Genomic DNA, 55,797 nt, shown 5'->3' with positions numbered 1-55,797 from the left:
GGCAATGCGACTGGCAATAGGGCACGCCGCACTGGCTGCAGCGGCTGGCCTGCTCGGCGGCCTTCTGGGCGGCGAACTCGCGGTAGATCTCGTCGAAATCCCGGGTGCGCAAGGATGCGTCGCGCTTCTCGGGCGTTTCCTTCCCAAGCGTCACGAATTTCAACATCTTCTGCGTGGCCATGGCGCCGCCTTCCCTGCAAGACTTCCGGGCGCGCCTTCCTACTGCCAAGGCTTTCGAAAGAAAAGTCACTCATACTGACCTAATTTAAGGAAATTCGCCAGCTTTGGCCGGATTGGCGCCTATGTCGCAGGAAATTAGGTCAGATTGGTTTCCAGACCGATCTAGAACCCTGCCAGAAGAGCCCCCAGCGCAGCGGTTCCGACGATGATTCGCCACCAGCCGAACACGGCATAGCCGTTGCGGCCGACGTACCCCAGCACCCAGCGCACAACCAGGGCGGCGGTCACGAAGGCCACCGCAAAGCCCATGGCGATCTGCCAGACTTCGCCGAAATCCAGCACGTGGCGGTTCTTGAGCAGGTCATAGACCACCGCCGCCCCCATGGTCGGCAGGCTGAGCAGAAACGAGAATTCCGCCGCCGCGCGCTTTTCCACGCCCATCAGCAGCGCGCCCACGATGGTCGCGCCCGACCGCGACACACCCGGCACCATTGCCAGACATTGGCAAAGGCCGATCGCCAGCGACTTGCCGAACGGCAGCGCCAGCGCGTCGGTATGGCGGACCGGGGGCACGAACCGGTCAATCACCAGCAGGACCACGCCGCCCAGGATCAACAGGACGGCGATCAGCATCGGCGTCTCGAACAGCACGTTCTTGATGAAACCATGCGCCAGAAGGCCGATCACGACCGCCGGCAGAAAGGCCAGCAGCACCGAGACGATGGCCCGCCGCGCCGAATCCTCGGTCCGGGCCGCAAGAAACAACTGCGTCAACTTCGCCGCATAGACCGAGAAAAGCGCCAGGATCGCGCCCAGCTGGATCACCACTTCGAAGGTCTTTCCCTTCGACTCGAAGCCCAGGAAGTGCCCCGCCAGCAGCAGGTGTCCGGTCGAAGACACCGGGATGAATTCGGTCAGGCCCTCAAGAAGGCCCAGGAAAGCGGCGGTCACTGTCTGGTCCATATCCTCACCGGTCGCGGAAACGGTCCGCGCGGACTGCTCCGTCTGCCTGCACCAAGCCGAGCGTCTTCGCCTTTTGCCCGCGCCGCCACGGCCACCAGCCCATCCATGCCGGCCTTCAGTGCGGTTTCAGGTCGGTCCAGCCGCAGGCCCGGCGGCGTATCCTTGCCGGAAAGGCGCATCAAGCAACGTTGTGCGAACAGCGCATCAGGCTGGCCGAACGACGCAGCGTCCCGAGCCACAATCGGCGCGGCGACAAGCACAAGCCCGACCGTGCCGCCCCGCATCACATCTTCTTCAGGTTCTTGGCCGAATCCTTGATGGCCGCGAACTGCCCCGAAGGCCGATACCGCCACAGGTATTCCGGCAGCACCGTCTCCATCGCCGTCGGTTCGATCCCCAGCTCTGCCAGGCCCTTGGCGCCGGGGCTGACGACGTTCGGCACCCGCAGGCTTCGCAACTGGTCGCGGGTGATGATGCCGTTGCGCAGCACCCCGCCCGAGAAGAACTCGATCAGGTCGAAGGCCAGGGCCACCGGAAAGATGACGAAGCCCGGCATATTGATCACCGCCCGCCGGCGCTGGATCACCCCCAGCATCTTCTTCAGCAGGTTGCGGAACGTGGCCACCTCCGGCCCGCCCAGTTCGTAGATGCCAGGCTCTGCCTGGCCCAGCGCGCCCTTGACCGCCGCCCGCGCCACATCGTCCACATACACCGGCTGGAACCGGGTCTCGGACCGGGCCACCGGAATATAGGCCCAGGTCCGGCCCATTTCGGCGAAGCGGTTGAAGAAGTTGTCCTCGGGCCCGAAGATCACCGAGGGGCGCAGGATCACCGCCTGCGGAAAGGCCTCGCGCACTGCGGCCTCGCCAGCGGCCTTGGACTGGCCGTAAAGCGAGGGGCTGCGCGCGTCGGCGCCCAAGGCCGAGATATGGACCAGCCGCTGCACGCCTTCTTCGGCCGCGATACGGGCGATGCGGGCCGGGGCGCGAACATGGATCATGTGAAAGCTGTTGTTGCCGCGCCTGTCGAAGGTGCCGACGCAGTTCACCACGGCCTCGGCGCCTTGCGTTACCGCGCGCACGCTGTCGTCGTCGCGGATGTTGCAGAACACCGGCTCGACCTGGCCCGGCGTGCCATAGGACTTGACGAAAAGTGCTTCGTTCGGGCGGCGGACGGCGACCCGCACGCGCCAGCCTTCCCTGGCCATCCGGCGCGCGATGTAGCGGCCGACAAATCCCGAACCGCCAAAGATGGTGACCAGTCTGGACATGCGAAGGGCTCCCGCAAGGGCATCGAGCGTTGCCCGTTTCAATAGCGGCGCGGACCGGGGCCAGCAAGGCAAAAGCCTGCGAGGAAAATTGCGTTTTCGGCGCGCAACCCCCTGTTGACACTGTCGCGCCTCGCCTTTACATCGCCCCTCACGACATCGCCCAGATGGCGGAATTGGTAGACGCGCTGGTTTCAGGTACCAGTGCCGCAAGGCGTGGAGGTTCGAGTCCTCTTCTGGGCACCATAGACGCCAAAAAAAACCCGCAATCATAAGTGGTTGCGGGGTTTTTTCTTTTGGAATCCCCCTTTGCGTCCCCCTTTGCGGCCACGTTGGCTCAGTCCCCTGTAGCCGACGGGAAGTCTTGGGGTCGACTAGTGGCTGACAGCTTTTGCCTACAACGGAACGTCGATCTCGACTGGCTGTTGAACCGCTATGCTGATCGGGGTGTGGAGGTCGATATCCACGCGCCGGGCCTTCAGCGTGACCACCAGCGCATAGCGGGACTTCCTATTGACTACTTTCGGCCTCGCCCGGTCACGCCACCAACCGCCAACAGGCTTGATGCACAGACGATCTCGCCCCAGAAGATCAATCGCCGGTCCGCTCCACGTATCACAGTGCAGAGAGCCCGCTGAGATGCTGTCGGGGCCAAGCAGCCAACGACTATCGTCTGCGTGCGCCATGCCGCCGATGCGCGGGTCCTCGCGCTCAGAAGCATTCACACGACGCTTGAAGGCGTCGATAGTTTCACCTTTTCGGCGAAGATCAAACCGAAGGCCGAATGACTGATACCGTTGTGGGTCAACATTTGCTGAGAACCCGGGGTTCGGGTCTACGAAGTACGACAGAGTCACCTTAAGGTCGATCTGTTCGTTGCCCAACTGTTCAAGGATTTCTGTCGGCAACGGGAGTTCGTAATAATGACACTCGTTGAACTTTCGCTGCCCCTGCAAACGAAAGGGCTGAATTTCGGATTGAGCAATGAGCGCAACCTGATCACGCGCCGAAGCAGTCGCGCGCTCAAAATCGGGAACACCGTAGCCGAAACGGCGCACCAGCGCATAACGTTCCCGCAAGCCCGGCTGAGCATTGAAAGCCGAACGCATCTTATCCGTGTATTCAGCACTATGAACCATAAGAGCTCTGATCATCTCAGGCCAGTATTCAGGATGGTCCGCAGCGATACGTGCCGCAATTCGCGCTCCTTGCGCCGTTGCAGCGCTAGTCGCATCGAATGGCACTAAGGGAAGCCTGTCAACTTCCCGGCCAGTGCTAAGTAGGCAAAGCGAATCAACAGTCAGAATGTCGTTGCGCCCAGGGCTGACCGCACGATTACCAGCTTCTAGCACCAGCTCCGGTTTGAATGGGGACCGCCCCGGCAACCAGCCTACAGAAGTCCGGCTGTGTGGACTAAGGCTTCCGACTTCCGCCAATGGACTCCAATCTTCATATCCCGCGTCCGTAACCGTCGAGAGCTCTGTGTATCCACCGATGGTAACTGCGTTCCAGGCTTGTGATGGGTCTTCTGCTGGATAAGCATCTTGGCCTAGCCATTCCGCCATGCGCAGAACCGGCTCCGTGTTGCCAGTTGACAGTACGAAGAGACGGCGCGGCGCGCCGTCGTCGTCGTCGTCGTCGTCACCGATCATTGTCCCCGCAGCGGCTTGGTCAATCGCTGCGCTCCAAGTTGAGGGGTGAGCACCAGAGACACCGTCGTTCGTTATCGCCATACAATAAATGCGGAATCGTTCAACTGCCGCGATCTCTGCAATCGCCACTGCGGCCTGAGTTATCGGACCGTATGAGTTAGGGTTACTCGCGTCGGCTCCGTGCGGCGGGAGGAGTTTCACAGATTCAAGGCGGTGCCTCAGAATCCGAACTTCGGTGTCTGCTAGCTGGGCTACTAAATCACCGTGCAAGGCGATCCCTGCCATAGCGGTACCATGGCCCTCGTGATCGTCCGAACCCCAATCGGAATCATAGGTGTGAAGGTCGTCCGGGCCAATCGCGGGCTCCAGAAGTGCATGTCCACGATTTACCCCTGTGTCGAGCAGGCAAACCGCGGGTACCTCAGTTCCAGGCCATTCGATGCGGCTAGCAAGGTCATCTGACCAATCGTGCTGCGCCTCACGAACGTCGTCCATAAAGAAAACGGGGTTGTCGGTTGCACGGCGCAATTCACCAATCACACCTGTTGCAAACATCATCAGTTCTATAGCGGCGCGAGTTGCCCATACCGGCACGACGGCGACTTCAGGAAAGTACAGGCGTCGATCAACTGCCGCAGCACGCAAGCCAAGCCTTTCACATGTGCTATCCAAAGCTTGTTCATTGCTCCGCTCAGTCCAAATTGCCCACCACATCTGGTGCTGCGGATCAGCAGGCAGAGCAGCCGGATCATCGGTCCAAAGTGTTTCCAAACGCGCCCGACGAAATGCTTCAATTGGCTCCACTTTTGCCGACTGTGGTGGCTTGCCAGCTGGAGTAAGGGGACCAGCACGGTAATCATTCAGAATGGCCGTTAAAGCGACACGCGCATGGTCAGGCACATAGAGAGCAATTAAGCGGCCTTCAGGGACGTCCTGAACTGCCGTCGACTTAATCCCCTTCGTCTTCAAATCGAGTCCATCCGGTTTAGTTCGCCGTTGAAGCTCGACTTCAATATAGGTGCCCGTTGGCGGTGGCAGGCGATCATCTAGAACGCGGTCCAAATCGGAAGCTGTCAGCGCCGCGTTCAGTTCATTCAGCAGACGCGCCCCATGCGCTTGCCTTATGCGAGTTGAGCTGGACCCACCACCACCCTGACCAGCGTAATCTGTCGAGGTGACGAATGCCGAAATGTCAATGTGTGGGAGAGAGAAACGTGTCGCCATTCCTCAAGATTTCGCGTCATTCAAAAATGCGCTACGCATTTCACTTCTTTCCCGAATACGCAGCAGGAGATCATCTGTCGATACAGCTTGGCGCTCGGCAAGAATTGCGCTCTTTACGGCGTCATCGACTGCACGCGCCAATTCTGATTGGCTAAGGCCGGTGGCAGAATCCACAATCCTCCCCCATGCAAGTCTCGGTGCCTTCATAGGACGAAGGTTCATCAGTACAATTTCTTTGATTTGCTCCTCTGTCGGTACATCAAACTCAAGAACTTGATCGTAGCGGCGCAACAGAGCTCGGTCCAAAAGAGAGGGATGGTTCGTCGCACAAATTATTACGCTGTCGGTTGCCGTATCTTCCTCCATAAACTGGAGAAAAGAGTTCAGCACACGGCGCATTTCCGCCACATCGTTTGAAGATGTGCGGTGACCGCCCACCGCATCGAATTCATCGAAAAGATACACGCCCCGTCGCTTAGCTGTTTCGTCGAAGATCAGTCGCAGCTTCGCTGCTGTATCTCCCATAAAGCGGGTAATCAGGCCTTCGAGACGGATAACGAACAAGGGGAGGTGTAGTTCGCCTGCGAATGCTTCTGCCGACATTGTTTTGCCTGAACCGGGCGGACCGACAAACAGCAGGCGTCGGCTAGGAACCTTTCCATGCTCGCGCAGCCAGTCCCGCTTACGCTGCTGAAGCAGAACGTCATTCAGTCGAAGCTGTAAGCGCTCACCCAAAACCACATCTTTAAGCCTGTAACGCGGCTCACGAAGCTCCAGCAGGCCCTCTAAGTTGCCACGTGGCGCACCGAATGCGACGGCGACTGATGCGCCCCGAGACTTTTTGGCACGGGCCCGCTCGATCTCTGCGCGGATTTCTTCGGCTGTACTCTTGTGTCCTTGACGTGCCTCAGAGGCGGCTACCTGCAGGGCAATCGAGTAGAACGTATCGTCGTCGCCTTCGACACGACTTCGTAGCAGCGCCAGAATTTGCTTAGTGCTCGACACGCTGCCTCTCCATTTTGAGAGACGTTACTACAAGTGCTCCCGGTGCCGAAAGCCATTTCGGGCCTACCGTCGCGGCGAGCTCACACCGTGGCACTTCTCGCCACATGTCGACCTGCTCGACAGGTTCACCTTAGCAGCTTGTCGGGAGAAATCCCTGGGAATCGCCGGTAGACCCACTAACTAAACGCGAAGTTCTCCGCCGCATCTGCCGCGTCTATCGCATCCAACATCCGCCACTAGGTGCGCCAATGCATGCCCTTGGGCGTCCCCGCCTGACCGCTTCCAGAACGCCCCAAGCCAGCCCATACGCTCACGGATTCGATGCACACGGCGGCGGGGACGATTTCCGACCTCTTCGCGCTGTGGCGGGCATGGTTTACTCTGCGCCACCGAAAAGCAAGCGCTCGATTTCCCTGGCCTTTCGCACCAGCTCGCTGATCTCTGCCCTAGCCGCGATCCATTCCTGCGCCCGCATGCCATGACGCCAGGACGGGTGATCCTTGCCCGGTGAATGTCCGCCGCCAGCGCCGTGAAAGCGACAGACGCGCCAGCCACTGACGGCAGGGCCCTTGCACCGTTCACCCGTCCGCTTGGACGTTGCCGCGCATCTGGGGGCCTCATGGGCCTTGCTCATGGGGTTGTCGTCATTATCCATCGCCACCCCTCCCCCCCGTGCCGACGTTTCCGACGATAGCTTGCCCGCCGTCCGAGACGTTGACGTGCTGCACCGTCACCCGTTGTTCCCCACCTGAGCGATGCTTTCTTAGGGCTTCGACTTGAGCCGCAAACGTCCGGGCTAGCTTGTTGAATCCAGTGTAGTGCGCTTGGACCTGGGGAATCGTGTCAGTGTTCGCCAGCCATCGCGCCGAACGGATCGTTGCGACGTGTGTTGCTGCGATCTGCACAGCGAGCATGCGCTCGATAGGATCACGCGGGGCCAGATCACGGATTACGGACAGCATGAATATCCGCTCGTCATTGCCTGGGTGCTCGTCGCTGGCCTCGTCCGCTTTCAGAGACTTCAGGCAGTGACTCAGAAGGGCGTTCGCCTGCATTTCGTCAGACGTGCCAAATATCCGACACAGGGCGCTGTTCTGGGCCAGCTCGATCTTGTGTCCCGTCCGTGCCGATCCGGTGATCTTCACGCCGAGATCGTCCGCCTTGGATTTCTCTATCTTTCCCATGCCGAACCTTTCATTGCCGCTCAGACGCGATATGCGGGCCACTCAGGGGCCTCCGCTGTATCTGGGAGGGGTCTCCGTATTCGTCACTCATCCCTCTAGGGCGGGCCGCTAGCGCCTTTCCCAAAAGCGGAAAGAGAGTCGTCTCTGAAGCCAGGCCGATCACCAGTCTGAAAGCACTATGGATGGCGTATAAAGATGTCTTCATTATAGATACGGTCGCATGTGCGGTTGGGGCGAGAACGTCGCCATTTTGAAGATGCCGAACACCGGGTTCGGGGCGGGTTCGGGCGTTTCTTCTTCATTTTGAAGATGGGATCGTCTCGCTTTTGAAGACGGGATTCTGCGCCCGTTCCGGCCTGTCGGGTTGTTCTTGTGGTGTTTAAGTACCGGGAAGTCTCGACCCTCTTGCCACTGATGGTAAAGCGCCCGGCCACTACCCTTTGGCCGTTCCGGCATATTGAGTTCGGTTACCTCATAGCATGGGCCGCGCGCATCCCCGTCACTGCCCAGAGCGCCCAACTCAGTCACCACAAGGAAGCCCTTAGCCTGAAGATCATGGAAAGCGCGCATGGCGGTGTTTGGCATAATTCCCAGCGCTTCAGCGGCCTGGCGATAGCTGAATCGAATGCGCCCGTTGTTGTTGGACTTCGGGCCGCGCCACTCCAGCTTGATGAAAGGATAGAGGGCCTGGGCGGAAGATGACAGGGCCGCCCATGCCGGGGATTGCATCGTTGCCCGGAACATCAGCGTGTAGTGATCAACAGGTGGGCTTCGCCCAGTTCTGTCAGCCTTGCGTCGCACGATCAGCCCGCCCGCCGCGCTTTGGCCTGCTCGATCACGGCAAGCACTTCTGAACGTGGCCAGCGGGATAGTGCGCCGATCTTGACCGGCTTGGGAACCGTGCCATCGGATACACGTCGCCAAAAGGTCGGGATACTGATTTGCAGGACTGCCGCACCTTCGCGTGCGGTCAGTAGGGGATCGGTGATCATCTTTGCGCGGCCTCATATACGGTTGATATGGGCTGATTGTCGCAAAGGCGAGCCAGCGGGCGAACCCCAAACGCGAACCAGATTTGGGCAATACTTCCCCAGAATTGTGCTAGTTTAACCCAGCTACTTTCTGGGCAGATCGGTCATAATTCTGGAAATTGTGCGCTCGAAAGTGCTACGCCCTACCTGAACTCCTATGCTTTCCGCCCACACCTGCGCCTCTCTAACTAAGGCTTCCTTTTGATAGGGAAAGCCCTCCTCCAGACGCCTTGCAAGATGAGCGACTAGCAGCTTCTCCGCAATTATTTCCAGTTTCTGGGGTTGACCACGCGGCCGCCTTGCGGCGATTTCATCACCTGATCCAGCTTGCCCATTCAACAGAATGGTGTCGCCGAAAAGGTCAGCGGTGATTCTTCTTGGCGAAAGTTTTGGCTTTGCGAACTCGGATAGAAGCAACCGCGTCTCCACCACAATACCCCAATATGATCCACCAACTACCTTTAAGTTAGACTTTCGCCAATCTATACCCTCAAGGGTCCACAACTCTTTCGCGACAGTTGCCCATGGCACTTCGACAACTCCCTCAGGTGTCCCTTCGTCATCGGGCACTAGCCAAACTCCGTGGCCAACAAGCCTACCATCCGCGAGTGCGCCGAAGATAGCGGCCTGCGCGCGTGAAAGGGCGTGTCTTACGGGTGCGAGAGTCATGTTCAGCCAGATCGCAGCTTCTAATTCATTCCTGTTCTCCTTCTCCATCTCAGCGCAACGCGCCTCCATATCCTCAAAGTCTACTTTTGCAGGATCAAGGGAGTGTCGAATGGCTTCAAAATTTGTATGGAAACGCTGGTTCTGTTCCCGAATTTCGTCCGGGCTTCGGTCATCGCACAATTCAACCATCTTGTTGTAAAGCACGATGTCAACGCCGGGGAGTATTTCCCTCAAAAGACTAGCCGAGAGGTAAGGGGAGAAGCTAAACTGGCTTCCGCCAAACTCTAGAATCTCTTCTGGCATTACACGGCTGTCGACATAAAGGCTTTGGCCGTCAGTCCAATAGTATTCCTCCCCGAGAAACGCCCCAACTTCGTCGCGGTATTCCCTCACCTCGCGCCAGTTGGCATCTGGAAGTTCGCCAAAGGCCAGCCATAGAGCAGCTTCGGCAACCGACGCATAGCCCGCCACCTCCTGCCTCTTGAAGGCCTCCATCACCTCATCCCTTTACCATTTGCACAACTTGCCCATTCTGCCCCGTCACATGCTTTGCCCAGCGTTCCATCAGCACCCGCCGTTGGTCCAAAAAGTCTGTCCGTCGATATGCCCGTTCGACCGATCCGCCCACGGTGTGCCCAAGGCAGGTTTCGGCAATATCGTGCGGGGTTTCAGTCGTTTCTGCAATCCAATCTCTCAGGCTGGACCGGAAACCGTGCGGGCGGGCGTCCAGCTTGGCGCGTTCCATTAAGCGAGACATTGTGGCGTCCGAGATCACGCCCTTGCGGACGCTTGGGAACATAAAGCCGTTGCGGGCGTGTTGCCGTGCTGCCTTCAGAATGTCTTGCGCCTCATGGGACAGTGGCACCCGAAAATCCGCTGTTTCATCCTTGCGGCCTTTCATCCCCTCGCCAGGGATCGTCCAGACGTCCCCTTCGATCTGCTCTTCCTTCAGGAACCGCACAGGCCCGGACCGTACGCCAGTCAAGATCAGAAGACGCAAGGCAAGGTGCGTGATGCTGCCGTCGGAAAGGCTGGCATAGAAGGCGGGCACGTCGCGCCAAGCCATAGCGGGCACGTTCTGGGGCTTGTGGCGTTGCTTGCCCAGAAGGGCGCGAGCTTTCTCTGTCGCCTGCAAGTCCACTTCCAAGCCCAGCGCCGCCGCATGGGTCAGGCAGATGCCCAGCCGGTTCATTGCCTTGCGGGCTGTCTCGGCTTTCGTATGCCAGATCGGGGCAAGCACGTCGCGGATATCGTTCTGATCAATGTCCGAAACCGGGACCTTGCCCAGCTTGGGCAGGATGTGCAGCTCCAAGGGGCTGAACCAGCGACCTGCCACGCCATCGCCCTTCAGTTCGGCCTTCCTGCTTTCAAAGGCGTCTTTAGCGATATCCTTGAAGAGGTGAAGGTTGCGCGCGGCTTCCTTGCGTTCCTTGATCCGTTCTTTGATCGGGTCTTTCTCGGCCCGAACCAACGCCCGCGCCCGTTCCGCATTTTCGCGCGCTTCCTTGAGGGAAACTTCGCTTGCTGACCCTAGGCCCATTTCCCGCCGCCGCCCGTGAACCGTGACGCGCAAGACCCATTGCGAGCCGCCATCGGGCCGCACATGCAGCCACAGGCCACCGCCGTCAGCATGTTTTCCAGGCTTTGCTGCTTTGACGGCGGGCGCGTTCAACCGGTTCATGGTGCGTGCCATTTTTCAATCCACCTTTGTATCCCCCTCAAGATTTAGTATGAGGTGATACGGATTGAAAGCCCGTGCTCTCCATTTTTCCCGTTTGTGTTGAGTTTTCGCCGCTCTATCGTTTTCGCTGATACTGCATGATGTGCCGATACTCTGCCATTCAATGCCTCTTCTGGGCACCATTTCTCACTGCAAGCCGGAAGATTTCAGGGGCCCCCGCAAGGGGCCCTGACTCTTTTGTCCGGCCGCGCAACGGTGGGTATCCCTGGCGGATCGCCGGGAATTCCCTCGCTTGACGATGCCTCGCTTGCCAAAGCGCACCGAATTGCCCTTGTGCCGGATTCCCGGCAGGGTGATCGGCCGGCGGCTCAGCCTCCCTTGATGCGCTGCATCAGATAGATCTCGGCGCCGGGGTGAATCGGGGCGGTGAGGTCGGTCACCATCTCGCCGTCGACAACCACCGAAACACCGCCGCGGATCACCGGTGCAAGGCCGGGGTGCGCGGTCTGCAGCGCGGCCAGCATCTCGCGCGCTGTCGCTGCCTTGACCGTCACCACGACCGCATCTCCGGCCAGTTGCCGCAGCCCCGACCAGAGGTGGACGTCAACCATTCGCGCGCGCCCGCAGCGCCGCCAGGACCTTGGGCGGCGACATCGGCAGGCTGCGCAACCGCAGGCCGGTGGCCGCCGCGATGGCATTGGCAAGCGCCGGCAGAGGCGGCGTGATGCCGGTCTCGCCGACGCCGCGCACGCCATAGGGATGGCCGGGGTTCGGCACTTCGACAATCACCGTGTCGATCATCGGCAGGTCCGAGGCGACCGGCATCCGGTAGTCCAGGAACAGCGGGTTCTGCAGCCTGCCGTCGGCGCCGTAGACATATTCCTCGTTCAGCGCCCAGCCGATGCCCTGTGCGGCGCCACCCTGATACTGTCCCTCGACATAGGCCGGATGGATGGCGCGGCCGGCGTCCTGCACCACCAGGTAGCGCAGGACCGTGGTGCGCCCGGTTTCGGGATCGACCTCGACATCCACGACGTGCACGCCGAAGCTGGCCCCAACCCCGCCGGCGGTGGTTTCGTGATGGCCCGAGATCGGGCCCCCGGTGCTGCCCATGGCCGCGCCGATTTCGGCGATGGTCATCGGCGGGAACTTTCCGGCGTTGTCGCCCGAGGGCACCGCCGCCCCGTCGCGCCATTCGACCGCGTCGGGGTCTATCCCCCAGGCCGCCGCGGCGCGCCGACACATCTGCGCAATGGCCTGCCGGGCCGACTCGACCGCGGCCTTGCCGCTGGCAAAGGTGGCGCGGCTGCCATGGGTCGGCTCGTTGACCCCCAGCGCGCCGGTTTCCACCACGTTCACCCGGACATTCTCGTAGGGAATCCCCAGCGTCTCGGCCACCATCAGCGCCAGGCTGGCGCGGCTGCCGCCGATGTCGGGCGTGCCGATCGAAACCTGCACCGTGCCGTCCTCACCGATGGCCAGGCTGACCGAGGTCTCGCCGCCATGGTTGAACCAGAACCCTGCGGCCACGCCGCGGCCCTGGTTCGGCCCCAGTGGCAGCGACAGGTTCGGATGCGTCTTTGTGGCTTGCAGCGTCTCGACCAGGCCGATGCGCTTGTAGGTGGGGCCATAGCTGGCCTTTGTGCCCTCGTGCGCGGCATTCTTCAGGCGCACCTCGATCGGGTCCAGCTGCAATTCGCGGCACATCTCGTCCAGCAGGCTTTCCACCGCAAAGGCCGCCATCGGCGCGCCCGGCGCGCGGTAGGCCGCAGCCTTGGGCCGGTTGGCCAGCACCTCAAGGCCCAGGTGGTGCACCGCCGGGACAGTGTAGCAGGCCAGCGCGCAGCTGAGTGCCTCGCCCACCGGAGAGGCGCCGACGAAGGGTCCGCCCTGCATCCGGAACGTCACCTTCGCCGCAGTGATCATGCCTTCGGCCGTCATCCCCAGCTTCACGTCCATCGAGGCCGAGCCGGTGGGCCCGGTCGCCCGCATTACCTCGGCCCGGCTCATCACCAGCTTGACCGGCCGACCACCTGCCTTGCGCGACAGCGCCAGCGCCAGCGGTTCCATGAAGATCGTGGTCTTGCCGCCGAACCCGCCGCCGATCTCCGACGGCGTCACCCGCAGTTGCGCCGCCTCGATTCCCAGAACGGCGGCGCACATCCGGCGGATGTACCACTGGCCCTGGGTGCAGACCCACATCTCGCCCTTGCCATCGGCCCCAAGCTGGCCCAGGCAGGCTTGCGGCTCGATATAGCCCTGGTGCGTGGCCTCGGTCCGGTAGGTCTGTTCGCGGACCAGGTCGGCCGCGGCAAAGCCGGCCTCCAGATCGCCATGGCCAAAGTCGATCTGGCGAACCAGGTTGGGGGGCGACCCGGTCGGCACCGAGTGATCGGCCGCGCCCGGCCGGATCGCCGGAGCGTCGGGGCGGATCGCCTCGTCAACGTCGGTCACATGCGGCAGGATCTCGTATTCCACCTCGACCAGCCGGGCGGCATCCTGCGCCCGCAGTTTCGAGGTGGCGGCCACCGCAGCCACGGCATGGCCGTCATACAGCGCCACCTCGCCGGCCAGGGTGTTTTCCTGCAGGTTCCAGTCCTCGCCGGTCAGGCCGGAGGGAAGGTCGGCGCGGGTAACGACCGCCTTTACCCCGTCCAGCGCCAGCGCCTTCGAAGCGTCGATGCGCAGGATGCGGGCATGGGCATGGGGCGAGCGCACCACGGCGCCGTGCAGCATGCCGGGCGCCTGGACGTCGGCGCCATAGCGGGCGCGGCCAGTCACCTTGTCCAGCCCGTCGGGCCGGTCAGGCCGGGTGCCGATCAGCCGGAACGTTGCGGTTTCATCCTTCGCCATCACTGTGCCCCCCGCATTTCGGCCGCCGCGTCCAGCACGGCGCGCACGATCTTGTCATAGCCAGTGCAGCGGCAGAGGTTCCCCGCCAGCCCGAAGCGCACCTCGCTTTCGGTCGGGTCGGGGTTGCGATCCAGCAGCGCCTTGGCCGCCACCAGGATGCCCGGCGTGCAGAAGCCGCACTGCAGCGCGGCATGTTCGATGAACTTGCGCTGCAACGGGTGCAGCGTTCCGCCCTGCGCCATCCCTTCGACCGTCTCGACCCGCGCGCCCTGGGCTTCAACGCCCAACACCAGGCAGGAACAGACCAGCACATCGTCGAGCAGCACCGAACAGGCGCCGCAGTCGCCAGTGCCGCAGCCTTCTTTCGAGCCGGTCAGTCCGAGGTGGTCGCGCAGGCAATCCAGCAGCGTCTCGCGCGGGTCGGCAAGGAATTCGACCGGGTCGCCGTTGACCGTGGCGGTCACGTGGGTCTTGGTCATGTCGCGGCTCCTCCGGCGCGTTGGTATGCGATGCGCGCGGCCCGGCAGACCAGCACACCCACCACCTCGCGGCGAAACTCGGCGGTGCCGCGCCGGTCGGTGATCGGGCGGGCCGCCGCCGTGGCCGCCGCTGCCAGCGCGGACAGCGCGCTGGCGTCCAGCGGCGTGCCCAGAATCGCATCAGCCGCTTCGGGGACCAGAAGGATCCGGGGGGCAACCGCGCCCAGGGCAACCCGCGCCTCAGCCACGCGGTCGCCGTCCAACCGCAGGTTCACCGCAGCGCCGACCACCGCGATGTCCATCTCGGTGCGCGGAATGAAGCGCAGATAGGCGTCGCCACCGCGCGCGCCCCGCGCCGGCAGGATGATTGCCGCGATCAGCTCTCCTGGCGCCAGCACCGTCCGGCCCGGCCCGGCAGGGATGTCTTCCACCGCCAGCTCGCGCCGGCCCTGCGGCCCGACGACGGATACCCGGGCCGCAGCGGCCACCAGTCCCGGCACGCTGTCGGCCGCAGCCGATCCGTTGCACAGGTTGCCGGCCAGCGTGGCCCGGCCCTGGACCTGGATCGAGCCAACCAGCCGCATCCCCTCGACCACCCCGGGCCAGTCGGCGCACAGACCGGCATGGCGGCCCAGGTCCGCCCCCGAGACCGCGACGCCGATCCGCCAGCCGCCTTCGGCCGTGGGCGCGATCTCTTTCACACCGGGTATGTGCTTGAGGTCGATCAGGTCGTCTGGCGTGACCGTGCCGGCACGCAATTGCACCAGCACGTCTGTGCCGCCGGCCAGAAACCGCGTGACGCCAGCCGCTGCGGCCGCGATCGCGCTTGCCTGCTCAAAGCTTGTCGGCCTGTGATAATTCATCCCGCCTCTCCGCAAATCGTGGCGCGCGCGAACGCTGCGCCATGGGTTCAACTTTGCCCACCTTGCCGCTTGCCGCGTCAAGCGGCATTCCGCACCAAGGCAGGTTCCGTCGCAAGGTTCGTGACGGATTCCGCCCGCCCGGTCTGGGGGCCGGGTGATGGCCTCAAGCGCGTTCCTCGATTTTCACGATGCGGCCATCCTCCAAGGACAGGATGCGGTCGGCGCGGTCGAGAATGCGGTTGTCATGGGTGACCAGCAGCGTCGTCGTGCCGCGCGTCTTGCCCATCCGCTTCAGCAGATCCACCACCTCGGCGGCGCTGTCCTTGTCCAGCGCCGCGGTCGGCTCGTCTGCCAGCACCAGCGCCGGGGTCGAGACCAGCGCCCGGGCCACCGCGACGCGCTGCTTCTGCCCGCCGGACAGGTTGGCAGGCAAATAGCCGATGCGGTCCGACAGGCCGACCAACCCCAGGGCATGGGCAGCGGCGGTCTCGGCGGTATCGTCGGCAATGCCGGGGTGGACCTGCACCCCCATAACCACGTTCTGCACTGCCGTCAGGCTTTCGTGCAGATTGTGCGCCTGGAAGATGAAGCCCAGCCTGCGGCGCAGCAGGATCAGCTGGGCCTCGGTGGCGCCCATCAGCTCTTGCCCCAGCAGGCGGACCGAGCCTTCCTGCACACTGCGCAGGCAGCCGATCAGAGTCAGGACCGTCGTCTTGCCAGACCCCGAAGGCCCCATCATCACGGTGAGACTGCCGCGCTTCAGCGCTAGCGACACGTCGTAGAGCGCCTGCTTGCGCACTTCTCCGGTGCCGAACCAGTGGTTCAGCCCCTGCACACTGACGATGTCTTCCCTGTCCATCAGCGCCCTCAGAACAGATCGGCAGGGTCGGCGGCGGCCAGTCGGCGGGTGGCGATGGCCCCCGACAGCGCGGAAAACAGCACGGTGCCCAGAAAGACGCTGATCGCCATCGAGGCCGTCATGCCCAGCGGCAGGGTGGTGATCCGACCCATCAGCGTCAGGATCGCGGTGCCGACGATCAGCCCGGGGATGAAGCCCATGACGCCCAGCACCAGCGCCTCTTCGAAGACGATGCCCAGAAAGAACCGCGGGCCATAGCCCATGGCCTTGAAGGTGGCGTATTCGCGCAGGTGGTCGGCCACGTCGGTCGACAGCACCTGATAGACGATCACCAGCCCCACCAGCACACCGATCAGCACGCCGAAGCCGAAGATGATGCCGGTCGGCCGCCTGGTCTGCTGATAACGCAGATCCTCCTGGGCGGCATCGGCATAGCTTCGGATGCGCAGGGTCGGGTCAGAGATCAGGCTGCGCAGGCGCGCAACCGTCGCCTGCACATCGGCCCCAGGGCGCAGACGCAGAAGAATGTGGTCGGGCGCCGAGGAACTGCGGGTGCGAAACAGCGACAGGAAGGTCTGGTCCGAGACCATCATGTAGCCGTCGCCGCCAAACCCTCCGCCGCCGGCGAAGGTGACATAGGCGGTGATCCTGCGGCCTTCGCTTTCGAAGGACAGCGGCGTCTGCGGGCGGATCGCCGCGGCCTCGTCGCGCGAGATGCCACGGGCAAGGCGGTCAAGCAGGGCTGCATCCTGCACCTGCAACAGGCCCAGGTCGCCGGCGATTGCGGGCGACAGAAAGCCGGGCTTCGTCGGGTCGATGCCGAAGGTGGTCAGGCTGATGTCGCGTTCGCCGCGGTCCCAGGGGACGTTGCCGATGAGAAGGGCCATGCCGTCGGCCACGTCCGGATCGGCCATGGCCTGCAACAGCCATTGCCGGGCGACGTTGCCGCCCTCGGACAGCGCATTGGCGTCGGGCGCAGAGATCATGATGTCGGCCTGGAAGAAGCCGTAGGGCCGCAGGGTCGCCGACCCCATCGAGTTCATGATGCCCAGTTGCACGAAGATCAGCACGTTGGCGAAGGCCACGCCGGCCAGCGCCGCGGCAAAGCGCGGGCGATTGCGCGTGAGTTGCAGCCAGCCGATCGGCAACCGCCCGAACAGCCATTGCAGCAACCGGCTCATGGCGCGGACCGCTGGGCCGCCGTGGTGTCGATGCGCGCAATGACCTCCAGATTGGTGAAGCGCGCCGCCACCAGCGACGACTCTGCGTCCAGCGCCACCAGCACCCGGATCACCCTGGCGTCCTTGTTCTCGGCCGCGTCATCCGAGATCAGCCCCTGCCGCCCGACCGTCAGGCCGATGCTGTCGACCTGCCCCCGCAACGACTGGCCCAGCGCGGCGGCCACCAGTTCGACCGGCTGGCCGGGGGCGACGGCGCCGATGCGGTCCTGCCAGACCTCGACCTCGGCCATCATCTGGCCGGTGTCGCCCATTTCCATGATCCCCTCGGCCGGAGGGCGCTGGCCGGGCGTGGCGTGGATGTCCAGGATCGTGCCCGCAATGGGGGCCAGCACCGCCGCTCGGCTCAAGTCCAGCTTCGTGCGCGCGAGGTCGGCCTCGGCGGCGGCCACGTTGCGGTCGGCGACCACGACATCCGGCTGGTCCTCCAGCGCGACGGTCGAAAAGCGCTTGAGCGTCGCCTCGGCGCGGGCGACCGCCTGTTTCGCTTCGGTCTCTGCCGCGCGCATCGAATCCAGCGTGGCCTGGGTGGCGACGCCGCGCAGGAACAGCTCTTCGGTGCGGGCAAGGCTGGTCTCGGCCTCGGTGGCCGCGGCCGTCGCCTGGTCCAGCACCGCTTGCGCCTCGTCGCGGCTGGCCTCGACCGCCGCCCGGGTCTGCATCAGCGTGGCCTGCCGGACGGCAAGGTTCGCCTCGGCCATCAGCACGGCGCTGTCCAGCGCGCCGCGGTTGTCCAACCAGGCCAGCGCCGCGCCCTTTTCCACCCGGTCGCCGACGGCCACCAGGATGTCGGCCACCCGCGCGTCGCCCGCGCCATAGGGCGCGGCAACCACCGAGACGTCGCCCCGCGGCATCACCCGCGCGAGACCCACCACATCGGAAGGCAGCATCGTCTCGGCCATCTTCGGCGGCAGGTCGATGTTGGGCGGCAAGGCGATGGGCGCGTCCGATCCGCCGCCAGGCTGCAGCCCGGTCAGGGCATAGAATTTCTGCAGCCCCGGCGGCTGGAAATACATCCCCAGAACCGCACCCGTGAACATGAAGACCGGCACCAGCAGGACCAGCAAGAACTGCTTGCGAAACCAGCGCCGCCGGGGGGCCGCCGGCGCCTCGGCAAGCCCCAGGTCGAGGGGCAGATCGTCTTGTTGGCCTCCGGTCATCCGTGGCATCCTTGTCTTGCCGTACAAGCGCCAGGTCAAACCTTGGCGACGCGGCCTTTGTCGGGACGGTTCTAGCCGGCAAAGTCGGAAAGGGTAATCCCGCCTTCGCCGATTCAGAACAGAAGCGGCGGGGCGGGTCGGACCCGTGGTGATCTGGATCTCATCCGTGACTTCGCCAGACAGCGATGGGGTGGCCAGGTGTCGCATGGGCAACCGGGCGTTCCGACGCTTGCGCCGATCCGGTCGTTCGCGATGATCGCCGCCGCCGTCCTGCCGGGGCCGCTTGCACTGCTGGTCGAGCAGGCGAAACCAAGGGACCAGGTCAACCCGAACCTGTCGAGCAGGCTCCTGAGCTGCGTTTCCCGCTCCGCACCAGCGGCACTGTCCATCCCCGGCATCCGCTTTGACTTGCGTCAGCAAGACACGCGACGTATGCGGCCGGCGCCGCAGATGGAGGAAAGCAAGGTGGTCCCGCGGACAGATCGAATTGGCCGGGACGGCGGCGATTGACCTGGCAACGCCCGTGACCGGCATTGCAGACGTCGCTGACGCTGAAGCCGCGCAACGGGCGTCGGGGTCGGATGCGCTGGCGTCCATGCTCGAGGCGCGCAGCGGGCTGGCCCGTCAGGCGGCCCTTTGGTCGGTCGCAGGGCCGCTTCTGTGGTTGCCGCAGGCAGCGCTGATCGCGGCGGCGATCTCGGCGATGACCGGCGGACCGGGGTTTCGCCCGGCCTTGCGGCGGTGGCGTTCCTGGGCCTGGCGGCCTTGCGCGCCGCGGTCGATGCCCGGGCGCTGGCGCTGGCGCAGCGGCTTTCGCGCGAGGTGCGGCTGGACCTGCGGGGCAGACTGATCGGCCATTCCTTGCGCCTGGCCCCGCAAGGCGGCGCCGAGGGTCCCGGCGTGCTGGCCAGCCTGATGGGCGAGGGCGTGGCGCAGACCGGCGCCTGGGTGGAACGCTTCCGTCCCGCCGCGCTGCGCGCCCGCGTGCTGCCGCCGGTCATTCTGCTTCTGGCGCTTGGCCAGTCCTGGTCGGCGGCGTTGGCGCTCTTGCTGACCGGGCCGCTGATCCCCGTCTTCATGGCTCTGGTCGGCTGGGCGGCCGAGGCGGCCAGCCGCGCCCATCTGGTGGAAACCGGGGCGCTGAACCGGGTGTTGATCGATCGCGTGGCCGCTCTGGTTGACCTGCGCCTGCTGGGCGCCGGTTCGCGCGCGGCGGCCGATCTGGACAGCCGCTCGGACAGCCTGCGGAGGCGGACGATGAAGGTGCTGCGGCTGGCCTTCCTGTCCTCGGCCACGCTGGAATTCTTCGCCTCGCTGGGGGTGGCGCTGGTGGCGGTGCATGTCGGCCTGTCGCTTCTGGGTCTGATCCACTGGGGCGCCTGGGGTGACGGCCTGACGCCCTTTGGCGGCATCTTCGTGCTGCTCATCGCGCCCGAGTTCTACCAGCCGCTGCGAGACCTGGCCGCCGCCTGGCACGACCGCGCCGCGGCCGAGGCATCAGGCGAAGCGATTGGCGCGCGGCTTGAGGTGTCGTCGCTGATTCTGGGCACCGGGCGGCCGGCTGCTGTGCCGGCGCCGCGGGGTTCGACGGCCTGGACGGGTCTGATCCTGGCGCCGGGGTCCGGCACGGTGATCGCAGTGCCCGATGGCTCTGTAGGGCCCGGCGAGGCGGTGGCGCTGGTCGGCCTGTCCGGCGCGGGCAAGTCCACATTGCTGGCCACCCTCGCCGGGCTGGTTCCGGCCGCCAGAGGAGAGATCCGCCATGGAGGCCAGGTGCTGGCGCCCGACACGGCCGATGCGATCCGGTCCCGGCTGGCACTCTTGCCGCAAGCGCCGCAGTTCCCGGCCGCCAGTCTGCGTGCCTTTCTGACCTCGGGACGTGCCCAAGTCCCGGACCAGGCGCTGCAGGCGGCGCGAATCGAGGCGGCGCTTTCCGCCCTGCCCAATGGCCTGGCAACACGGCTGGGTGAAACCGGCGGCGGGCTTTCGGGCGGCGAGGCAAGGCGAGTGCTGATCGCGCGGGCGCTGATCGACCGTCCGGCTCTCCTTCTGGTGGACGAGCCGACTGCCGACCTTGACGCCGCCACCGCGGCGCAGGTGACCGAGGCGCTGTTGGCGCTGCGCACCGAAGGCACCGGGCTCTTGGTCGCCACCCACGACCCGGCGCTGATTGCGCGTCTGGACCGGGTGATCCGGATCGGGGGTGCGGCATGAGCGCGACCTCTAGACTGGCCCTGCAACTGTTCCGCGCCGGGCGCGGCCGGTTCCTGGCCGCGGTGGCGCTGGCGGCGCTGGTGCCGCTTGCCGGGCTGCTGCTGATGGGCCTCTCGGGATGGTTCGTCGCGGCCACCGCGGTGGCCGGGCTGGCCGGGACTGGCCTGGTGTTCGACTTCTTTCGCCCCTCGGCAGTGATCCGCCTGACCACTTTCGGACGCGCGGCCGCCCGCTACGGCGAGCGTCTGACCGGCCACGACGCAACCCTGCGGGCGCTGAACAGCCTGCGGCTGGGCCTGTTTCGCGGGCTTTCCAACCGGCCGTTGCCCGACCTTCTGCGGTTGCGTTCGGCCGAGGGTCTGAACCGGCTGACCGCCGATCTGGACGCAGCCGAGGGTCTGTTGATCCGGCTGGTCTTTCCGGCGCTCGCCGCAGCGGCGAGCCTGGCCGTCGGATCGGCCGCGGTCTGGGCGCTGGCCGGGCCTGTCGTGGCGCTGGCGGTGGCCGGCAGTCACCTGGCCGGGCTTGTCTTGCTGTGGGTCTTGGCCGGGCCGCGCCTGACCCGGCTGGCGCGGCGGCTGGCACTTGCGCGCGCCGCCCTGCGCCGGTCGGCGCTGTTGCTGCTTGACGAACCGACCGAGGGTCTGGACCGCGAAACCGCCGCCGCCGTGCTGCAGGAACTGGCCGACGCGCTGCCTCAGACGGCCATGCTGTTCGCCTCGCACCGGGAGACCGACCTTGCGGGGGTTGGACAGTTGATTCCGTTGCATCGTTGCCAGGGGGCCTCAGTCCCGCAAGGCTGAGCAGACCGCGCAAGCGGATCAACGACGCGGCGCTGCCATCCGGGGCGGCGGCGGCAGCATCACGGCACGCCGCGACCCCGATCGCAGCCAAGCACCGCCCTCCAAAATTAAAGTCACGCCAATTATGCGGATTTTGATTCAGATCAAGGCAGAGGCGGAATACGCTTGCATGTATTCCTATACGTAGATGCGTCTGCCGGCGCTGCGTGTCACTATCTGGTGCGGAATTCATGGAATTCGGGATCGTCGAACTGTCTCGCCTGCAATTCGCGATGACGGCGATGTATCATTTTCTCTTCGTGCCGCTGACCCTGGGTCTGTCGATCCTGGTCGCGATCATGGAGACGGTCTACGTCATGACCAACCGGCCCATCTGGCGACAGATGACCAAGTTCTGGGCCACGCTCTTCGGCATCAACTTCGTCCTCGGGGTCGCCACCGGCATCACCATGGAATTCCAGTTCGGCATGAACTGGAGCTACTACAGCCACTATGTCGGCGACATCTTCGGCGCGCCGCTGGCGATCGAAGGCCTGATGCCCTTCTTCCTGGAGGCCACCTTCGTCGGCCTGATGTTCTTTGGCTGGGACAAGATGTCGAAGGTTGCGCACCTGGTGGTGACCTGGCTGGTGGCGATCGGCTCGAACTTCTCGGCGCTGTGGATCCTGATCGCCAACGGCTGGATGCAGAACCCGGTCGGGGCCGAGTTCAATCCGATGACCATGCGGATGGAGATGTCGGACTTCTTCGAAGTGCTGTTCAACGACGTGGCGCAGGCCAAGTTCGTCCATACCGTCAGTGCGGGCTACGTCACCGCTTCGGTCTTCGTGCTGGGGGTTTCGGCCTGGTACATGCTGCGCGCCCGCCACACCGAACTGGCCCGCCGCTCGATCACCGTGGCGGCGGTCTTCGGCTTGGCCTCGGCCTTTTCGGTGGTGCTGCTGGGCGACGAAAGCGGCTATTCGGCCACCCACAGCCAGAAGATGAAACTGGCTGCGATCGAGGGCATGTGGCACACCGAACCCGCCCCGGCCCCATTCACCGTCTTCGGCTTTCCCGACCAGCAAGCGCGCGAGACGCACTATGCCATCCACCTGCCGTTCATGATGGGCCTGATCGGAACCCGGTCGCTGACCACCGAGATTCCGGGGATTGCCGACCTCGTCGCCTCGGCCGAGACCCGCATCCGGTCAGGGCTGATCGCCTATGACGCGCTGATGCATGTCCGCGAGGCGCGCGACGCCGCCGACCCGGCCGTGCTTGCCACCTTCGAGCAGCACTCGGCCGACCTTGGCTTCGCCTTCCTGCTGCGCAAATACGTCGACGACCCGCGCACCGCGACCGAAGACCAGATCAAGGCCGCCGCCAACGACACGGTGCCGACGGTCTGGCCGTTGTTCTGGGCCTTCCGCTTCATGGTGGGCCTCGGCTTCGGCTTCATCGCCACCATGGCTTATTTCTTCTGGCGCGCCTCGTTCCGGCAGATGGTCTGTCCGCGCTGGGCGCTGCATCTGGCGGTCTGGATGATCCCGGCGCCCTGGATCGCCGCCGAGATGGGCTGGTTCGTCGCCGAGTTCGGCCGCCAGCCCTGGACGGTGGACGGCATCCTGCCCACCGCGATGTCGGTCTCGGAACTGTCGGTGACCGAGGTCGCCCTGACGCTGGCCGGCTTCGTCACCTTCTACTCGGTGCTCTTCATCATCGAGATGGGCCTGATGCTGAATTACATCCGCAAAGGCCCGTTCCAGGATGTCGACGAGACCGAGGCCTGGAACGCCCGGCACAAGGACCGCCTGGCCGGTCGCCGCAACGCCGACGCCATCGCCACGCCCGCGGAGTGAATGCCATGATCCTGAGTGAACTGCTGAGTTACGAGACGCTGCGTGTCATCTGGTGGCTGCTTCTGGGGGTGCTGCTGATCGGTTTTGCCCTGACCGATGGCTTCGACATGGGGGTCGGCGCGCTGATCCCCTTCGTCGGGCGCAGCGATGTGGAACGCCGCGTGGCGATCAACACCGTCGGCCCGGTCTGGGAAGGCAACCAGGTCTGGTTCATCCTGGGCGGCGGCGCGATCTTCGCCGCCTGGCCGCCGCTTTATGCGGTCAGCTTCTCGGGTTTCTACCTGGCGATGTTCGTCGTGCTGGCCGCCTTCATCGTGCGCCCGGTGGCGTTCAAGTACCGCTCCAAGCGCGACGCGGCGGCCTGGCGGTCGGCCTGGGACTGGGCGCTGTTCGCCAGCGGCGCGGTGCCGGCGCTGCTGTTCGGCGTCGCGGTGGGAAACGTGATCCAGGGCGTGCCCTTCCACTTCACCGACGACCTGCATAGCATCTACGAAGGCGTCTGGTACGCCAAGTTCATCGGCCTTCTGGACCCGTTCTCGATCCTGGCCGGGGTGGTGTCGCTGGCGATGCTGGTGATGCACGGCGGCGCCTGGCTGACGCTCAAGACCGAGGGGCCGGTGCAACGGCGCGCGCGGTCGATCGGCTCGGTCGCGGCGCTGGTGGCGGTCGCGGCCTATGTCGGCGCCGGGGTCTGGCTGGCGCTGGGGATCGAGGGCTTCCGCATCGTCGGCGACTATGCCACCGGCGGCCCGTCGAACCCGCTGCATTTCCAGGTCGAGCGCAGCGCAAGCTGGCTGTCCGCCTATGCCGACCGCCCCTGGATCGCCATCGCCCCGGCGCTGGGCATCCTGGGCGGGCTGCTGACCTTTGCCGGGCTGCGGGCAGGGCGCGAGGTGTCAACCCTGCTGTTCTCGAAACTGTCGATCCTGGGCGTGATCTCTTCGGTCGGGCTGACGATGTTCCCGTTCATCATGCCGTCGTCGTCGGACCCGCGCTCGTCGCTGACGGTCTGGAACAGCTCGTCCTCGCACCTGACGCTGTTCATCATGCTGGTCTGCGCACTGATCTTCATGCCGCTGATCCTGGCCTATACGGCCTGGGTCTACAAAGTGCTGTGGGGCAAGGTCACCGAGGCCGACGTCACCGAGAACAGCCATTCCGTTTACTGAAGGAAGGACGGTCCAATGTGGTATTTCGCCTGGATCCTTGGCCTGCCGCTGGCCGCCATCTTCGCGGTGATGAACGCGATGTGGCTTGAACTGAAGGAACACGAAGCGACGATCGCCCTGGGGCACGAAGGTGCCGCCAGCAAGAGATCGCGGCGCTGACCAGCCGCAGGGAAACCTGCGGGGACGGCGCCCGGCCCCCGAAGGTTCCCTTCCGATCCGCTCTCTCACATATGAGAAGACCATGACCGTAGTGACTGCCCACGCAGAACAGCACAGCCGACTGGCGCATTTCCCGATCACCTTCTTTGCGACGGGCATGGGGATGATGGGTCTGACCCTGGCCGTGCGTGCCGAAGAAACCGCCTTCGGACTGGCCCATGACATATCGGTCGGGCTGCTGGCCCTGTCATCGTTCCTGCTGGCGCTGGTGGTGCTGTTCTACCTTGCCAAGGCAATCCGCCACCCCGACCATGTCGCCGCCGAATGGCACCATCCGGTCCGCATCGCGTTCTTTCCGGCCATCACCATCTCGTTCCTCCTGATGTCCACGGCGCTGATCGATGTGATGCCGGCCCTGGCGCGCCAGATCTGGATGGTGGCGACCCTGGCGCAGGGCCTGCTTGCACTGGCCGTGATCGGTTCGTGGATCAGCCACCGACCGTTCCAGCCGGGGCAGATGACCCCCGCCTGGTTCATTCCGGCCGTGGGCAACGTGATCGTGCCCCTGGTCGGCGCCAAGCTGGGCTATGTCGAGATCTCGTGGCTGTTCTATTCCGGCGGGCTGATCTTCTGGGTGGTGCTGCTGACACTGGTGATGAACCGGCTGATGTTCCACGATCCGCTGCCGGGCCGCATGGTTCCCACGCTGATGATCCTGATCGCCCCGCCCGCGGTGGCCTTCATCGCCTGGACCCGGCTTGAGGGCGCTCCGGGTCCGTTCGGGCATTTCCTTCTGAACACGGCCTACGTCTTCGCGCTGCTGGTGCTGACCCAGGTCGGCAAGTTCCGGACCATGCCCTTTGCAATGTCGTGGTGGGCCCTGTCGTTCCCGGTGGCAGCACTGTCCATCGCCAGCTTCACCTATGCCCATATCGCTCAATCGACGCCGCACCTGGTTATCGGTGCCGGCCTGTTGGTGCTGCTGATCGCGATCGTGACCGGGCTGATCCTGCGCACGATCGCGGCCATCTGGGCCGGCACGATCTGCGTGCCCGAGTAGCCTGGTCTGTGCCGGCTGCTGTCGCCAGGGGACCATGGCGCCCGGCCGAGAACCGGTTGGATGCGACGATTGGCATCGGTCCGAGGTGATAGTCAAACGCATTCAAATACGTTAATGTGAAGAAGGGGAATGCCCGGGACGGTCCGCCATGCGGCCAGCCCGGGGAGGAGGAACGAGAAATGCCGGGTCTAGTCCGCACACTTCGGCGGGCCTGGGGGCTGGTCGCGGTTCTGCCGCTGATCGGGGCTGCCCTGGCTGAGGAAGCGCCGGCCCTGCCGGGCAGTGACAGCACCGCTGATCACTCGAAGCTCGAGGCGCTGAAGGGTCCGTTCACTTCAGGCCCCGAAGTCACCAAGGCCTGCCTCAGTTGCCACACCGAGGCCGGCGATCAAGTCATGCACACGATCCACTGGACCTGGGACTACTCCCATCCGGTGACCGGGCAGATTCTGGGCAAGAAGAACGTCATCAACTCGTTCTGCGGCAACGTCTCGGTGAACGAGACGCGCTGCACCTCGTGCCATGCCGGCTATGGCTGGGAGGACACCCGCGTCGCGGCCCCCGCCGACCCGACCCGGGTGGATTGCCTGGCCTGCCATGACCGCTCGGGGCAATACTCCAAGCTGGACAACAAGGCAGGCAACCCGCCGCTGTTTCCGGTTGCGCCCAAGGCCAAGACGATCACCGGCAAGGATGCCGTTGTCGTTGATCTTGCAAAGGCCGCGCGCTCGGTCGGGATGCCGGGGCGGGACAACTGCGGCTCGTGCCATTTCTACGGCGGAGGTGGCGACAACGTGAAGCACGGCGACCTGTCGTCGGCACTGATCAGCCCGGCCCTGTCGACCGATGTCCACATGTCGCCTGACGGCGAGAACTTCACCTGCGAGTCCTGCCACGTCTCGAACCGGCATGCGCTGGCCGGCTCGCGCTACAACGTGGTGGCCAAGGACGAGGCCGATCCGCACCTGTTGGGCCAGCGCCGCGACGTGGCGACCTGTGAAAGCTGCCACAGCAACCGGCCGCACTCGGTCACGCCGGTGGGGATGAAGCTGAACGATCACACCGACCGCGTCGCCTGCCAGACCTGCCACATCCCGGAATTCGCCCGGGGCGGGGTGGCGACCAAGACCTTGTGGGACTGGTCGACCGCCGGCAAGCTCAGGAACGGCAAGCCCTTTGCCGAAGAGGACTTCACCCAGTCGGACGGCAAGCACCTGCATACCTACCTGTCCACCAAGGGCAGTTTCGAATGGGGTGAAAACGTGGTGCCCTATTACGCCTGGTTCAACGGGCAGGTGGAATACACGCTTCCGGGCGAGACCTTCGACCTGGACGGCCCGCTTGAGGTGAACCGCATCGGCGGGTCGGCCAGCGATCCGGGCGCGCGGATCTGGCCGTTCAAGCGGATGGTCGGCAAGCAGGCCTTCGACCCCGAATTGAAGACGCTGCTCTTCAACCACGTCTACGGCCCCGAGACCGACACCGCCTTCTGGACCAACTTCGATTGGGACAAGTCGATCGCGGCGGCGATGTCCTATGTCGGCCAGCCCTATTCGGGCAAGTTCGAATTCGTCGATACGGTGATGTATTGGCCCATTGCCCACATGGTGGCGCCGGCCGATCAGGCGCTGGCCTGCGAATCCTGCCACGCGCGCGCCGGGCGGCTGGCGGGAATCCAGGGCATCCACATTCCCGGCACCGGCCTGCCTCCGGGCGGGCTGGCGGGGCTGGTCCTTCTGGGCCTGGCCGCGCTGGGGGTCGTTGGCCACGGGTTCCTGCGGGTTGTCGCAAGGGCGGGCGGGCAAAGCGGCAAGGGAGGCGACCATGGCTGAGCGTGAAGTCAAGGTCTACACAAGGTTCAACCGTCTGTGGCACTGGAGCCAGGCCGGCTCGATCCTGCTTCTGTTTTTCACTGGCGCGCGCGTCATGGGGTTGCACACGCTGATGCCCTTCCAGCTGGCGGTGGTGCTGCATTCGGCCGTGGCGCTGGCGCTGTTGCTGCTGTGGGCCTTCGCCACCTTCTGGCTGTTCACAACCGGGGCCTGGAAGCAGTTCCTGCCCAGCCAGATGGGGTTGTGGAAGGTGCTGCGGTTCTACGCCTACGGTGTTTTCCATGGCGAACAGCACCCGTACCGCAAGATTCTCAGGCGCCGCCACAATCCGCTGCAGGCGTTGGCCTACCTGGCGCTGAAGACCGTGCTGTTCCCGGCCATCTGGATCAGTGGGCTGGCCTATCTGGGCTATGCGCTGTGGGACGATGCCGACACATCGGGCTGGGGCCTCTGGGTGGTGGCGAACATCCATCTTCTGGCGGCATTCGCCATTGCCAGCTTCGTGGTCGTCCATGTCTATCTGCTGACCATCGGCCATGGCTTCCGCGAGCATGTGCGTCCGATGATCACCGGCTTTGAGCGGGTCACCCTGACTCCCGAGCAAGAGGCCTACTTGCGCCAGGAAGACCCGTCGCTGGTGAAGACCGACAGCTGAGGCCGCCACGCGCCGCTCAGACCCAAGGAGGCCGCGCCCGGGGCAGCTCTTCAAGGTTGCGCGGACCCCTCGGGCCCTGTGTCTGCTGGCGCTGGGGCTGGAACAGGGGTCTCGGGCAGGCCCTGAAGTGCGGCAAGCATGTCGTCCAGCGACTGGCAGGGCCGGCAACCCAGGCCGGCCAGATCACCCGAGACATCCACCGGCAAGCCGGAGTTCGACTCCGCCGGGACCTGGTTCAGCTTGCCGCCGATCAGCACCGGAAGGCTTGATCCGCGCTGGCGCAATGTGGCCAGCACGGCCCGGGCATAGCTGAGCGCAATCCCGTTGTAGGTGCTGATCGCCAGGACCTCGGCCCCGGCCGCCAGGGCGATCTCGACCAGGGTCTCTGGGTCAACGCTGACACCACCGTCGATCAGTCGGGCGCCGATACCCTCCATCGCCTGCCCGACCAGATACTTGCCATGCTCATGCACGTCGGTCGTGCCCAGGCACACCCGCAGCGGCCGCGGCAACGGGGTCTGCGCCGCCACCCATTGCGCCGCCTTCTCGTCCAGCTCGCGCGCCCATTCCGCCGGCACCACCGGCAGTCGCCCCTTGGGCGCCGCGACGCCCGGGCCGAACAGGGCCTCGATCCGCCGCGGCCCCAGCCGCCGGAGCGCCAGCAGCAGTGCGGCCGGATCATCGACCGGCACGCCACGGTCGGCCAGCCCGGCAAGCAGAGAGGCGGCAAAGCGCCGGCCGCCCGCAACCAGCCGGTCTGCCATCGACTCGACCTTGGCCCAGTCGAAGACCGGCGCGTGCAACCGGGCGTGCTGGGCTAGGCGGTGGGCAAAGCGCTGCGCGTCAATGATCTCTTCGACATCGGGGATGCGCAGGTTCTCGGTCACCGGAACCGGGTTGACCGCGTGACCCGTCGGCCAGCGCCCCAATGCCAGCAGGTCCGCCAGAAGATAGCTGGCCAGGCTGGCGTAGTTCGCCGCCGCGCTGCCCTGGTAGGCGACGGTGTTGCCAAAGATCATCGTCCCGGGCGTGTCCGACACCCGCGCCAGCGCAGCGTGGAAGGCCACGCGCGACAGCGGATCGCTGAAGTGGTGGCCGTAGCAATGCGCCAGCGGCGCGCCGATCAGCCCCTCGACGATGTGCTTTTCCACCAGCACCATACCCAGCGCCGAAGCCATGTCCTGAAACAGCCCGGCAAAGCCGTCATCCAGATTGGAATGCGCCAACACTTCGGCCTCTTGGGCCGCGATCAGGCCCAGGGCGGTGACGGTGGCCTCGGTCGTGGCGACGTCGTCGTCCCAATGAGGCAGCCGAAAGGTGAAATACTGCCCCAGATTGCCGACCGAGGTCGCCCCGGCCGCAAGCGCCGCACAGGTGTTTTCCACCGCGCCGGGCAAGCCCAGCATGAAGTCGCCGAAATGCGCCGCCGCCGAAGAGGCGTGGGTGATGCGGGCGAAATCCTCGGGGCCGGCCAGCACAATGCCGGTACCGCGGGTGGCCTTGGCGCGCAGGGCGCCGGGATAGCCCATGGACCAGTCCAGCGTGATGCCGAAGCGGTCAACCTCGACCCCTGCCTTGCGGCACTGCGCCTGCACCTCGGCGATTGCCCAGACCGAACGATCTGCATTGCGAAAGCCGATATGGGCATGCTGCATGATGCGACCGGCGGAGCGGCGCTTCCAGTCCGCCTCGCTGGCCACGGCCTTTTCGGCCAGGAACGGGCACGGTCCGACCCGCCAGTCGCGGGCAAGCGCGGTGCCGCGGGCCAGCAGGTCCCGGCCGGGGGTCAGGCGCGGATCGGTGATCGGGGCGGGCGAGGACATGGCCGGGCCTGGGCTGCGGTCGCGGCAGGATAACCGGCCGCAGCCACAAATCCAGCCCTTGCCTCGCGCCGGGGCGGCCGCGAAGCTGCGGTATTGGCGGGGGAATGACATGCTGGGAATCCTGGGGGTCGGGCATCTGGCCGCGTCGCTTCTGGCGGGGCTGCAGCGGGCCGGGTTTGCGGCCGAAGACGTGGTCCTTTCGCCCCGCGGGCGCGCGGTCGAGATGTCGGCGCGCTATGGCCACGCGCTGGCGCAAGACAATGCCGATCTGGTGGCGCGGACCAAGCTGGTGCTGCTGGCGGTCCGGCCGGCGGATGCCCCCGCCGCAGTCACGGGCCTGCCCTGGCGGGCGGGCCAGGTCCTGGTCTCGGCCTGTGCCGGCGTACCGCTGGCGCATCTGCCGGTGCATCCGGCCAAGGCGATGCGGATCATGCCGATGACTGCGGCCGAGATCGGTGCCAGCCCGACCGTCTGCTTCCCCGACCTGGCCGAGGCCCGACGGGTGGTCGAAGCCTTCGGGCCGGTGATCCCGCTGCCCGGCGAGGCCGACTTCCAGGTCGCCACCGTTTCCGCGGCGGTCTACGGCTGGACGCTGGACCTGATCCGTCAGACCGCAGACTGGTCCGCGGCACAGGGCCTGGACGCCGCCATCGCGCGGCGCCTGAACGCCCTGACCTTCGCTGCGGCCGGCGCACTGGCCGCCCAGACCCGGCAGCCGATGCCCGATCTGCTGCACGATCTGGTGACACCCGGCGGGATCACCGAACGCGGGCTGCAGGTGTTGGTTGGCCACGCGATGGGAACCGCCTGGGCCTCTGCCTGCGATGCCGTTCTGGAGAAGCTGAACGGAACCGTGGCCCGGCCCTGAGGCCATCCGGCGGCCAGGGTCCGCATGCAAAAGCAGAAGGCCTGCACGGCCTTGATCTTTCAGGCAACAATCCGGACCGGCTGCCGCTTGGCGCCCCAGGTGCCGGGCGGCCCCTCGATCACACCGGGCAGGGGGGTGCCGCAGCTGCGGCACCCCCCTGCCCGGTCAGGTGCCAATGACTCAGCACATATCCATCGCGACCGATGACCTTGGCCCCGCATCCGGAACAGAAGCTGGACTGAGCGTCCGGGGCATGCAGGTTGCCCAGATAGACGTGCCGCAGACCCATGCCCTTCGCCCGATCCCGCGCCGCATGTAGTGTTGCAGCCGGGGTGCGGGGAATCTCCATCATCCGGTGATCGGGATGGAACGCGCTGAAATGCAGCGGGACATCGGGACCGAGACGATCAAGGATCCATCCGCACATCTTTTCGATTTCGGCCGGGCTGTCGTTCAGGCCGGGAATCAGAAGTGTCGTGAGTTCCACCCAGCAGCGGGTCTGGTTCACCACGTAGTCGATGGTTTCCAGCACCGGCGCCAGGTGCGAGGCGGTGACCTTGTGGTAGAACTCTTCGGAAAAGGCCTTGAGGTCGATGTTCGCGGCATCCATTGCCGCAAAGAACTCTTCCCGCGGCTTCGGGCTGATGTAGCCCGCCGTCACCGCCACCGAGCGCACGCCACGGGCATGCGCCGCCAGCGCGATGTCGATGGCATATTCGTGAAAGATCACCGGGTCATTGTAGGTAAAGGCAATCGAGGCCGCGCCGGCGTTCCGAGCGGCATTGGCGATCATCTCGGGGCTGGCCTCGGCCGACAGGCTGTCGACCTCGCGGCTTTTCGAGATTTCGTGGTTCTGGCAGAACTTGCAGGCCAGATTGCAGCCCGCCGTGCCGAAGGACAACACCGGGGTGCCGGGCAGGAAGTGGTTCAGCGGCTTCTTCTCGATCGGGTCGATACAAAAGCCGGACGACCGGCCGTAGGTTTCCAGCACGATCCGCTGCCCCTCGCGCTTGCGCACGAAGCACAGGCCACGTTGGCCGGGGCCCAGTTCACATAGCCGCGGGCACAGCTCACAGACCAGCCGGTCTTCTCCGGTCTTGGCTGACCAGTGACGGGCCGTATGAGGATATTCGGTCATGGGTTCAGCAGGCTTCACCGCCCGCACAGACGTTGCACCTGCATGAGATGCGCATAGAATGGCGCTGTTTCAACGGCGGCGAGAAGATTGCCATGGATTCCCTGCGAAGACTGCACTTTGCCGGGTCTTTCTTTCCGTCCGATCCGGCTGCCTTGCGGACAGCGGTCGAACAGGCCCTCACCGGCGGCGCCGGCCAGACCGCCGGAGTCAGCCCCCGCGCAATCGTCTCTGCTCATGCCGGATACGCCTATTCCGTGCGCTACGCGGGGCTGTCCTTTGCGGCCGTGACCGGTGTGCCGGCGCGCGCCGTGGTCCTGTCACCCTCACACCGGCATGCCTTCAGCGGTATCGCCTTCCCGTCACAGGCTGGCTTTGACACGCCGCTCGGCCGCCTGCCCATCGACCGCGCCGCCTGCGCCAGATTGGTCTCGGCGGGCCTAGCCGGGGAACTGGACGCCGCGCATGACAATGAACACGGGATCGAAACCCAGCTCCCGTTCATCGCCTGCCGCTGGCCCGGTCTGCCTGTGGTCCCGCTGGTGCTGGGCGATGTGCCGACGAGCCTTGTCGCCGCCACCATCGACCGGTTGGACGACGGGCAGACGCTTTTCGTCCTGTCGTCGGACCTGAGCCACTTCCTGACCGACACCGCGGCCCGCCTGCGCGATGCCGAGACGGCGCGGATGATCGAGCGGGCCGAGACGACGGGTCTTGACGGCGCTCACGCCTGCGGTGCGCGGGGAATTGCCGGCTGGTTGGCCTCCAAGGCTGGGCGAGCCAGCCGTCCGCTCCGGTTGGGCCTGGGCAACAGCGCCAAGACTTCGGGCGACCGGTTGCGCGTGGTGGGCTACGGCGCCTGGGCCTTCTTCGGCCTGGACGACCCGATCTTCTCGGCCAGCCACCGGGCAACGCTGTTGCGCGTGGCCCGTCAGGCCATCGATGTCCGCCTAACCCGCGACCGGTCTCCCGGGATCGCGGCCGAATCCTTTGCGCCCCCCCTTCACACCCAGGCCGCCAGCTTTGTGACACTGACGCTGGACGGTGAACTGCGGGGCTGCATCGGCTCGCTTGCCGCGCACCAGCCGCTCTTCGCCGACGTCATCGAGAACGCCCAGAAGGCGGCCTTTTCCGATCCCCGGTTTTCGTTTCTAACCTTGCAGGAATGGCCCAAGACCCGGCTCAAGATCGCTGTCCTGACCCGGGCCGCGCCACTGGCCTTTGGCAGCGAAGCCGAGGCACTCTCGCTGATCGTGCCGGGTGAGGACGGTCTCATCCTTTCCGCCGCCGGCCGGCGGGGGCTGTTCTTGCCGATGGTCTGGGAGCAGATTCCGGAGCCTGACGCGTTCTTGCGGTCGCTCAAGCGCAAGGCGGGGTTGCCGGCGGATTTCTGGTCGGCCGACCTGCAGCTTCATCGGTTCCGGGCCGAGGGGTTCGCCGAAGCCTAGGCTTCGGCCGGGCGGCGGATGGCCTTGGCGGCCTCGACCACCATTGGCCGCAGGCCCTGCCCGCCGGCATCCAGCACCTGAAAAAGCTGGCGGCGCATCCGCGGCTCCCAGAAGTCGTTGATATGGCCGGCGACACCCTTCACGGCCTGATCCTCAGGCATCGATTCGAAGAACTTGGCGATCTGGTTCGCCATGTAGATCAGCTTGTCAGCGGACATGCGCCACCTCGGTCAACCGGTCGGAATGGGAATAGACGTGGAACTGGCCCCCGCGGAGCCCGGCGATCAGGGTGATCCCGGCCTCATCCGCCAGGTCGGCGGCATGGGCGGTGGGGGCGGACATGGCGATGATGACGGGCGCACCGAAGGCCGCCGCCTTCTGCACCATGTCCACCGAGACGCGGCAGGTCAGCACCACGGCGAAATCGCCCAAGGGGGCTGCCCCGGGCCGGGTGGCCGCGCCAATCAGCTTGTCCAGCGCATTGTGCCGGCCCACGTCCTCGCGCACCATCGTCAGGCCGCCGGGCTGCCAAAGCGCCGCGCAATGGGCGGCGTGGGTCAGGTCATGCAAGGGCTGGCGGTCGCGCAGGCCCTGCGCCGCCTGATGCACCTGATCAGGCGTCATCCGGAACGCGGACGGCGCCACCCGGGCCACCGGCCGCAGCGCCTGTTCGACCGAATCGATCCCGCACAGCCCGCAGCCCACCGGCCCGGCCATGGTCCGCCGCCGGTCTGCCAAGCGGCTCTGTGCATGCGGAAAAAGCCAGGTCTGCACGTCCAGACCCTGCCCGGCCTGCTCGATGTCGATGCGCTCGATCTCGGCGGCAGTTGCGATGCCTTCGGTCAGCGCGAAGCCATAGGCGAAATCCTCAAGGTCCGCCGGCGTGGCCATCATCACCGCCTGGGTCGTGCCGTTGAACGACAGCGCCACGGCGGCTTCCTCGGGCAGCATCCGGTCGGCCCGGGCCACGCCTTGCGGGCCGAACACCAGATGCGCGCGGGGGCGGGCGGGGTCCATCACTCGGCCGCCGGCAGGATGCGGCGCGAGTTCGCGGCCTGGGCGGCGTAGTCTTCCTGCCATTCGGACGGGCCGTTCGACGGGCTGACCTGCACCGCCGTCACCTTGTACTCCGGGCAGTTGGTGGCCCAGTCCGAGAAATCGGTGGTGATGACGTTGGCCTGCGTGTCGGGATGGTGGAAGGTGGTGTAGACCACGCCGGGCGACACCCGGTCGGTGACCCGCGCCCGCAGCGTGGTCTCGCCCGACCGGCTGGCCAGCCGCACGAACTGGCCGTCGTTCACGCCCCGCACCTCGGCGTCATGCGGGTGAATCTCCAGCACGTCTTCGTCATGCCAGACCACGTTGGCCGTCCGCCGCGTCTGCGCGCCGACGTTGTACTGCGACAGGATGCGTCCGGTCGTCAGCAGCAGCGGGAAGCGCGGGCCGGTCTTTTCGTCCGTCGCCACGTACTCGGTGTTGATGAACCGCCCCTTGCCGCGGACGAAGCCGTCGATGTGCATCAGCGGCGTGCCGTCCGGGTGCGCTTCGTTGCACGGCCACTGGACCGAGCCCTTTTCCTCGAGCACCTCATAGGACACGCCGGCGAAGCTGGGGGTCAGCAGCGCGATTTCGTCCATGATCTGGCTGGGGTGGGTATAGTGCCAGCCCGCACCCAGGGCGTTGGCCAGCATCTGGGTGATCTCCCAGTCGGCATGGCCGTTGCGCGGCGCCATCACCTTGCGGACGCGGTTGATCCGGCGCTCGGCGTTGGTGAAGGTGCCGTCCTTCTCCAGGAAGGTCGAGCCGGGCAGGAAGACATGGGCGTAGTTCGCGGTCTCGTTCAGGAACAGGTCGTGGACGATGACGCAGTCCATCGCCGCAAGGCCCGCCGCGACGTGTTTGGTGTCGGGGTCCGATTGCAGGATGTCCTCGCCCTGGCAATACAGCCCCTTGAAGGTGCCCTCCACGGCCGCATCAAGCATGTTCGGGATGCGCAGGCCGGGTTCGGGGTCGATGGCCATACCCCAGACCGATTCGAACCGCGCGCGCACATCGGCATTCTTGACGTGCCGGTAGCCGGGCAGTTCGTGCGGGAACGACCCCATGTCGCAACTGCCTTGCACGTTGTTCTGCCCCCGCAGCGGGTTCACCCCCACGCCGGGGCGCCCGATGTTGCCGGTCAGCATGGCGAGGTTGGCGATGCCGATCACGGTGGTCGAGCCCTGCGAATGCTCGGTCACCCCCAACCCGTAGTAGATCGCCCCGTTGCCGCCGGTGGCATAGAGGCGGGCGGCGCGGCGCAGGTCCTCGGCCGGGACGCCGGTCAGCGCCTCGGTGGCCTCGGGCGAATGCTGCGGGCGGCTGACGAACTCGGCGTAATCCTGGAATTCGTCCCAGTCGCAGCGGGTGCGGATGAAGGTCTCATCCATCAGCCCCTCGGTCACGATCACATGCGCCAGCGCCGTCACCACGGCGACATTGGTGCCGGGCTTCAGCTGCAGGTGATGGTCGGCGCGGATGTGCGCCGATTTCACCAGATCGATGCGGCGCGGGTCGACCACGATCAGTTTCGCGCCCTTGCGCAGCCGCTTCTTCAGCCGCGAGGCAAAGACCGGGTGGCCATCGGTCGGGTTGGCGCCGATCACGATCACCACGTCGGTCTGCTCGACCGAGTCGAAATCCTGTGTGCCGGCCGAGGTGCCGAAGGTCTGGCCCAGCCCGTATCCGGTGGGCGAATGGCAGACCCGGGCGCAGGTGTCGGTGTTGTTGTTGCCGAAGACCGCGCGGGTCAGCTTCTGCACCAGATAGGTTTCCTCGTTGGTGCAGCGGCTGGAGGTGATGACGCCGACGCTGTCCTTGCCGTGCCTTTGCTGGATGCCGCGCATCCGAACGGCCGCGAAGGCCAGCGCCTCATCCCAGCCGACTTCGCGCCAGGGATCGGTGATGGCGTCACGGATCATCGGCTCCAGGATGCGGTCGCGGTGGCTGGCGTAGCCATAGGCGAAGCGGCCCTTGACGCAGCTGTGCCCGCGGTTGGCCTTGCCGTGCTTCCAGGGCACCATCCGCACCACTTCGTCGCCGCGCATCTCGGCCTTGAACTGGCAGCCGACGCCGCAATAGGCGCAGGTGGTGATCACGGCGCGGTCGGGCGTGCCGATTTGGATCATCGACTTTTCCTGCAGCGTGCCGGTCGGGCAGGCCTGCACGCAGGCACCGCAAGAGACGCAGTCAGAAGTCAGGAAGCTGTCGCCCGCCGCCCCGGCATGCACCCGGCTGTCCCAGCCGCGGCCCGAGATGGTCAGCGCGAAGGTGCCCTGCACTTCCTCGCAGGCGCGGACGCAGCGGCTGCAGACGATGCACTTGGCCGGGTCATAGGTGAAATAGGGGTTCGATTCGTCCTTGGGCAGCCATTGCGGATTGGCCTCGCCGCTGGTGTTCCGGGCGCGGAAATGCGTCTCTAACGCCGCATAGCGCACGTCGCGCAGGCCCACGGCACCGGCCATGTCCTGCAACTCGCAATCGCCATTGGCGGCGCAGGTCAGGCAGTCCAGCGGGTGGTCGGAGATATAAAGCTCCATCACCCCGCGCCGCAGGTCTTTCAGCTTCGGCGTCTGGGTGTGAACCTTCAGGCCCGGCGCCACCGGTGTGGTGCACGAGGACGGCGTGCCGTTGCGGCCTTCGATTTCCACCAGGCACAGCCGGCACGAGCCGAAGGCATCGATGCTGTCGGTGGCGCAGAGCTTGGGGATGGGAATCCCGGCCTCGGCCGCGGCACGCAGGATGCTGGTGCCTTCCGGCACGGTGACGTCGAAGCCGTCGATGGTCAGGGTGACCAGGGCCTTCGATTTCGCGGCAGGGGTGCCGAAATCGGCGTCGGGAATGATGAAGTCCTTCATTCGGCGGCCTCCTTCGCGCGGGCGAAGTCATCGGGGAAATGGGTCAGGGCGCTGAGGACCGGATAGGGGGTGAACCCGCCCAAGGCGCAAAGCGAACCCGCCTTCATGGTGGCGCACAGGTCCGTGAGCAATGGAATTGCGCTGGCGTCGCCGCGGGCGATGCGGTCGATGGTCTCCACCCCGCGCACCGCGCCGATCCGGCAGGGCGTGCACTTGCCGCAGCTTTCGATGGCGCAGAATTCCATCGCGAAACGGGCCTGTTTCAGCATGTCGGCGGTGTCGTCGAAGACCACGATGCCGGCATGGCCGATCAACCCGTCCTTGCGCGCGAACTCCTCATAGCAGGCCGGGGTGTCGAACAGGCTGGCCGGGAAGTAGGCCCCCAGCGGCCCGCCGACCTGCACCGCCTTGACCGTGCGGCCCGAAGCGGTGCCGCCGCCGATATCGTTGACGATCTCGCCCAGCCCCATGCCGAAGGCGGTTTCGAACAGCCCGCCGTGGCGCACGTTGCCGGCGATCTGCAGGGGAATGGTGCCGCGCGACCGGCCGATGCCGAAGTCGCGGTAGAAGGCCGCGCCCTTTTCCAGGATCACCGGCACGCTGGCCAGCGAGATCACGTTGTTCACCACCGTCGGCTTGCCCAGGAAGCCCTCCAGCGCCGGCAGCGGCGGCTTGGCGCGGACGACGCCGCGCTTGCCCTCAAGGCTGTTCAGCAGGCTGGTTTCCTCGCCGCAGACATAGGCGCCGGCGCCGACGCGCACCTCGATGTCGAAGGCGGGGCCGCGGCCCATCACGCTGGCCCCCAGCACCCCGGCCTTGCGGGCGAGCTCGATGGCCGTGCGCATCACCCGGATCGCATCGGGGTATTCGCTGCGGATGTAGACGTAGCCGCGCGTCGCCCCCACGGCGATTCCGGCAATGATCATGCCTTCGATCAGGGTGAAGGGGTCGCCCTCCATCAGCATGCGGTCGGCGAAGGTGCCACTGTCGCCTTCGTCGGCGTTGCAGACGATGTATTTCTGGTCGGCCTGCGCCTCGGCCACGGTCTTCCACTTGATGCCGGTCGGGAAGCCCGCCCCGCCGCGGCCGCGCAGGCCCGAGTCGGTGACGGTTTGCACAACCTGCGACGGGTCCATCGCCAGCGCGCGCTGCAGGCCGGCAAGGCCGCCATGCGCGCGGTAGTCGTCCAGCGAAAGCGGGTCGATCACACCGACGCGGGCAAAGGTCAGCCGGGTCTGCCGCTTCATCCAGGGCAGATCGTCGGTCGGGCCCAGCTCCTTGGGGCTGGTGCCGTCCAGGATGCCGGGCATGTCGGCGGGGGTCGCCGGGCCATAGGCGTGGCGGACGCCGTCGCGTTCCACCTCAACCAGCGGTTCCAGCCAGACCATGCCGCGGCTGCCGTTGCGGACCAGCGTCACCGGCAGGCCTTGCCGGGAAGCCTCGGCCAGAACGGCCGCGGCCACGGCATCGGCACCCAGGGCCTTGGCGGCCGCATCGGCGGGAACAAAGACCTTCATGCCAGCACCTCGGCCGCGATCCGGTTCACGGCGGCCTCGTCCAGCCGGCCTTCCAGCCGGCCGTTCACCATCGCCGCCGGCGCACAGGCGCAAAGGCCCAGGCAATAGACCGGCTCAAGCGTCACCATGCCGTCGGCCGAGGTTTCGTGGAACCCAACGCCCAGGGCCTTCTGGACCTGTTCAGAGACGCTTTCGCCCCCCATCGCCTGGCACGCTTCGGCCCTGCACAGCTTGACCACCGACCGCCCGGCGGGCGCGTTGCGGAAATCGTGGTAGAACGACATCACCCCGTGCACCTCGGCGCGACCAAGGTTCAGCGCTTCTGCGATCACTGGCACGGCGGCCTGCGGCACGTGGCCAAAGGCAGCCTGCACGTCATGCAGGATCGGCAGCAGCGGCCCTTCGGCCCGGGCATGGGCGCGCAAGATGGCCTCCAGGGTATGGCAGGCGTGCGGACTCAGGTCGTCTTCCACGGGCATCGGAGGTCTCCGTTCAACGTGGCACGGGTCTAAGCCTGGTTTGATAGGATATCAAATCTGATCTTCCGTTGTTTGATAGAAGAAATCTATCAAACTGACACTCGAACCAAGCTCTCGGAACCAGCAGGTCACTTGCCGAAGCGGCGCGTCTCAGGAGCGCGGCATTTTGGCCACGGCCCGATCGCAGCCGCCGGTCCAACGGCCCAGCGCTTTACAGCAGGCACGCTTTGGGCGAAACATCATGTTGGGGACGATCTGCGCGGCCACACAGTATTTAGAGGTTGAGGGGCGAGTCTTCGTTCGCGTTGAGGGTGTATTTCCTGGGCCGGCGCAGCCAACCCGCTTGCACGCGCTTTTCGCGCATCCCTGGCGATGAGAGAAAACTCAATGAAAACCCTGATCCATGCCACCGGTCTTCTGACCGGCCTTGTTCTTGCAACATCGGCTTCAGCCGAAGGCCTTACCTTCGGCCTCGAAATCCCGTCCCTGACCCTCTATGCCAACCACGGTGCCGGCGAAGTTGCCGGCGGCAACGCCTGGTTCGAAGATGTCGGCTCTGCGGCCTCCTACCGGCTGATCGCGGCCTACGATTTCAGCGGCGGACTTGCTGTTCGCGGCCGCCTGTTCGGTTTCGAAGGCAATTTCGACGACCCCGAGGATCTGTTCGAGGTCCGGACGCTGGACCTTGAGACGGTGATGAACACCGACCTCGGCGGCCTTGATCTTGATGTCTTCGCCGGTCTAAGATCGGCAAGCATCGACTGGTCGGACGAAGACCAGGGCGACGGATTCGGCTTTGACGGCCTGGGCCCGACCCTTGGCTTCGAGGTCAGCCACCAGTTCGGCAACGGCTTTGGCATGGTGGTCGGCGGCCGCTACTCGGCCATGTTCGGCGACACGACCGAACTTGCCAGCGACGACACGGCCGACAACGTCGTGGTGCCTTCGGTCGATCTGCGGATCGGCCTGGACTACGCGCGCGACCTGGCCAGAGGTGGCACCATGACCTTTGGCATCGGCGTGGAAAGCACCAGCTTCTTCAGCCTGTCGGGCAATGTCGACAATGATATCGACCCCGAAGACATCGACGTCACCCTGGCCGGTCCCTACCTGAGCCTCGGATTCTCGTTCTGATCGGCAGCCTGTGCCGGACCGGCGGTCCGGCGCTAGTCTCATCCGCCCCGCTGTTGCATAGGTGGGGCGGACTCTCTATCCCGGTTCGCAATCAGAAAGGCGGACCGGCGTGACCATCCATCTGCACAAGAACGACCTTCCCGACGGCCTGGCGCTGGGCTCCGTCGTCGCCATCGACACCGAGACGATGGGCCTGGACCCGCGCCGCGACCGGCTTTGCGTTGTGCAGTTGTCGGACGGCAACGGCGATGCGCATCTGGTTCAGATCGCCCGCGGCCAGACAGGTGCGCCGAACCTGGAACGCCTGCTGACCGATCCCGCCACGCTGAAGCTGTTCCACTTCGGCCGCTTCGACATTGCCGCCTTGAAGTGCGCCTTCGGGGTGACCACCGCCCCGGTCTGGTGCACCAAGATCGCCGCCAAGCTGACCCGCACATTCACCGACCGGCACGGGTTGAAATACCTTCTGGCCGATCTGGTGGGCGTTGATGTGTCAAAGCAGCAGCAGACCTCTGACTGGGGCGCGGAAGAGCTGACCGAGGCCCAGAAGGACTATGCCGCCTCCGACGTGCTGTATCTGCACGCGCTGAAGACTGCACTCGAAGAGCGGCTGGCCCGTGAAGGCCGGCTGGAGCTGGCGAATTCCTGTTTCGCCTTCCTGCCCACCCGAGCCGAGTTGGACCTGCTGGGCTGGGATGACGCACATGACATCTTCAGCCACTGATCCACTGGCCGTCGGCCGGCGTGTCGTCGCCCGAGAGGCCGAGGCGCTGACCATGCTGGCCGACAGCCTGGGCCCCAGCTTCGATGCTGCGGTGAACCTGATCCTCAAGGCCAGCGGCCGCGTCGTCGTCTCTGGCATGGGCAAATCGGGCCACATCGCCCGCAAGATCGCCGCCACCCTGGCCAGCACCGGTACGCCGGCGCAATTCGTCCACCCGGCCGAAGCCAGCCACGGCGACCTGGGCATGGTGACGCCGTCGGACGTGCTTCTCGTGCTGTCCAACTCGGGCGAGACGCCAGAGCTGGCCGACATCGTCGCGCATTCCCGGCGCTTCGGCATCCCGCTGATTGGCGTGGCGGGCCGCGAGGGCAGCACCCTTCTGCGCGAGGCCGACGTGGCCATCCTTCTGCCCGCCGCGCCCGAGGCCTGCGAGCAGGGCATTGTCCCCACCACATCCACCACCATGACCCTGGCCCTGGGCGATGCGATCGCCATCGCGCTGATGGAACACCGCGCCTTTTCGCCCGACCAGTTCCGCGTCTTTCACCCCGGTGGCAAGCTGGGCGCGCGCCTGCTGCACGTCCGCGACCTGATGCACAGCGACCCGCCGCTGGTGCGCGACGACACGCCGATGAGCGAAGCCCTGCTCACGATCACGCGGGCCGGATTCGGCGTGGTTGGCGTGATCGACGGATCGGGTCATCTTCTGGGCATCGTCACCGACGGGGACCTGCGCCGTCACATGCAGGATTTGCTGTCGCTGACGGCCGGGCAGGTGATGACGCGCGGGCCCCGCACCATCCCACCCGATGCCCTCGCGGTCGAGGCGCTGGCGCTGATGAACGAGAAGAAGATCACCTGCCTTCTGGTCACCGCCGACGGGCGAACCGTCACCGGGATCCTCCACATCCACGATTGCCTGCGCGCGGGCGTGGCCTGAGGCCGCGCGCATGGCCCGTGCCGACATCCATTCTCGCGTCGTCGGCTGGCTCAAGGTCGTGCTGCCGCTGATGGCGCTGGCGATCCTGTCCACCCTGTTCCTGCTGGCCGACCGCATCGACCCCGACGCTGCCATCCCCTATGCCCAGGTCGATGTCGAGGACCTGGCCCGTGACCCCCGGATGACCGCCCCCACCTTTGCCGGCACCACCGATGACGGCACCGCCGTGACCCTCACCGCCGAGACCGCCCGGCCGGTGGGCCAGGAGGGTTCGGCCCAGGCGGCGACGGTCCTTGCCCGGCTGGACATGCCCGATGGCAGCACCGCCGAGCTTTCTGCGGCGTCGGTCGAGCTTGATACCGAGGGCGGGCAGCTGCGACTGGCCGGCGGGGTGGCGATCACCACCTCGTCCGGCTACCTGGTGCTGACCGACGGCGTGATCTCGGCGCTTGACCGGACCCGAACCGAATCCACCGGCGCGGTCATCGCCGAAAGCCCGGCCGGGCGCCTGACCGCCGGGGGGTTTGCCCTGACCCGTGCCGAAGGCCAGGGGGAAACCTATCTTCTGGTTTTCACCGGCCGCGTTAAGCTGGTATACAAACCCGGCGGCTGACCCCGCATCACAGGCAAAAGAATGATTGGCCCCCTGCGCATAGGTCTACTTGTTGCGGCACTTGCCGCGCCCGCCCTTCCAGCCGCGTCGCAAGAGGCCAAGGTGGCCTTCGGCGGCCTGACGCAGGACACCTCGCTTCCGGTCGAGGTCGAGGCGGACACGCTTTCGGTGAACAATGCCGATGGCACCGCGGTGTTCTCCGGCAATGTGCTGGTCGGCCAGGGCGACATGCGCCTGGCGGCGGCAAAGGTCACGGTGGAATACGGCGCCGACGGCCAGTCCATCCAGCGCCTGCACGCCACCGGCGGCGTGACCTTCGCCAATCTCACCGACGCGGCCGAGGCCCGCGAGGCGCTGTACACCATCGACAGCGGCGTCATCGTGATGACCGGCGACGTGCTGCTGACGCAAGGCGCCAGTGCGCTGGCGGGGCAGAAGCTGACCATCCAGCTCAAGGACGGCACCGGGGTGATGGAGGGTCGGGTCTCGACCACCTTCGTCCCCGGCGGCAACTGATGGCCCGCGACACCGCCCCCCGGCCCGACCTGCGGCTGACACTGGGGTCGCAGGGTCTGCAGGTCCGCGGATTGCGCAAGTCCTACAAGAAGCGCCCGGTGATCCGCGACGTTTCGATGGATCTCCGCCGCGGCGAGGTGGTGGCGCTGCTGGGGCCCAACGGCTCGGGCAAGACCACCTGTTTCTATGCCATCGCGGGCCTTGTCACGCCCGAGGGCGGTCAGGTGCTGCTTGACGGCAAGGACGTCACCGCACTGCCGATGTATCGCCGGGCGCGGCTGGGCATCGGCTACCTGCCGCAAGAGGCGTCGATCTTTCGCGGCCTGTCGGTGGAAGACAACATCCTGGCGGTGCTGGAGATTGCCGAGCCCGACCGCCACAAGCGGCGCGAGCGGCTGGAAGAGTTGCTGAGTGAATTCTCGATCACCCACCTGCGCCATGCCCCTGCACTGGCGCTGTCCGGGGGTGAGCGGCGCCGGGTGGAAATCGCCCGTTGCCTGGCCGCCGACCCGAAATACCTGCTGCTGGACGAACCCTTCGCCGGGGTGGACCCGATCGCCGTGGCCGAGATCCGCAACCTGGTGCATGATCTGAAAAGCCGTGGCATCGGTGTGCTGATCACCGACCACAACGTCCGCGAAACGCTGGAGATCGTCGACCGCGCCTACATCCTGCATGACGGCAAGGTGCTGATGTCGGGCACCACGGATGAAGTCGTCCGCGACGAGATGGTGCGTCGGGTCTACCTGGGCGAGAATTTCCGGATCCTCTGAATGCACACTGCAAGTCAGTTGACAGCGCGCGCGGGCTGTCACCAAATGAAGCGGAGATGAGCGCCCTGATCGCCCCCTCCATCCCCAAGGATGCGGCTGATCCCCGGCCCCTTCCCCTTGCGAACCTGTCGGCGCATTCCCAGTTCGAACTTGAAGACCCGGTCCGTGACGCAACGTCGTCGCGGTGCGGCCCTGCATGAAAAGGAGAGACCATGCGTTATCAGATCAGTGGGAAACAGATCGACGTCGGCGAGGCTCTTCAGACCCATGTCAAGGCCGAGATGGGCGAAGTGGTCGAGAAGTATGCCCAGCGCCCGACCGAATGCGTCGTGGTTTTTTCCCGGTCCGCGCATGAGTTTGTCTGCGAGGCGGTGATCCGTCTGTCCACCGGGCTGACCGCCCAGGCCAAGGGTTCGGCGCCCGAGGTCTATGCCGCATTCGAGGCCTGCCGCGAGCGGATGGACAAGCAACTGCGCCGCTACAAGCGCCGCATCCGCAACCACCACGCCGACCGCAAGGCGCCGGTTGAATTCGGCGGGGCGTCCCAGTATATCCTCGCCGCATCCGAGGAGACCGAGGATGCCGAGCTGGACACGCTTGCGCCCGTGGTCATCGCCGAGATGGAGACGAAGATCCCTTCGATCACCGTGGGCGAGGCCGTGATGCAGCTGGACCTGGCGGGGCAGAAGCTTCTTGTCTTCCGCAATGAGGGGCATGGGGGCGTGAACGTCGTGTACCGTCGGGAAGATGGGAACATCGGCTGGATCGACCCTCGCAACAGCAAATAGGCCGACAGGCGCAAAGACCGGCCACAGGAACGACATCCCACGATGGAACTCTCCAGCCTTCTTGTCCCGAGCGCGGTGCGCGTGGTGGGGCAGTTCACTTCCAAGAAGCGTCTCTTCCAGGAGCTGGGCGAGATCGCCGCGCAAGCCTACGGCATGCAGTCCGCGCTGGTGGTGGACGGCCTGCAAGAGCGCGAGAGCCTGGGGCCAACCGGCGTGGGGCACGGCATCGCCCTGCCCCATGCCCGGCTGGAGGACCTGATCCGAATCGCCGGGGTGTTCATCCGGCTTGAGCGTCCGCTGGACTATGACAGCGTGGACCGCCAGCCGGTGGACCTGGTGTTCGGGCTTCTCGCGCCCAAGGATTCCGGGGTTGACCACCTGAAGGCGCTGGCCCTGGTCAGCCGAACCATGCGGGACCAGGGGGTGGTGGCCAAATTGCGGGCCAACACGGACCCGGCCAAGCTGCACGCCATCCTGACCGAGGCAAAGGCGCCACAGGCCGCCTGAAACCGGGTGTCCCTGCCCGCGGCTTGCGACCGGGTGTGCCTGGCAACTGCATGAGCCAAGGTCCTTGGTTCGCGCGGCGCCCTTGTTTCGCGCGGCGATCCCCTTTCGTCGAAAAGACCATTGTCCCGGGGCGGGCACCGCGCGCAGGATCAAGCCAGTTCACCCGCACCGAAAAGCGATGCCAGCATGCCCTATCCGGATTTCATCACGGCCTTTCCCAGCATCGACGTGCCCTTCCCTGACGATGTCCTGCAGACGGCCGTCGTCCGATCCGATGCAGGTTTGGTGGTCTTCTTCACCTTCCTGAAGGACATGACGCTTCCGATGCATGCGCATGGGGCGCAATGGGGCACGATCGTCGAAGGCGAGATCGAGTTCACCATTGGGGACGAGACGAAGATCTACCGTGCCGGCGACAGCTATTCCATTCCGGCCGGCGCCCAACACGGCGCGATGATCAAGGCCGGCACGCGGGTGATCGACGTCTTCGCGGAAGCCGACCGATACGCCATCAAGGCCTGAGCACCGCCGGAAGTCTCTGGCGCAATTTCCGTCAGCCCCGCCAGCGCCCGAAGCCGAAGCCCATGTAGTCGCGGGCGTAGGTGTCTTCGGAGGCGTCTTCCAGAGCGGGGTCCCAGATCTGTTCCAGCGCCCGGGTGGAGGCGGTGTCGGCTGTGAAAGTGGGCGACGCAAGACCTAGGTCGGCGCAGAGGTGCGCCAGCCCCCGGTCCAGGCCGTCTTCGCGCAGGACAAGGTCAGGGCCCTGAAAGCCCGCAAAGCCTTGCAGCACGGCGGTCTGACTGGCCCAGTGCGGATCGACGCGGGGGCCGATCTGGCCCATCACGGATAGCCGGACATAGCGCAGGAAAGCCAGGAAGGCCGCTCGGTGCTGCGCAATGTCCTGGAAAGCCTGGCCCGGCGGCGGCAGGTCGGCCTTCTGGACCCGGACCAGGGTTGCCCGATGCTCGGACAGCTTGCCCGAGACGATCATGGTCAGGAAGGCCCGGTGCGCCCGCAGCAGGGGGTGGCGGACCACGGTAAAGCTGCGGTGCGGGCGATGCGACCGTTTCCACTGGCGCAGGGTCTTCTGGGTGAAATCCCCCTCCAGACCACCACTGCCCACCCTAGAGAGCCAGTCGCGCAGCGCGGATTCGGGGCCACAGCGGACCGGCATGAACAGCAGCCCCGCCCCGGCAGCCGCCACGAAGGACGGAATCGCGGGCGGGCGGCGAGGTTCGAAATTCGGCGTGCGCGACAGGTTGAACCTGTCTGTCCGGGCAAGCGACGCCTCCATCTGCGGGAAGTTGGTGACCTTCTCGGCGATTTCCTCGGGGTTCTGCTTCTTGAGCGTCTCATCCACTGCCGAAAGCCGACCGGACACCCCCAGCCAGGCGGCAAGGCCGTTCAAGACCTCGATGTCACCAATGTCTTCGTAGTCGATGTAAAAGGCGGTCTGGCCGCGAACCTGAAGCCCATGCAGCAGACGCACCTGGAAATCCTGCAGCCTTTCGAGATGTGCCTCGAACTCGGCCGGGTCAAAGCGGACTTGGGCGGTCTTGAGCCGCCGCGCGTCGGTCAGCTTCCACTGGCCGGTGGCCTGGGCGATCTTGAGGCTGACGTAGCTTTCCGCCGGGTTGCGGGTGAGCACGATCTTGGCGCAGGTCGGATCGTCCAGCACCAGCGGCAGGATACGCGCGTCGTGGTCGTGGAAATAGCGGAAACCGGCCAGGCCGGGCGTCGCCTCGCGCAGACGGCGCAGAAGGGCAGCGGGGTCAGCCTCACGGCTGGCCAAGTCGATGCCGAACATCGAGACCTGGTCCTTCTTGCCGATGAAGTGCGGATTGAACACCTCGCCCAGGCAGGCCACGCCGGGCAGGGCGTTCAGATTGGCCTCAAGGAAATTGGACCCAGTCCGCATCTCGGCGAACAGCACGAAGGACGTGAACCGGGCCATCCGGTCACTTCACGACATAGGGGCGCACGCGGCGGCCGGGGGTGCTGGGCAGGTCGGGCCCGACCGGGAAATCGCCCATCAGTACGGGCTTCATACCCTGATTGCGCAGGTTCTGCAGGAACTGGCCAAAGCCGGTAAGGTCGGCCAGACGCGGCACCTCGGTCAGCCGGCGCGACGACCGCGGGCTGATCTCATCGACGATGGTCTGCAAGGGTTCCATCGGGCTTTCGATGAATTCGGCCAGCGACCAGATGCGCACGCGCGCCTTCACCCAGGAGGCGCGCAGGATGGCGACGAACTCGGCTTCGGTCTTTTGCAGCTGCGCCGCCTCGGCGCGGATTTCGCCGAAGTTGCGGTTGGACTGGAACAGCGGAATGGCAAAGGCCCCGGTGATGACCGAGACCTGGGCATTCGGATCACCCGCGATGAATTCGGCGATCTCTTGGGCGTCGTTCGGGCCGAACTGGAAGCACTGGCGTTCGCCGCGGGTGTTCCAGACCAGGTTGGTCAGAAAGCTGCGGGGGTTGTAGTCGCGCAAGGCCGCGCTGTCCGACAGGCAGCCATTGTAGACGCTGGCGCCGCCTGCGTATTCCACCCGATCCGGGGCGAACAGGTGGCCGTGGACGCGGGTGCCGGCCAGCTTGGACAGCCAGGTGTCGAAATCCTCGAACACCTCGGAAAAGCCTTCGAAGACGGAATAGGGGGCGGCGGTGCGGCCGGTTTCCCATTCCCGGTTGGGAAACCGCGACTGCATGTAAAGGCCGGGGCGGCCGGCGGTGCGTCGCTCGACCGCCTTGGCGAAAAGGCGGTCGATCTTGCCGGGGTTCGGCTCGGCCCGCGGTTCGCTGCCGGCGCTGGGGGCCAGGAAGGTATCGTAGAGCTTGTTCGCCTGCGGCCAGATCTTGCGGGCGACAAAGCAATCGGACCGGCGCAGAAGCTGCAGGTGATCGTCGTAGAAGATGTGCGGCTTGCCCTGGTAGTCGAACTTCGACAGCGTCAGCGAGCGGCTTTCGATATTGGTCGAGAACAGCCGCACGAGAGACTGGAAGTAGCTTTCGTCCGGAATCCAGACGCGGCGAAAGAAGGCATCGAATTCGGCGCGGCCGGGACCGTCCAGAATGGCGGACAGGGTTTGCCGCGTGAGGCACCACCATTGCGAGCCAAGGTGGGGCACCAGCCCGTTGGGCAGTTTGCGGCGGATGCGGAAACGGCGTTGCAGTTCGACATAGACATCGAACAAGAGGCGGTTCTTGCGCCAGGCAAACGGGAAGCGAAGGGTGAAGCGCTCGGCATTCAGGCCTCCGATCGTCCAGCCGACATCGGCGGTGGTGACGCTTTCGATGAAGTCGGTGCGCGGGCGGGCCTCCAGATAGGCGCGCAGTTCTTCCACCGGCCGCAACGGCAGGCAGGCGCCAGAGGCGAGGTAGACGTGGCGGACCTGCGGGAACTCGGCCAGCATCAGGCTGGCGGCGGCCTGGGTGGCAGCAACCAGGCCCCAGGTGCCCCATTCGCAGGCGTGGCGGGTCGAAAAGCGGATGTTCGGCAGGTCCGACAGGTCGGCCTGCAACTGCTCGGCCTGGGCGCGGGGCGTGCGCAGGTCGACGTGAATCACCACCGGGCAGCCGCGGGTGGCCCAGTGCCGGGCGATCTGGGCGGCGCGGTCCAGCGCGGTGTGGGTCAGCATGACAAAGCCCAGGGTCATGCCCAGTTCCCCTTGGACATAAGTCCCAGAATCTCAAGCTGGCGCCAGTTGATGTACTTCTCGCTCCACTTGCACCAGAAATCGGGCTGGTCCTTCAGACCCTCGATATAGGCCTTGTATTCCCGGCTGTCGGCATAGTGCTGGCCGCGGTTCACTTCCTCGGCCGCCTTGGCGGCGAAGGTATCAAGGAACTTGGCGTGCAGCAGACAGCCGCTGGCCTTTTCGCCGCCCCACTCGTCGAACACCAGGTTCAGCCCGCGCGGCAAGAGCATGTGGGTCGAGCTGACATAGGCGTAGGAGCGGTGCCAGCGCACCAGCGGAATCTTGTTCAGCGCGGGGGCCTGCAGCGGTTCGTCGGCAAAGAAGGCGCGGCTGCGCGGGCCGCCCTGGATCCAGAGGTTGCCGTAGTTCCAGTTGCGGCTGATCAGGTAGTTGCCGCTGTCGAACCACTGCGCGATCTCGAACGGGTTCTGCCCTTCGCGGTAGGGCTGGTCCTGGATCGGACCCTGCGGATACATGTCCAGCAGCATCGCCGAAAACGCCCGGATGCCACTGGAATCCAGCCAGTCGGTCAGTGCCCGCAGGGGACGGGTCTCGCAGAACGGATAGATCAGGAATTCGTCCACATCGACGGTCAGGCACCAGCGGCCGTGGCCATGGCGGCGCAGCAGCAGCATCAGCCAGTCCATCCCGAAGCGCGAGCGCTTGTACGACGCGGGTGTCGTCCAGAGCGAAACGTCAGGCTGGCGGGCCAGATATTCGCGGCTGCCGTCATCACTGTCGTTGTCGACCAGCAGGAAGTGATCGACGCCCAGGTCGCGGTAGTATTGCAGGAAATAGGGCAGACGGACGCGCTCGTTGCGCAGCGTCGAGAACAACAGGATCGAATCGGGCCGCAACTCGCCCAGACGTTGTGCGACCGGCCTCAGATCGCGGCGCCGCACCAGCGCACGGGCAAGCAGGCGCTTGCGGCGCCAGCGCAGGCGGTATGATCCGATCACACCCAAATGCGGCCCCTGCCCCTGAACTGCCCGGTCGCTTTCGGTCTAGGCCTGCTTGGTGAAAGAAGTGTTCCGGACCCCGGACCCCCTCCGCACAGACCCGCCTGCACGACCGCGATTTTGCACCGGCTGGAAAAACACTGGCGCGAATCTAATTGGCGAGCCGCAGGAAGTAAACAATTCGCCACGGTTCCCACTGTCAAAGCCAGCCTCCCCGTGACATCAGCCCCAGCCCTTCCAACTGCCGCCAGCCGGTATAGGCGAGCGAGGCCGGACAGTGCAGCACCGGATCGGCCAGCAGTCCGTCATAGTAGGCCGCATAGCGCGAGGGGTTGGCGAAATGCTGGCGGCGGCCCTTCTCTTCGGCCGCCTTCTCGACTGCGCTGGGCAGGAACTTGGTGTGCAGAAGCACACCGGAAATCCGCTCTCCTCCCGTTTCATCAAACACCGCATTCAACCGGGGCGGGAGTGCGGCATGGGTCGAGTTCACATAGGCATAGCGCCAGTGCCAGCGCACCAGCGGCAGCTTGTTCAGCGTCGGCGCCCGGCGCGGATCGGTCGCAAAGAACGCCCGCGCCCGCGCGCCGCCCTGAATCCACAGGTTCCGCATGCGCGGCTGCACCTGCACCGAGTAATTGCCGGCATCGAACCAGCGCAGGGTGGCCAGCGGGTCGTCACCCGGCCGGTGACCTTTCGCGGTGAGCGGACCTTCGGGATACAGGTCCAGCATCAGCGCACCGAAACTGTCCTGACCGTGGTCGTCCAGCCAGCGGGTCAGGGCGGGCAGGGGGCGGGTCTCCCAATGCGGATAGACCAGCAGTTCGTCGGCATCCAGCGTCAGGCACCAGCGACCATGGCCGTGCCGCAACAGGAGCCAGTTGGTCCAATCCAGCCCGAAACGCGAGCGCTTGTAGCTGGCCGCCGTCTGCCAGAGCGACACGTCGGGCTGATCGCGCAGCAGCGCGGGCGTGGCGTCGGTGCTGGCGTTGTCGACCACCAGGAAGTGATCGACCCCCAACCGCCGGTGATGCGCCAGGAAATGCGCCAGCCGTTCCGCTTCGTTGCGCACCACAAGGACGCAAAGGATGGCGGTCCGCGCAAGGCCAGCGGTGCGGTCCGCCACCAAGGTCAGGTCGCGTCGCTTGCGCAGCGCGCGAAAGATCAGGCGGCGCCGCCTTTGCCGCAACCGCCAGGCCTGCCAGAGGTGCTGCAGGTCGCGCTGCGGCGCCGGCAGGTCCAGAATCGGATGCGCATGGGGCAGCGCCCCCATGGGCCTATTGCGCCGCCTTCTGCAGCGCGATCATCTCGTGCAGATAGGCCGAGAACTCTTCGCGCAGGTCGGGCCGCGACAGGCCGAAAGCGACGGTGGCCTGAAGGAACCCCGCTTTCGAGCCACAATCGTAGCGCAGACCCCGGAAGCGGTAGCCAAAGACGCCGGTCTTGCTGTCCACTTCTTCGGCAATCGCGTCGGTCAACTGGATTTCGCCGCCGGTGCCCTGCTTCATGCGGTTGAGGTTGGTCAGCACCTGCGGCGTCAGGATGTAGCGGCCGATGACGGCCAGGTTCGACGGCGCCTCCTCGGCCTTGGGCTTTTCCACCATGCCCTTGGCCCGGACGATGCTGCCCATGTCCTCGGCGATGTCGAGCACGCCGTAGGAACTGGCCTTGGCGGGCGGCACCTCCATCGCGGCGACCATGCAGCCGCCGGTCTTCTCATAGGCCTCGACCATCTGCTGCAGACAGGGCTTTTCGGCGGCGATCACGTCATCGGGCAGCAGCACGGCAAAGGGTTCGTCACCGATCAGCCGGCGGGCGCACCAGACGGCATGGCCCAGGCCCATGGGCCGGTTCTGCCGCACATAGGCAATGGCACCGGAATCCATGTTGGTGTCTTTCAGGATTTCCAGAAGCTCGGTCTTGCCCTTCTTGCGCAGCTCGCTTTCCAGCTCTGGCGCATTGTCGAAGTAGTCCTCCAGGGCGGATTTGCCGCGCGAGGTGACGAAGATGAATTCCTTGATCCCGGCGGCGCGGGCCTCGTCGATCGCGTATTGGATCAGCGGGCGGTCGACCAGCGTCATGATCTCTTTCGGGATCGACTTGGTGGCGGGCAGAAAGCGCGTGCCGAGACCGGCAACGGGAAAGACGGCTTTCGTGACCTTCTTCGGCTTCATGGCTTTGCTCGTTTCCTGTATGCCCCGATATCCGTATGGATACCGATTGATTGTATCTATCCAGCATAACGTGGCCGGATTCGGGCGTGTGCGTGGAATACTGCGGAAGTCGCGCTACGGAAAGCACCCAGAAGGGGGAAAAACGGCCAAGGGACCGCCCTCAGCGCATCTCCGCCAGCATGGATTCCAGGATCGCAACGTCCGAGGGATTGTTCAGTTCCCAGAACCGGCGGCCGCGGGCCTGAACCTCAATGCACAGGACGCGGCGCCCCTGTTCGACAAAGCGAAGCTGCTCCAACCCCTCCAGGGTTTCCAACGGACCGACTGGCCAGGCGGAATAGGCGGCCAGGGCCGCGGGCCGGTAGGCGTAGACACCGACATGGTGGAAGACGGGGGTGGCCTCGTCCAGGCCATAGTCGTCGCGGCCGGTGTAGGGAATCACTTCCTTCGAGAAGTAGAGCGCCCGTCCACCGGTGCCGAAGACGGCGGTGGTGCCGCCGACCCGGCCCGCCCGTCGGTCGGCGCGGAAACCGGCCAACGCGGCACCATCGCAGCGCAGGACGGGGGTGGCGATGTCGGCCTGCGGGTCGGCGGCCAGGCCGGCGACCAGGTCCTCGATGAACCAGGGCGGGGTCAGTGGGGCATCGCCCTGAAGATTCACGATGACATCGTAACCGGGCATCTTCTCGGCCACCTCGGCGCAGCGCTCGGTGCCGTTGCGGGCGTCGGACGAGGTCATTGCCACTTCGGCGCCAAAGCCGCGCGCGTGCTCGGCGATGCGGTCGTCATCTGTGGCGACGACAACGCGGGCCATTCCGGAAACGGCGATTGCCGCCTCCCAGCTGCGGCGGATCAGGGTCTTGGCGCCGTCCGGGCCTCTCAGCGAGACCAGTGGTTTGCCCGGATAGCGGGTGCTGGCATAGCGGGCGGGAATGGCGATCAGGGTCTTCATTTCAGTGTGACGCCCGGCGCGCAGGCGATGAAATGCGGGTTGTCCCAGCCGGGCTTGCCATAGGCCAGCGGCGTATGGTCGTCAAAGCGCACGCACAGCCCCCCGGCGCCGCGAAGCACGGCATCGCCGGCGGCGGTGTCCCATTCCATGGTGCGGCCGAGGCGGGGATAAAGGTCCGCCTCGCCGCTGGCCACCAGGCAGAACTTGAGGCTGGAGCCGGCGGATTTCGAATCCTTCACGGCGTAGCGGCCGATATAGTCGTCGGTCGCCTGGTCGCGGTGGGATTTCGATGCCACCACCATCAGTGCTGCGTTGTCCGGCGTGGCAACGCGCAGAGGGCGCAGCGTGCCGTCCGCCAGTTCCTCGACCGAGGTGCCGTCGGCCCGGGTGTAGAACAACCGGCCTTGCGCAGGGGCATAAACCACGCCGCGCAGGGGCACTCCGTTCTCGACATAGGCGATGTTCACGGTGAAATCGCCGCGGCGCTGGATGAATTCCTTGGTGCCGTCCAGGGGATCGACGATCAGAAAGGTCGCGGCAGACAGCGCGTGGCTGGCGGCCTGTTCCTCGGTGATCAAAGGCACGTCGGGATAGGCCGCGCGCAGGCCGGCCGAGATCAGCGCGTCGGCGGCCTCGTCGGCCTCGGTGACCGGGCTGGCGTCGCCCTTGGCGCGAACCTCGAAATCCGGGCCGTTGTAGACCTCCAGGATGCGGGTTCCGGCCTCCAGCGCAAGGCGGCGGAGAAGGAGGATCAGGCGGTCGTGGTCCATTGCGGTCTCCGTGATTGCCATGCGACGGCGCGGCCCTTATCCTCTGCCGGAAAGGGAACGGCAAGATTTCCTGCAGTAGGCTTGGGCAGGGCGACAGGCAAAGGGCACGCGATGTTCCGACCTCAGGCAAAGCGAACGTCCCACTTGCGGTCGGGGTTCGGGCTTCTCGAACTGATCTACCATGCCACGGTGCGCCATCTGCGCAAGTCGCACAGCAATGCGGTGACGGGCCTGGTGATGAGCGTGCTGCAAGCGGCGCTTGTCCTGGTGATCTTCATCGTCACGTTCCACATCCTTGGGCTTCGCCGCATCGCCATCCGCGGCGATTTCGTCCTGTACGTGATGTCGGGCGTGTTCATGTTCATGACCCACACCAAGGCGATGGGCGCTGTGTCGCGGGCAGACGGGCCCGCCTCGCCGATGATGATGCATGCGCCGATGAACCCCATCGTCGCCGTCACCTCGGCCGCACTTGCCGCGCTGTACCAGCAGGCCTTTGCGGCGGCGGTGATCTTGCTGTTCTACCACACGCTGTTCGCGCCGATCACCATCCTTGATCCGGTCGGCATGCTGGGCATGTTCCTGCTGTCGTGGTTCTCGGGCGCGGCAATCGGCCTGATCTTCTACGCCGCCAAGCCCTGGCAACCCGAAGCGGTAGGCATCCTGTCGACCATCTACCAGCGCGCCAACATGATCGCGAGCGGCAAGATGTTCCTGGCGAACATGGCCTCGCCAACCCTGCGCAGCATGTTCGACTGGAACCCGCTGTTCCACACCATCGACCAAGGCCGTGGCTTCATCTTCCTGAATTACCACCCGCGCTATACGTCGATCGACTATCCGATCAAGGTGGCGCTGGTCTGCATCATGGTCGGCCTGATGGCGGAATTCTTCACCCGCAAGCATGCCTCGGCCAGTTGGGGGAAGCGGTCTTGAGGTCTTGCTTCATCCTTGCCGCCCTGATCGCCTGCCCCGCCACGGGCCTGGCCGAAGACCTGCCCGCCTTGTTCGACGTGACCGGCGTGGCGCGGGGCGACGTGCTGAACATCCGCGCCCAGCCCTCGGCGCGGGCGCCGGTGGTCGACACCCTGCCCCCCGATGCGCGCGGCATCGAAGTGGTGGCCCAGATCGGCGCCTGGGGCGCGGTGAACACCGGCGAAGGCACCGGCTACGCCTCGATGACCTACCTGAAGCCGGCACCCGGGCCGGGTTGGGCCAGCCTGGAGGTGCCGCTGCGCTGCGTCGGGACCGAGCCGTTCTGGGGTCTGGACTATGCCCCGGAAGATCAGGTGCTGACCCTGTCGCTGCCCGACGAGGGGGAGCGCGAGATGCCGGTCACCGCGACCTGGCCGGCGTTGCCCTGGTCGCCCCTGGTGGGGCTGGGCATGGCCGAGGGCACGGCGGTGCTGCGCCCCGAGGAATGCTCGGACGGGATGTCGGACCGGACCTTTGGCCTGGCGCTGGACCTGTTCCTGACCGGGGCAGCGCCGATGCATTTTGCAGGCTGCTGTTCGCTGACCGACTAGGGGCGGCGGGCGAGCCGGGCGAGCTATGACCCGCCCTACGGCACCACCACCCGGCAGGTCAGGTTGAAGCGGCCGCCTTCGGGCAGCAGGGTCGAACTGCCGGGGCGCAGCCGGTCCACCCCGTGCCAGGCCAGCCGGGCCGGGCCGCCGAACACCACCACATCGCCCGAGCGCAACCAGACGCTCTGCGTGCCCTCGGCTCGATCCACCCCGCCGATCCGGAACAAGGCGTCGTCGCCCAGGCTGACCGAAAGGATCGGCCAGGAGAAATCGCCCTCGTCCTTGTCCTGATGCAGGCCCATCCGGGCCTGCGGCCCGTAGAAGTTGACCAGGCAGCAGTCCGGCTCTCGGTTCAGCCCCGTCAGGTCACGCCAGAGCGCCAGCACTGACAAAGGGATCGGTGGCCAGGCCACGCCCGAGGGATGCCGCGCCTCGTAGCGATAGCCGTGCCGGTCGGTGACCCAGCCCAGCCGCCCGGCGCCGGTCATCCGCACGGTCATCGGCTTGCCGCCCGGCGTG

54 protein-coding genes and 1 tRNA gene (2 of these 55 only partly in view) are annotated in these 55,797 nt (G+C 65.7%); 23 read left to right on the top strand and 32 right to left on the bottom strand.

Features of this window, described 5'->3' with window-relative positions; translation table 11 throughout:
- The 3 genes from LHP98_RS08195 to LHP98_RS08185 form a co-directional block, all read right to left on the bottom strand.
- Positions 1–181, bottom strand: the 5' end (the start) of a protein-coding gene (locus LHP98_RS08195; protein ID WP_227252024.1) for an NAD(P)-dependent oxidoreductase. The gene continues 1,256 nt to the left of window position 1, outside the view; the window shows 181 of its 1,437 coding nt (coding positions 1–181); it begins with the start codon at positions 179–181; its stop codon lies beyond the left edge, outside the window.
- Between the two features lie 161 nt (positions 182–342).
- Complete coding sequence (locus LHP98_RS08190) at positions 343–1,143, bottom strand: undecaprenyl-diphosphate phosphatase (RefSeq protein ID WP_227252023.1); 801 nt, start codon at positions 1,141–1,143, stop codon at positions 343–345.
- A 283-nt stretch (positions 1,144–1,426) separates the two neighbouring features.
- A complete protein-coding gene (locus LHP98_RS08185) occupies positions 1,427–2,413 on the bottom strand; it encodes a complex I NDUFA9 subunit family protein (RefSeq protein ID WP_227252022.1) in 987 nt (328 codons plus the stop codon).
- A gap of 158 nt (positions 2,414–2,571) precedes the next feature.
- Between LHP98_RS08185 and LHP98_RS08180 the strand changes: the two genes are divergently transcribed.
- A tRNA-Leu gene (locus LHP98_RS08180) sits at positions 2,572–2,656 on the top strand.
- A 149-nt stretch (positions 2,657–2,805) separates the two neighbouring features.
- Here the strand turns inward: LHP98_RS08180 and LHP98_RS08175 are convergent.
- The 14 genes from LHP98_RS08175 to LHP98_RS08110 form a co-directional block, all read right to left on the bottom strand.
- Positions 2,806–5,286 carry a S8 family peptidase gene (locus LHP98_RS08175; protein ID WP_227252021.1) on the bottom strand — a complete coding sequence of 827 codons (2,481 nt, stop codon included), beginning with the start codon at positions 5,284–5,286 and terminating at the stop codon, positions 2,806–2,808.
- Positions 5,287–5,289: 3 nt separating this feature from the next.
- Positions 5,290–6,291 (bottom strand): AAA family ATPase, encoded by a 1,002-nt coding sequence (locus tag LHP98_RS08170; protein ID WP_227252020.1) that lies wholly within the window; start codon positions 6,289–6,291, stop codon positions 5,290–5,292.
- Between the two features lie 647 nt (positions 6,292–6,938).
- On the bottom strand, positions 6,939–7,475 hold the full coding sequence (locus LHP98_RS08165; RefSeq protein WP_227252019.1) for a hypothetical protein: 537 nt from the start codon (positions 7,473–7,475) through the stop codon (positions 6,939–6,941).
- Between the two features lie 204 nt (positions 7,476–7,679).
- Positions 7,680–8,219, bottom strand: a complete 540-nt coding sequence (locus tag LHP98_RS08160; protein ID WP_227252018.1) for a helix-turn-helix domain-containing protein — start codon at positions 8,217–8,219, stop codon at positions 7,680–7,682.
- 59 nt (positions 8,220–8,278) lie between these two features.
- Complete coding sequence (locus LHP98_RS08155) at positions 8,279–8,467, bottom strand: helix-turn-helix transcriptional regulator (protein WP_227252017.1); 189 nt, start codon at positions 8,465–8,467, stop codon at positions 8,279–8,281.
- 123 nt (positions 8,468–8,590) lie between these two features.
- Positions 8,591–9,670 carry a hypothetical protein gene (locus LHP98_RS08150; protein ID WP_227252016.1) on the bottom strand — a complete coding sequence of 360 codons (1,080 nt, stop codon included), beginning with the start codon at positions 9,668–9,670 and terminating at the stop codon, positions 8,591–8,593.
- 4 nt (positions 9,671–9,674) lie between these two features.
- Positions 9,675–10,868 carry a tyrosine-type recombinase/integrase gene (locus tag LHP98_RS08145; RefSeq protein WP_227252015.1) on the bottom strand — a complete coding sequence of 398 codons (1,194 nt, stop codon included), beginning with the start codon at positions 10,866–10,868 and terminating at the stop codon, positions 9,675–9,677.
- A gap of 356 nt (positions 10,869–11,224) precedes the next feature.
- On the bottom strand, positions 11,225–11,467 hold the full coding sequence (locus tag LHP98_RS08140) for a MoaD/ThiS family protein (protein ID WP_227252014.1): 243 nt from the start codon (positions 11,465–11,467) through the stop codon (positions 11,225–11,227).
- A complete protein-coding gene (locus LHP98_RS08135) occupies positions 11,460–13,709 on the bottom strand; it encodes a xanthine dehydrogenase family protein molybdopterin-binding subunit (protein WP_227252013.1) in 2,250 nt (749 codons plus the stop codon). Before LHP98_RS08135 ends, LHP98_RS08140 begins: the two co-directional genes overlap by 8 nt.
- On the bottom strand, positions 13,709–14,188 hold the full coding sequence (locus LHP98_RS08130; protein ID WP_227252012.1) for a (2Fe-2S)-binding protein: 480 nt from the start codon (positions 14,186–14,188) through the stop codon (positions 13,709–13,711). The genes LHP98_RS08135 and LHP98_RS08130 overlap by 1 nt, the downstream gene beginning before the upstream one ends.
- Positions 14,185–15,051: an FAD binding domain-containing protein gene (locus tag LHP98_RS08125; protein WP_227252011.1), complete on the bottom strand. Its 867-nt coding sequence runs from the start codon at positions 15,049–15,051 to the stop codon at positions 14,185–14,187. The genes LHP98_RS08130 and LHP98_RS08125 overlap by 4 nt, the downstream gene beginning before the upstream one ends.
- Before the next feature lie 163 nt (positions 15,052–15,214).
- A complete protein-coding gene (locus tag LHP98_RS08120) occupies positions 15,215–15,910 on the bottom strand; it encodes an ATP-binding cassette domain-containing protein (protein WP_227252010.1) in 696 nt (231 codons plus the stop codon).
- Between the two features lie 8 nt (positions 15,911–15,918).
- The gene (locus tag LHP98_RS08115) at positions 15,919–17,091 is read right to left on the bottom strand and encodes an FtsX-like permease family protein (RefSeq protein ID WP_227252009.1); all 1,173 of its coding nucleotides are present in this window, start codon (positions 17,089–17,091) and stop codon (positions 15,919–15,921) included.
- Positions 17,088–18,308 (bottom strand): HlyD family efflux transporter periplasmic adaptor subunit, encoded by a 1,221-nt coding sequence (locus LHP98_RS08110; protein WP_227252008.1) that lies wholly within the window; start codon positions 18,306–18,308, stop codon positions 17,088–17,090. The genes LHP98_RS08115 and LHP98_RS08110 overlap by 4 nt, the downstream gene beginning before the upstream one ends.
- Positions 18,309–18,560: 252 nt before the next feature.
- Between LHP98_RS08110 and LHP98_RS08105 the strand changes: the two genes are divergently transcribed.
- From LHP98_RS08105 to LHP98_RS08065, 9 genes are all read left to right on the top strand, one after another.
- Positions 18,561–18,818, top strand: a complete 258-nt coding sequence (locus tag LHP98_RS08105; protein ID WP_227252007.1) for a hypothetical protein — start codon at positions 18,561–18,563, stop codon at positions 18,816–18,818.
- A 150-nt stretch (positions 18,819–18,968) separates the two neighbouring features.
- Complete coding sequence (locus tag LHP98_RS08100; RefSeq protein WP_227252006.1) at positions 18,969–20,522, top strand: ATP-binding cassette domain-containing protein; 1,554 nt, start codon at positions 18,969–18,971, stop codon at positions 20,520–20,522.
- Positions 20,519–21,325, top strand: coding sequence for a hypothetical protein (locus LHP98_RS08095; RefSeq protein WP_227252005.1), 807 nt, complete (start codon positions 20,519–20,521; stop codon positions 21,323–21,325). The genes LHP98_RS08100 and LHP98_RS08095 overlap by 4 nt, the downstream gene beginning before the upstream one ends.
- A gap of 230 nt (positions 21,326–21,555) precedes the next feature.
- Entirely contained in the window at positions 21,556–23,166 is a 1,611-nt protein-coding gene (locus LHP98_RS08090; RefSeq protein WP_227252004.1) for a cytochrome ubiquinol oxidase subunit I, read from the top strand.
- A gap of 5 nt (positions 23,167–23,171) precedes the next feature.
- Positions 23,172–24,335: a cytochrome d ubiquinol oxidase subunit II gene (gene cydB, locus LHP98_RS08085; RefSeq protein WP_227252003.1), complete on the top strand. Its 1,164-nt coding sequence runs from the start codon at positions 23,172–23,174 to the stop codon at positions 24,333–24,335.
- Positions 24,336–24,350: 15 nt separating this feature from the next.
- The gene (gene cydX / locus LHP98_RS08080; protein ID WP_227252002.1) at positions 24,351–24,494 is read left to right on the top strand and encodes a cytochrome bd-I oxidase subunit CydX; all 144 of its coding nucleotides are present in this window, start codon (positions 24,351–24,353) and stop codon (positions 24,492–24,494) included.
- An 82-nt stretch (positions 24,495–24,576) separates the two neighbouring features.
- Positions 24,577–25,554: an SLAC1 anion channel family protein gene (locus LHP98_RS08075; protein WP_227252001.1), complete on the top strand. Its 978-nt coding sequence runs from the start codon at positions 24,577–24,579 to the stop codon at positions 25,552–25,554.
- Positions 25,555–25,733: 179 nt separating this feature from the next.
- Entirely contained in the window at positions 25,734–27,386 is a 1,653-nt protein-coding gene (locus LHP98_RS08070; protein ID WP_227252000.1) for a tetrathionate reductase family octaheme c-type cytochrome, read from the top strand.
- Entirely contained in the window at positions 27,379–28,041 is a 663-nt protein-coding gene (locus LHP98_RS08065) for a cytochrome b/b6 domain-containing protein (protein ID WP_227251999.1), read from the top strand. The genes LHP98_RS08070 and LHP98_RS08065 overlap by 8 nt, the downstream gene beginning before the upstream one ends.
- 50 nt (positions 28,042–28,091) lie before the next feature.
- Here LHP98_RS08065 and LHP98_RS08060 read toward each other — a convergent pair whose 3' ends face one another.
- Positions 28,092–29,864 carry a hypothetical protein gene (locus tag LHP98_RS08060; RefSeq protein WP_227251998.1) on the bottom strand — a complete coding sequence of 591 codons (1,773 nt, stop codon included), beginning with the start codon at positions 29,862–29,864 and terminating at the stop codon, positions 28,092–28,094.
- A gap of 109 nt (positions 29,865–29,973) precedes the next feature.
- Between LHP98_RS08060 and LHP98_RS08055 the strand changes: the two genes are divergently transcribed.
- The gene (locus LHP98_RS08055; protein ID WP_227251997.1) at positions 29,974–30,732 is read left to right on the top strand and encodes a pyrroline-5-carboxylate reductase family protein; all 759 of its coding nucleotides are present in this window, start codon (positions 29,974–29,976) and stop codon (positions 30,730–30,732) included.
- A 118-nt stretch (positions 30,733–30,850) separates the two neighbouring features.
- Here the strand turns inward: LHP98_RS08055 and amrS are convergent, their stop codons facing one another.
- Positions 30,851–31,870 carry an AmmeMemoRadiSam system radical SAM enzyme gene (gene amrS, locus LHP98_RS08050; protein WP_227251996.1) on the bottom strand — a complete coding sequence of 340 codons (1,020 nt, stop codon included), beginning with the start codon at positions 31,868–31,870 and terminating at the stop codon, positions 30,851–30,853.
- Between the two features lie 92 nt (positions 31,871–31,962).
- Here amrS and amrA point away from each other — a divergent pair, with 92 nt between their 5' ends.
- Positions 31,963–33,315 (top strand): AmmeMemoRadiSam system protein A, encoded by a 1,353-nt coding sequence (amrA, locus tag LHP98_RS08045; protein WP_227251995.1) that lies wholly within the window; start codon positions 31,963–31,965, stop codon positions 33,313–33,315.
- Here the strand turns inward: amrA and LHP98_RS08040 are convergent.
- Genes LHP98_RS08040 through LHP98_RS08020 form a run of 5 tightly spaced genes read right to left on the bottom strand, consistent with a single transcriptional unit; the run spans position 33,312 to position 39,207 of the window.
- A complete protein-coding gene (locus LHP98_RS08040; RefSeq protein WP_227251994.1) occupies positions 33,312–33,533 on the bottom strand; it encodes a formate dehydrogenase subunit delta in 222 nt (73 codons plus the stop codon). The genes amrA and LHP98_RS08040 overlap by 4 nt on opposite strands.
- Positions 33,523–34,332, bottom strand: coding sequence for a formate dehydrogenase accessory sulfurtransferase FdhD (gene fdhD / locus LHP98_RS08035; RefSeq protein ID WP_413687601.1), 810 nt, complete (start codon positions 34,330–34,332; stop codon positions 33,523–33,525). The genes LHP98_RS08040 and fdhD overlap by 11 nt, the downstream gene beginning before the upstream one ends.
- On the bottom strand, positions 34,332–37,211 hold the full coding sequence (fdhF, locus tag LHP98_RS08030) for a formate dehydrogenase subunit alpha (RefSeq protein ID WP_227251993.1): 2,880 nt from the start codon (positions 37,209–37,211) through the stop codon (positions 34,332–34,334). Before fdhF ends, fdhD begins: the two co-directional genes overlap by 1 nt.
- Positions 37,208–38,728 carry an NADH-ubiquinone oxidoreductase-F iron-sulfur binding region domain-containing protein gene (locus LHP98_RS08025; RefSeq protein WP_227251992.1) on the bottom strand — a complete coding sequence of 507 codons (1,521 nt, stop codon included), beginning with the start codon at positions 38,726–38,728 and terminating at the stop codon, positions 37,208–37,210. The genes fdhF and LHP98_RS08025 overlap by 4 nt, the downstream gene beginning before the upstream one ends.
- Positions 38,725–39,207, bottom strand: coding sequence for a formate dehydrogenase subunit gamma (locus LHP98_RS08020; RefSeq protein ID WP_227251991.1), 483 nt, complete (start codon positions 39,205–39,207; stop codon positions 38,725–38,727). Before LHP98_RS08020 ends, LHP98_RS08025 begins: the two co-directional genes overlap by 4 nt.
- A 387-nt stretch (positions 39,208–39,594) precedes the next feature.
- On the opposite strand from LHP98_RS08020, the gene LHP98_RS08015 reads away from it, so the two are divergent.
- The 9 genes from LHP98_RS08015 (at position 39,595) to LHP98_RS07975 (ending at position 45,724) form a co-directional block, all read left to right on the top strand.
- On the top strand, positions 39,595–40,341 hold the full coding sequence (locus LHP98_RS08015; protein WP_227251990.1) for an Lpg1974 family pore-forming outer membrane protein: 747 nt from the start codon (positions 39,595–39,597) through the stop codon (positions 40,339–40,341).
- Between the two features lie 109 nt (positions 40,342–40,450).
- The gene (locus LHP98_RS08010) at positions 40,451–41,065 is read left to right on the top strand and encodes a ribonuclease D (protein WP_227251989.1); all 615 of its coding nucleotides are present in this window, start codon (positions 40,451–40,453) and stop codon (positions 41,063–41,065) included.
- Positions 41,046–42,005 (top strand): KpsF/GutQ family sugar-phosphate isomerase, encoded by a 960-nt coding sequence (locus LHP98_RS08005; RefSeq protein ID WP_227251988.1) that lies wholly within the window; start codon positions 41,046–41,048, stop codon positions 42,003–42,005. Before LHP98_RS08010 ends, LHP98_RS08005 begins: the two co-directional genes overlap by 20 nt.
- Before the next feature lie 10 nt (positions 42,006–42,015).
- A complete protein-coding gene (locus LHP98_RS08000) occupies positions 42,016–42,618 on the top strand; it encodes a hypothetical protein (protein ID WP_227251987.1) in 603 nt (200 codons plus the stop codon).
- A gap of 21 nt (positions 42,619–42,639) precedes the next feature.
- Positions 42,640–43,134 (top strand): lipopolysaccharide transport periplasmic protein LptA, encoded by a 495-nt coding sequence (gene lptA, locus LHP98_RS07995; protein WP_227251986.1) that lies wholly within the window; start codon positions 42,640–42,642, stop codon positions 43,132–43,134.
- The gene (lptB, locus tag LHP98_RS07990) at positions 43,134–43,907 is read left to right on the top strand and encodes an LPS export ABC transporter ATP-binding protein (RefSeq protein ID WP_227251985.1); all 774 of its coding nucleotides are present in this window, start codon (positions 43,134–43,136) and stop codon (positions 43,905–43,907) included. Before lptA ends, lptB begins: the two co-directional genes overlap by 1 nt.
- A 212-nt stretch (positions 43,908–44,119) precedes the next feature.
- Positions 44,120–44,695, top strand: a complete 576-nt coding sequence (gene hpf / locus LHP98_RS07985; protein ID WP_227251984.1) for a ribosome hibernation-promoting factor, HPF/YfiA family — start codon at positions 44,120–44,122, stop codon at positions 44,693–44,695.
- Positions 44,696–44,737: 42 nt separating this feature from the next.
- Complete coding sequence (locus LHP98_RS07980) at positions 44,738–45,202, top strand: PTS sugar transporter subunit IIA (protein WP_227251983.1); 465 nt, start codon at positions 44,738–44,740, stop codon at positions 45,200–45,202.
- A 186-nt stretch (positions 45,203–45,388) separates the two neighbouring features.
- Entirely contained in the window at positions 45,389–45,724 is a 336-nt protein-coding gene (locus LHP98_RS07975) for a cupin domain-containing protein (RefSeq protein ID WP_227251982.1), read from the top strand.
- Between the two features lie 31 nt (positions 45,725–45,755).
- Here the strand turns inward: LHP98_RS07975 and LHP98_RS07970 are convergent, their stop codons facing one another.
- From LHP98_RS07970 to cysQ, 7 genes are all read right to left on the bottom strand, one after another.
- A complete protein-coding gene (locus LHP98_RS07970; RefSeq protein WP_227251981.1) occupies positions 45,756–47,156 on the bottom strand; it encodes a nodulation protein NodH in 1,401 nt (466 codons plus the stop codon).
- A 4-nt stretch (positions 47,157–47,160) separates the two neighbouring features.
- A complete protein-coding gene (locus LHP98_RS07965) occupies positions 47,161–48,858 on the bottom strand; it encodes a beta-1,6-N-acetylglucosaminyltransferase (RefSeq protein ID WP_227251980.1) in 1,698 nt (565 codons plus the stop codon).
- Positions 48,855–49,865: a glycosyltransferase family 2 protein gene (locus tag LHP98_RS07960; protein ID WP_227251979.1), complete on the bottom strand. Its 1,011-nt coding sequence runs from the start codon at positions 49,863–49,865 to the stop codon at positions 48,855–48,857. Before LHP98_RS07960 ends, LHP98_RS07965 begins: the two co-directional genes overlap by 4 nt.
- A 193-nt stretch (positions 49,866–50,058) precedes the next feature.
- A complete protein-coding gene (locus tag LHP98_RS07955; RefSeq protein WP_227251978.1) occupies positions 50,059–51,129 on the bottom strand; it encodes a glycosyltransferase family 2 protein in 1,071 nt (356 codons plus the stop codon).
- 4 nt (positions 51,130–51,133) lie between these two features.
- Positions 51,134–52,030, bottom strand: a complete 897-nt coding sequence (gene galU, locus LHP98_RS07950) for a UTP--glucose-1-phosphate uridylyltransferase GalU (RefSeq protein WP_227251977.1) — start codon at positions 52,028–52,030, stop codon at positions 51,134–51,136.
- Positions 52,031–52,190: 160 nt separating this feature from the next.
- Positions 52,191–52,982: a 3-deoxy-manno-octulosonate cytidylyltransferase gene (locus tag LHP98_RS07945; RefSeq protein WP_227251976.1), complete on the bottom strand. Its 792-nt coding sequence runs from the start codon at positions 52,980–52,982 to the stop codon at positions 52,191–52,193.
- Positions 52,979–53,752 carry a 3'(2'),5'-bisphosphate nucleotidase CysQ gene (gene cysQ, locus LHP98_RS07940; protein ID WP_227251975.1) on the bottom strand — a complete coding sequence of 258 codons (774 nt, stop codon included), beginning with the start codon at positions 53,750–53,752 and terminating at the stop codon, positions 52,979–52,981. The genes LHP98_RS07945 and cysQ overlap by 4 nt, the downstream gene beginning before the upstream one ends.
- Before the next feature lie 111 nt (positions 53,753–53,863).
- Here cysQ and LHP98_RS07935 point away from each other — a divergent pair, with 111 nt between their 5' ends.
- Complete coding sequence (locus LHP98_RS07935) at positions 53,864–54,688, top strand: ABC transporter permease (protein ID WP_227251974.1); 825 nt, start codon at positions 53,864–53,866, stop codon at positions 54,686–54,688.
- Entirely contained in the window at positions 54,685–55,278 is a 594-nt protein-coding gene (locus tag LHP98_RS07930; RefSeq protein ID WP_227251973.1) for a COG3650 family protein, read from the top strand. The genes LHP98_RS07935 and LHP98_RS07930 overlap by 4 nt, the downstream gene beginning before the upstream one ends.
- Positions 55,279–55,313: 35 nt before the next feature.
- Here LHP98_RS07930 and LHP98_RS07925 read toward each other — a convergent pair whose 3' ends face one another.
- Positions 55,314–55,797, bottom strand: the 3' portion of a protein-coding gene (locus LHP98_RS07925; protein ID WP_227251972.1) for an alpha-ketoglutarate-dependent dioxygenase AlkB family protein. 125 nt of this gene lie beyond the right edge of the window; only the last 484 of its 609 coding nucleotides appear in the window; its start codon lies beyond the right edge, outside the window; its stop codon occupies positions 55,314–55,316.

The organism is Rhodobacter sp. Har01 (assembly GCF_020564565.1).
Classification (GTDB): Bacteria; Pseudomonadota; Alphaproteobacteria; order Rhodobacterales; family Rhodobacteraceae; genus Pseudogemmobacter.
The sequence above is the reverse complement of the archived record's forward strand: the minus strand, read 5'-3'. Positions and strand labels throughout refer to the sequence as shown.

What these genes read in the sequence shown, in the direction of transcription:
- LHP98_RS08190 (WP_227252023.1), bottom strand. Translation starts at nt 1,143, where the DNA reads ATGGACCAGACAGTGACCGCCGCTTTCCTGGGCCTTCTTGAGGGCCTG.
- LHP98_RS08185 (WP_227252022.1), bottom strand. Translation starts at nt 2,413, where the DNA reads ATGTCCAGACTGGTCACCATCTTTGGCGGTTCGGGATTTGTCGGCCGC.
- LHP98_RS08175 (WP_227252021.1), bottom strand. Translation starts at nt 5,286, where the DNA reads ATGGCGACACGTTTCTCTCTCCCACACATTGACATTTCGGCATTCGTC.
- LHP98_RS08165 (WP_227252019.1), bottom strand. Translation starts at nt 7,475, where the DNA reads ATGGGAAAGATAGAGAAATCCAAGGCGGACGATCTCGGCGTGAAGATC.
- LHP98_RS08160 (WP_227252018.1), bottom strand. Translation starts at nt 8,219, where the DNA reads ATGTTCCGGGCAACGATGCAATCCCCGGCATGGGCGGCCCTGTCATCT.
- LHP98_RS08155 (WP_227252017.1), bottom strand. Translation starts at nt 8,467, where the DNA reads ATGATCACCGATCCCCTACTGACCGCACGCGAAGGTGCGGCAGTCCTG.
- LHP98_RS08150 (WP_227252016.1), bottom strand. Translation starts at nt 9,670, where the DNA reads ATGGAGGCCTTCAAGAGGCAGGAGGTGGCGGGCTATGCGTCGGTTGCC.
- LHP98_RS08145 (WP_227252015.1), bottom strand. Translation starts at nt 10,868, where the DNA reads ATGGCACGCACCATGAACCGGTTGAACGCGCCCGCCGTCAAAGCAGCA.
- LHP98_RS08140 (WP_227252014.1), bottom strand. Translation starts at nt 11,467, where the DNA reads ATGGTTGACGTCCACCTCTGGTCGGGGCTGCGGCAACTGGCCGGAGAT.
- LHP98_RS08135 (WP_227252013.1), bottom strand. Translation starts at nt 13,709, where the DNA reads ATGGCGAAGGATGAAACCGCAACGTTCCGGCTGATCGGCACCCGGCCT.
- LHP98_RS08130 (WP_227252012.1), bottom strand. Translation starts at nt 14,188, where the DNA reads ATGACCAAGACCCACGTGACCGCCACGGTCAACGGCGACCCGGTCGAA.
- LHP98_RS08125 (WP_227252011.1), bottom strand. Translation starts at nt 15,051, where the DNA reads ATGAATTATCACAGGCCGACAAGCTTTGAGCAGGCAAGCGCGATCGCG.
- LHP98_RS08120 (WP_227252010.1), bottom strand. Translation starts at nt 15,910, where the DNA reads ATGGACAGGGAAGACATCGTCAGTGTGCAGGGGCTGAACCACTGGTTC.
- LHP98_RS08115 (WP_227252009.1), bottom strand. Translation starts at nt 17,091, where the DNA reads ATGAGCCGGTTGCTGCAATGGCTGTTCGGGCGGTTGCCGATCGGCTGG.
- LHP98_RS08110 (WP_227252008.1), bottom strand. Translation starts at nt 18,308, where the DNA reads ATGACCGGAGGCCAACAAGACGATCTGCCCCTCGACCTGGGGCTTGCC.
- LHP98_RS08105 (WP_227252007.1), top strand. Translation starts at nt 18,561, where the DNA reads ATGATCGCCGCCGCCGTCCTGCCGGGGCCGCTTGCACTGCTGGTCGAG.
- LHP98_RS08095 (WP_227252005.1), top strand. Translation starts at nt 20,519, where the DNA reads ATGAGCGCGACCTCTAGACTGGCCCTGCAACTGTTCCGCGCCGGGCGC.
- LHP98_RS08090 (WP_227252004.1), top strand. Translation starts at nt 21,556, where the DNA reads ATGGAATTCGGGATCGTCGAACTGTCTCGCCTGCAATTCGCGATGACG.
- cydB (WP_227252003.1), top strand. Translation starts at nt 23,172, where the DNA reads ATGATCCTGAGTGAACTGCTGAGTTACGAGACGCTGCGTGTCATCTGG.
- cydX (WP_227252002.1), top strand. Translation starts at nt 24,351, where the DNA reads ATGTGGTATTTCGCCTGGATCCTTGGCCTGCCGCTGGCCGCCATCTTC.
- LHP98_RS08075 (WP_227252001.1), top strand. Translation starts at nt 24,577, where the DNA reads ATGACCGTAGTGACTGCCCACGCAGAACAGCACAGCCGACTGGCGCAT.
- LHP98_RS08070 (WP_227252000.1), top strand. Translation starts at nt 25,734, where the DNA reads ATGCCGGGTCTAGTCCGCACACTTCGGCGGGCCTGGGGGCTGGTCGCG.
- LHP98_RS08065 (WP_227251999.1), top strand. Translation starts at nt 27,379, where the DNA reads ATGGCTGAGCGTGAAGTCAAGGTCTACACAAGGTTCAACCGTCTGTGG.
- LHP98_RS08060 (WP_227251998.1), bottom strand. Translation starts at nt 29,864, where the DNA reads ATGTCCTCGCCCGCCCCGATCACCGATCCGCGCCTGACCCCCGGCCGG.
- LHP98_RS08055 (WP_227251997.1), top strand. Translation starts at nt 29,974, where the DNA reads ATGCTGGGAATCCTGGGGGTCGGGCATCTGGCCGCGTCGCTTCTGGCG.
- amrS (WP_227251996.1), bottom strand. Translation starts at nt 31,870, where the DNA reads ATGACCGAATATCCTCATACGGCCCGTCACTGGTCAGCCAAGACCGGA.
- amrA (WP_227251995.1), top strand. Translation starts at nt 31,963, where the DNA reads ATGGATTCCCTGCGAAGACTGCACTTTGCCGGGTCTTTCTTTCCGTCC.
- LHP98_RS08040 (WP_227251994.1), bottom strand. Translation starts at nt 33,533, where the DNA reads ATGTCCGCTGACAAGCTGATCTACATGGCGAACCAGATCGCCAAGTTC.
- fdhD (WP_413687601.1), bottom strand. Translation starts at nt 34,332, where the DNA reads ATGGACCCCGCCCGCCCCCGCGCGCATCTGGTGTTCGGCCCGCAAGGC.
- fdhF (WP_227251993.1), bottom strand. Translation starts at nt 37,211, where the DNA reads ATGAAGGACTTCATCATTCCCGACGCCGATTTCGGCACCCCTGCCGCG.
- LHP98_RS08025 (WP_227251992.1), bottom strand. Translation starts at nt 38,728, where the DNA reads ATGAAGGTCTTTGTTCCCGCCGATGCGGCCGCCAAGGCCCTGGGTGCC.
- LHP98_RS08020 (WP_227251991.1), bottom strand. Translation starts at nt 39,207, where the DNA reads ATGCCCGTGGAAGACGACCTGAGTCCGCACGCCTGCCATACCCTGGAG.
- LHP98_RS08015 (WP_227251990.1), top strand. Translation starts at nt 39,595, where the DNA reads ATGAAAACCCTGATCCATGCCACCGGTCTTCTGACCGGCCTTGTTCTT.
- LHP98_RS08005 (WP_227251988.1), top strand. Translation starts at nt 41,046, where the DNA reads ATGACATCTTCAGCCACTGATCCACTGGCCGTCGGCCGGCGTGTCGTC.
- LHP98_RS08000 (WP_227251987.1), top strand. Translation starts at nt 42,016, where the DNA reads ATGGCCCGTGCCGACATCCATTCTCGCGTCGTCGGCTGGCTCAAGGTC.
- lptA (WP_227251986.1), top strand. Translation starts at nt 42,640, where the DNA reads ATGATTGGCCCCCTGCGCATAGGTCTACTTGTTGCGGCACTTGCCGCG.
- lptB (WP_227251985.1), top strand. Translation starts at nt 43,134, where the DNA reads ATGGCCCGCGACACCGCCCCCCGGCCCGACCTGCGGCTGACACTGGGG.
- hpf (WP_227251984.1), top strand. Translation starts at nt 44,120, where the DNA reads ATGCGTTATCAGATCAGTGGGAAACAGATCGACGTCGGCGAGGCTCTT.
- LHP98_RS07980 (WP_227251983.1), top strand. Translation starts at nt 44,738, where the DNA reads ATGGAACTCTCCAGCCTTCTTGTCCCGAGCGCGGTGCGCGTGGTGGGG.
- LHP98_RS07975 (WP_227251982.1), top strand. Translation starts at nt 45,389, where the DNA reads ATGCCCTATCCGGATTTCATCACGGCCTTTCCCAGCATCGACGTGCCC.
- LHP98_RS07970 (WP_227251981.1), bottom strand. Translation starts at nt 47,156, where the DNA reads ATGGCCCGGTTCACGTCCTTCGTGCTGTTCGCCGAGATGCGGACTGGG.
- LHP98_RS07965 (WP_227251980.1), bottom strand. Translation starts at nt 48,858, where the DNA reads ATGACCCTGGGCTTTGTCATGCTGACCCACACCGCGCTGGACCGCGCC.
- LHP98_RS07955 (WP_227251978.1), bottom strand. Translation starts at nt 51,129, where the DNA reads ATGGGGGCGCTGCCCCATGCGCATCCGATTCTGGACCTGCCGGCGCCG.
- galU (WP_227251977.1), bottom strand. Translation starts at nt 52,030, where the DNA reads ATGAAGCCGAAGAAGGTCACGAAAGCCGTCTTTCCCGTTGCCGGTCTC.
- LHP98_RS07945 (WP_227251976.1), bottom strand. Translation starts at nt 52,982, where the DNA reads ATGAAGACCCTGATCGCCATTCCCGCCCGCTATGCCAGCACCCGCTAT.
- cysQ (WP_227251975.1), bottom strand. Translation starts at nt 53,752, where the DNA reads ATGGACCACGACCGCCTGATCCTCCTTCTCCGCCGCCTTGCGCTGGAG.
- LHP98_RS07935 (WP_227251974.1), top strand. Translation starts at nt 53,864, where the DNA reads ATGTTCCGACCTCAGGCAAAGCGAACGTCCCACTTGCGGTCGGGGTTC.